Origin of the sequence: Helicobacter japonicus (assembly GCF_000762845.2) — a bacterium.
In the GTDB taxonomy this organism is placed as follows: Bacteria; Campylobacterota; Campylobacteria; order Campylobacterales; family Helicobacteraceae; genus Helicobacter_C; species Helicobacter_C japonicus.
Genome location: NZ_JRMQ02000006.1, coordinates 1 through 57,671, shown reverse-complemented (window position 1 = coordinate 57,671; position 57,671 = coordinate 1). Strand labels below are relative to the sequence as shown.

General features: G+C 35.6%; 59 protein-coding genes (1 of these 59 running past the window's edge). 21 read left to right on the top strand and 38 right to left on the bottom strand.

Annotation, left to right across the window (positions count from 1 at the left end):
* The 7 genes from LS65_RS05580 to LS65_RS05550 form a co-directional block, all read right to left on the bottom strand.
* Window positions 1–411 carry the start of a hypothetical protein gene (locus LS65_RS05580; protein ID WP_052061172.1) on the bottom strand. 1,434 nt of this gene lie to the left of the window's left edge, so 411 of the gene's 1,845 nt are visible here — the first part of the coding sequence; it begins with the start codon at window positions 409–411; its stop codon lies beyond the left edge, outside the window.
* A 40-nt stretch (window positions 412–451) separates the two neighbouring features.
* Window positions 452–1,117 carry a YiaD family glycine zipper/OmpA-like lipoprotein gene (locus tag LS65_RS05575; RefSeq protein ID WP_034363627.1) on the bottom strand — a complete coding sequence of 222 codons (666 nt, stop codon included), beginning with the start codon at window positions 1,115–1,117 and terminating at the stop codon, window positions 452–454.
* A gap of 72 nt (window positions 1,118–1,189) precedes the next feature.
* Window positions 1,190–1,951, bottom strand: coding sequence for a non-canonical purine NTP pyrophosphatase (locus LS65_RS05570; RefSeq protein ID WP_052061171.1), 762 nt, complete (start codon window positions 1,949–1,951; stop codon window positions 1,190–1,192).
* An 11-nt stretch (window positions 1,952–1,962) separates the two neighbouring features.
* Entirely contained in the window at window positions 1,963–2,946 is a 984-nt protein-coding gene (locus LS65_RS05565) for a thiamine-phosphate kinase (protein WP_138129785.1), read from the bottom strand.
* Between the two features lie 9 nt (window positions 2,947–2,955).
* Window positions 2,956–3,786: a carboxylating nicotinate-nucleotide diphosphorylase gene (gene nadC / locus LS65_RS05560; RefSeq protein ID WP_034363623.1), complete on the bottom strand. Its 831-nt coding sequence runs from the start codon at window positions 3,784–3,786 to the stop codon at window positions 2,956–2,958.
* 93 nt (window positions 3,787–3,879) lie between these two features.
* Window positions 3,880–4,515 (bottom strand): superoxide dismutase, encoded by a 636-nt coding sequence (locus LS65_RS05555; RefSeq protein ID WP_034363621.1) that lies wholly within the window; start codon window positions 4,513–4,515, stop codon window positions 3,880–3,882.
* Window positions 4,516–4,654: 139 nt separating this feature from the next.
* Window positions 4,655–5,632 carry a radical SAM protein gene (locus LS65_RS05550; RefSeq protein ID WP_034363619.1) on the bottom strand — a complete coding sequence of 326 codons (978 nt, stop codon included), beginning with the start codon at window positions 5,630–5,632 and terminating at the stop codon, window positions 4,655–4,657.
* A gap of 166 nt (window positions 5,633–5,798) precedes the next feature.
* On the opposite strand from LS65_RS05550, the gene LS65_RS05545 reads away from it, so the two are divergent.
* The 9 genes from LS65_RS05545 to LS65_RS05510 all read left to right on the top strand — a co-directional run bounded on the left by LS65_RS05545 (window position 5,799) and on the right by LS65_RS05510 (window position 13,515).
* Window positions 5,799–7,043, top strand: coding sequence for a murein transglycosylase domain-containing protein (locus LS65_RS05545; protein ID WP_236096650.1), 1,245 nt, complete (start codon window positions 5,799–5,801; stop codon window positions 7,041–7,043).
* Entirely contained in the window at window positions 7,040–7,792 is a 753-nt protein-coding gene (locus LS65_RS05540; RefSeq protein WP_034363616.1) for an arginyltransferase, read from the top strand. Before LS65_RS05545 ends, LS65_RS05540 begins: the two co-directional genes overlap by 4 nt.
* A gap of 2 nt (window positions 7,793–7,794) precedes the next feature.
* Window positions 7,795–9,483 (top strand): hypothetical protein, encoded by a 1,689-nt coding sequence (locus tag LS65_RS05535; RefSeq protein WP_236096654.1) that lies wholly within the window; start codon window positions 7,795–7,797, stop codon window positions 9,481–9,483.
* Window positions 9,480–9,695: a hypothetical protein gene (locus LS65_RS05530; RefSeq protein ID WP_034361046.1), complete on the top strand. Its 216-nt coding sequence runs from the start codon at window positions 9,480–9,482 to the stop codon at window positions 9,693–9,695. The genes LS65_RS05535 and LS65_RS05530 overlap by 4 nt, the downstream gene beginning before the upstream one ends.
* Window positions 9,686–10,036, top strand: coding sequence for a hypothetical protein (locus LS65_RS05525; RefSeq protein WP_034361044.1), 351 nt, complete (start codon window positions 9,686–9,688; stop codon window positions 10,034–10,036). Before LS65_RS05530 ends, LS65_RS05525 begins: the two co-directional genes overlap by 10 nt.
* Window positions 10,033–10,242, top strand: a complete 210-nt coding sequence (locus LS65_RS09930) for a hypothetical protein (protein ID WP_034361042.1) — start codon at window positions 10,033–10,035, stop codon at window positions 10,240–10,242. Before LS65_RS05525 ends, LS65_RS09930 begins: the two co-directional genes overlap by 4 nt.
* 15 nt (window positions 10,243–10,257) lie before the next feature.
* Window positions 10,258–11,205: a hypothetical protein gene (locus LS65_RS05520; RefSeq protein WP_052061013.1), complete on the top strand. Its 948-nt coding sequence runs from the start codon at window positions 10,258–10,260 to the stop codon at window positions 11,203–11,205.
* A 29-nt stretch (window positions 11,206–11,234) separates the two neighbouring features.
* On the top strand, window positions 11,235–11,879 hold the full coding sequence (gene thiE, locus LS65_RS05515; protein ID WP_034361040.1) for a thiamine phosphate synthase: 645 nt from the start codon (window positions 11,235–11,237) through the stop codon (window positions 11,877–11,879).
* A gap of 67 nt (window positions 11,880–11,946) precedes the next feature.
* Window positions 11,947–13,515 (top strand): SEL1-like repeat protein, encoded by a 1,569-nt coding sequence (locus LS65_RS05510; RefSeq protein ID WP_052061012.1) that lies wholly within the window; start codon window positions 11,947–11,949, stop codon window positions 13,513–13,515.
* 55 nt (window positions 13,516–13,570) lie between these two features.
* Here the strand turns inward: LS65_RS05510 and LS65_RS05505 are convergent, their stop codons facing one another.
* Both LS65_RS05505 and purL read right to left on the bottom strand, forming a co-directional pair.
* The gene (locus tag LS65_RS05505; protein ID WP_052061011.1) at window positions 13,571–14,086 is read right to left on the bottom strand and encodes a hypothetical protein; all 516 of its coding nucleotides are present in this window, start codon (window positions 14,084–14,086) and stop codon (window positions 13,571–13,573) included.
* Window positions 14,083–16,320, bottom strand: coding sequence for a phosphoribosylformylglycinamidine synthase subunit PurL (gene purL, locus LS65_RS05500; protein ID WP_034361039.1), 2,238 nt, complete (start codon window positions 16,318–16,320; stop codon window positions 14,083–14,085). The genes LS65_RS05505 and purL overlap by 4 nt, the downstream gene beginning before the upstream one ends.
* 213 nt (window positions 16,321–16,533) lie before the next feature.
* On the opposite strand from purL, the gene ppsA reads away from it, so the two are divergent.
* Window positions 16,534–18,963, top strand: coding sequence for a pyruvate, water dikinase (gene ppsA / locus LS65_RS05495; protein ID WP_034361037.1), 2,430 nt, complete (start codon window positions 16,534–16,536; stop codon window positions 18,961–18,963).
* A 94-nt stretch (window positions 18,964–19,057) separates the two neighbouring features.
* Here ppsA and LS65_RS05490 read toward each other — a convergent pair whose 3' ends face one another.
* The 13 genes from LS65_RS05490 to hisS all read right to left on the bottom strand — a co-directional run bounded on the left by LS65_RS05490 (window position 19,058) and on the right by hisS (window position 30,205).
* Window positions 19,058–19,714, bottom strand: coding sequence for a hypothetical protein (locus tag LS65_RS05490; protein WP_052061010.1), 657 nt, complete (start codon window positions 19,712–19,714; stop codon window positions 19,058–19,060).
* A complete protein-coding gene (locus tag LS65_RS05485; RefSeq protein ID WP_034361035.1) occupies window positions 19,677–20,003 on the bottom strand; it encodes a hypothetical protein in 327 nt (108 codons plus the stop codon). Before LS65_RS05485 ends, LS65_RS05490 begins: the two co-directional genes overlap by 38 nt.
* Window positions 20,004–20,060: 57 nt before the next feature.
* Complete coding sequence (locus tag LS65_RS05480) at window positions 20,061–20,789, bottom strand: NlpC/P60 family protein (RefSeq protein WP_034361033.1); 729 nt, start codon at window positions 20,787–20,789, stop codon at window positions 20,061–20,063.
* Between the two features lie 50 nt (window positions 20,790–20,839).
* A complete protein-coding gene (locus LS65_RS05475; protein WP_236096649.1) occupies window positions 20,840–21,565 on the bottom strand; it encodes a hypothetical protein in 726 nt (241 codons plus the stop codon).
* A complete protein-coding gene (locus tag LS65_RS05470; protein WP_034361031.1) occupies window positions 21,565–22,995 on the bottom strand; it encodes a PhoH family protein in 1,431 nt (476 codons plus the stop codon). The genes LS65_RS05475 and LS65_RS05470 overlap by 1 nt, the downstream gene beginning before the upstream one ends.
* A gap of 104 nt (window positions 22,996–23,099) precedes the next feature.
* Entirely contained in the window at window positions 23,100–23,594 is a 495-nt protein-coding gene (locus LS65_RS05465; RefSeq protein ID WP_034361029.1) for a hypothetical protein, read from the bottom strand.
* Between the two features lie 57 nt (window positions 23,595–23,651).
* Entirely contained in the window at window positions 23,652–24,569 is a 918-nt protein-coding gene (locus LS65_RS05460) for a TerB family tellurite resistance protein (RefSeq protein WP_034361027.1), read from the bottom strand.
* Window positions 24,570–24,632: 63 nt separating this feature from the next.
* Complete coding sequence (locus LS65_RS05455) at window positions 24,633–24,941, bottom strand: hypothetical protein (RefSeq protein ID WP_034361025.1); 309 nt, start codon at window positions 24,939–24,941, stop codon at window positions 24,633–24,635.
* Entirely contained in the window at window positions 24,941–25,771 is an 831-nt protein-coding gene (locus LS65_RS05450; protein ID WP_034361024.1) for an HdrB C-terminal domain-containing protein, read from the bottom strand. Before LS65_RS05450 ends, LS65_RS05455 begins: the two co-directional genes overlap by 1 nt.
* 11 nt (window positions 25,772–25,782) lie before the next feature.
* Complete coding sequence (locus LS65_RS05445; protein WP_034361023.1) at window positions 25,783–26,451, bottom strand: DUF5644 domain-containing protein; 669 nt, start codon at window positions 26,449–26,451, stop codon at window positions 25,783–25,785.
* 98 nt (window positions 26,452–26,549) lie between these two features.
* Window positions 26,550–27,041 carry a hypothetical protein gene (locus LS65_RS05440; protein WP_034361021.1) on the bottom strand — a complete coding sequence of 164 codons (492 nt, stop codon included), beginning with the start codon at window positions 27,039–27,041 and terminating at the stop codon, window positions 26,550–26,552.
* Entirely contained in the window at window positions 27,010–28,842 is a 1,833-nt protein-coding gene (locus LS65_RS05435) for a M3 family oligoendopeptidase (RefSeq protein WP_034361019.1), read from the bottom strand. Before LS65_RS05435 ends, LS65_RS05440 begins: the two co-directional genes overlap by 32 nt.
* 19 nt (window positions 28,843–28,861) lie before the next feature.
* Entirely contained in the window at window positions 28,862–30,205 is a 1,344-nt protein-coding gene (gene hisS, locus LS65_RS05430) for a histidine--tRNA ligase (RefSeq protein ID WP_201274337.1), read from the bottom strand.
* Between the two features lie 206 nt (window positions 30,206–30,411).
* Here hisS and LS65_RS05425 point away from each other — a divergent pair, with 206 nt between their 5' ends.
* Genes LS65_RS05425 through LS65_RS05405 form a run of 5 tightly spaced genes read left to right on the top strand, consistent with a single transcriptional unit; the run spans window position 30,412 to window position 35,296 of the window.
* On the top strand, window positions 30,412–31,779 hold the full coding sequence (locus LS65_RS05425) for a glycosyltransferase family 9 protein (RefSeq protein WP_236096648.1): 1,368 nt from the start codon (window positions 30,412–30,414) through the stop codon (window positions 31,777–31,779).
* Window positions 31,780–31,782: 3 nt separating this feature from the next.
* On the top strand, window positions 31,783–32,439 hold the full coding sequence (locus tag LS65_RS05420) for a flavin reductase family protein (protein WP_052061009.1): 657 nt from the start codon (window positions 31,783–31,785) through the stop codon (window positions 32,437–32,439).
* Window positions 32,432–33,439: a glycosyltransferase gene (locus LS65_RS05415; RefSeq protein WP_138129784.1), complete on the top strand. Its 1,008-nt coding sequence runs from the start codon at window positions 32,432–32,434 to the stop codon at window positions 33,437–33,439. The genes LS65_RS05420 and LS65_RS05415 overlap by 8 nt, the downstream gene beginning before the upstream one ends.
* Window position 33,440: 1 nt before the next feature.
* Window positions 33,441–34,637, top strand: a complete 1,197-nt coding sequence (gene dapE / locus LS65_RS05410) for a succinyl-diaminopimelate desuccinylase (protein ID WP_034360522.1) — start codon at window positions 33,441–33,443, stop codon at window positions 34,635–34,637.
* 14 nt (window positions 34,638–34,651) lie between these two features.
* On the top strand, window positions 34,652–35,296 hold the full coding sequence (locus LS65_RS05405; RefSeq protein ID WP_034360525.1) for a NanQ anomerase/TabA/YiaL family protein: 645 nt from the start codon (window positions 34,652–34,654) through the stop codon (window positions 35,294–35,296).
* Window positions 35,297–35,391: 95 nt separating this feature from the next.
* Here LS65_RS05405 and ligA read toward each other — a convergent pair whose 3' ends face one another.
* The gene (gene ligA, locus LS65_RS05400; RefSeq protein WP_201274336.1) at window positions 35,392–37,350 is read right to left on the bottom strand and encodes an NAD-dependent DNA ligase LigA; all 1,959 of its coding nucleotides are present in this window, start codon (window positions 37,348–37,350) and stop codon (window positions 35,392–35,394) included.
* Between the two features lie 98 nt (window positions 37,351–37,448).
* Here ligA and LS65_RS05395 point away from each other — a divergent pair, with 98 nt between their 5' ends.
* Window positions 37,449–38,417 carry a chemotaxis protein gene (locus tag LS65_RS05395; RefSeq protein WP_034360531.1) on the top strand — a complete coding sequence of 323 codons (969 nt, stop codon included), beginning with the start codon at window positions 37,449–37,451 and terminating at the stop codon, window positions 38,415–38,417.
* Window positions 38,418–38,463: 46 nt separating this feature from the next.
* A complete protein-coding gene (aspS, locus tag LS65_RS05390) occupies window positions 38,464–40,209 on the top strand; it encodes an aspartate--tRNA ligase (RefSeq protein WP_034360534.1) in 1,746 nt (581 codons plus the stop codon).
* A gap of 285 nt (window positions 40,210–40,494) precedes the next feature.
* Here aspS and LS65_RS05385 read toward each other — a convergent pair whose 3' ends face one another.
* From LS65_RS05385 to LS65_RS05365, 5 genes are all read right to left on the bottom strand, one after another.
* The gene (locus LS65_RS05385) at window positions 40,495–41,124 is read right to left on the bottom strand and encodes an outer membrane beta-barrel protein (protein ID WP_138129783.1); all 630 of its coding nucleotides are present in this window, start codon (window positions 41,122–41,124) and stop codon (window positions 40,495–40,497) included.
* 178 nt (window positions 41,125–41,302) lie between these two features.
* On the bottom strand, window positions 41,303–42,322 hold the full coding sequence (gene hemE, locus LS65_RS05380; RefSeq protein ID WP_034361178.1) for a uroporphyrinogen decarboxylase: 1,020 nt from the start codon (window positions 42,320–42,322) through the stop codon (window positions 41,303–41,305).
* Between the two features lie 9 nt (window positions 42,323–42,331).
* Window positions 42,332–43,366: an aspartate-semialdehyde dehydrogenase gene (locus LS65_RS05375; RefSeq protein WP_034361179.1), complete on the bottom strand. Its 1,035-nt coding sequence runs from the start codon at window positions 43,364–43,366 to the stop codon at window positions 42,332–42,334.
* Between the two features lie 53 nt (window positions 43,367–43,419).
* A complete protein-coding gene (locus LS65_RS05370; protein ID WP_034361181.1) occupies window positions 43,420–44,013 on the bottom strand; it encodes a YigZ family protein in 594 nt (197 codons plus the stop codon).
* A gap of 11 nt (window positions 44,014–44,024) precedes the next feature.
* Complete coding sequence (locus LS65_RS05365; protein ID WP_034361183.1) at window positions 44,025–44,468, bottom strand: META domain-containing protein; 444 nt, start codon at window positions 44,466–44,468, stop codon at window positions 44,025–44,027.
* Window positions 44,469–44,597: 129 nt separating this feature from the next.
* Between LS65_RS05365 and LS65_RS05360 the strand changes: the two genes are divergently transcribed.
* Window positions 44,598–45,386: a histidinol-phosphatase HisJ gene (locus LS65_RS05360; protein WP_034361185.1), complete on the top strand. Its 789-nt coding sequence runs from the start codon at window positions 44,598–44,600 to the stop codon at window positions 45,384–45,386.
* Between the two features lie 6 nt (window positions 45,387–45,392).
* On the opposite strand, the gene LS65_RS05355 is transcribed toward LS65_RS05360, so the two are convergent.
* Window positions 45,393–45,965: an adenylate kinase gene (locus tag LS65_RS05355; RefSeq protein ID WP_034361187.1), complete on the bottom strand. Its 573-nt coding sequence runs from the start codon at window positions 45,963–45,965 to the stop codon at window positions 45,393–45,395.
* Between the two features lie 205 nt (window positions 45,966–46,170).
* Between LS65_RS05355 and LS65_RS05350 the strand changes: the two genes are divergently transcribed.
* Window positions 46,171–46,935 carry a DUF3943 domain-containing protein gene (locus tag LS65_RS05350; protein ID WP_236096647.1) on the top strand — a complete coding sequence of 255 codons (765 nt, stop codon included), beginning with the start codon at window positions 46,171–46,173 and terminating at the stop codon, window positions 46,933–46,935.
* Between the two features lie 7 nt (window positions 46,936–46,942).
* Here the strand turns inward: LS65_RS05350 and LS65_RS05345 are convergent, their stop codons facing one another.
* The 8 genes from LS65_RS05345 to pgsA form a co-directional block, all read right to left on the bottom strand.
* Entirely contained in the window at window positions 46,943–48,088 is a 1,146-nt protein-coding gene (locus LS65_RS05345; protein WP_034361189.1) for an aminotransferase class V-fold PLP-dependent enzyme, read from the bottom strand.
* A gap of 16 nt (window positions 48,089–48,104) precedes the next feature.
* The gene (gene oadA / locus LS65_RS05340; protein WP_034361944.1) at window positions 48,105–49,904 is read right to left on the bottom strand and encodes a sodium-extruding oxaloacetate decarboxylase subunit alpha; all 1,800 of its coding nucleotides are present in this window, start codon (window positions 49,902–49,904) and stop codon (window positions 48,105–48,107) included.
* Window positions 49,905–49,981: 77 nt separating this feature from the next.
* Window positions 49,982–50,722, bottom strand: a complete 741-nt coding sequence (locus LS65_RS05335; RefSeq protein ID WP_034361191.1) for a YaaA family protein — start codon at window positions 50,720–50,722, stop codon at window positions 49,982–49,984.
* 6 nt (window positions 50,723–50,728) lie between these two features.
* Window positions 50,729–52,042 (bottom strand): DUF3298 and DUF4163 domain-containing protein, encoded by a 1,314-nt coding sequence (locus LS65_RS05330; protein WP_034361193.1) that lies wholly within the window; start codon window positions 52,040–52,042, stop codon window positions 50,729–50,731.
* A 26-nt stretch (window positions 52,043–52,068) separates the two neighbouring features.
* Window positions 52,069–52,449 carry a hypothetical protein gene (locus LS65_RS05325; protein WP_034361195.1) on the bottom strand — a complete coding sequence of 127 codons (381 nt, stop codon included), beginning with the start codon at window positions 52,447–52,449 and terminating at the stop codon, window positions 52,069–52,071.
* A complete protein-coding gene (locus tag LS65_RS05320) occupies window positions 52,446–53,114 on the bottom strand; it encodes a YggS family pyridoxal phosphate-dependent enzyme (protein WP_034361196.1) in 669 nt (222 codons plus the stop codon). Before LS65_RS05320 ends, LS65_RS05325 begins: the two co-directional genes overlap by 4 nt.
* Before the next feature lie 9 nt (window positions 53,115–53,123).
* Window positions 53,124–54,197, bottom strand: a complete 1,074-nt coding sequence (gene rseP, locus LS65_RS05315; protein WP_034361198.1) for an RIP metalloprotease RseP — start codon at window positions 54,195–54,197, stop codon at window positions 53,124–53,126.
* Entirely contained in the window at window positions 54,194–54,739 is a 546-nt protein-coding gene (gene pgsA / locus LS65_RS05310; RefSeq protein WP_034361199.1) for a CDP-diacylglycerol--glycerol-3-phosphate 3-phosphatidyltransferase, read from the bottom strand. The genes rseP and pgsA overlap by 4 nt, the downstream gene beginning before the upstream one ends.
* 152 nt (window positions 54,740–54,891) lie before the next feature.
* Here pgsA and corA point away from each other — a divergent pair, with 152 nt between their 5' ends.
* On the top strand, window positions 54,892–55,860 hold the full coding sequence (gene corA / locus LS65_RS05305; RefSeq protein WP_034361200.1) for a magnesium/cobalt transporter CorA: 969 nt from the start codon (window positions 54,892–54,894) through the stop codon (window positions 55,858–55,860).
* On the top strand, window positions 55,860–56,582 hold the full coding sequence (locus LS65_RS05300) for a TerC family protein (RefSeq protein WP_034361201.1): 723 nt from the start codon (window positions 55,860–55,862) through the stop codon (window positions 56,580–56,582). The genes corA and LS65_RS05300 overlap by 1 nt, the downstream gene beginning before the upstream one ends.
* 58 nt (window positions 56,583–56,640) lie before the next feature.
* Here the strand turns inward: LS65_RS05300 and LS65_RS05295 are convergent, their stop codons facing one another.
* Window positions 56,641–57,270, bottom strand: a complete 630-nt coding sequence (locus LS65_RS05295; protein WP_034361202.1) for an outer membrane beta-barrel protein — start codon at window positions 57,268–57,270, stop codon at window positions 56,641–56,643.
* Between the last annotated feature and the right edge of the window lie 401 nt (window positions 57,271–57,671).

Genomic DNA, 57,671 nt, shown 5'->3' with positions numbered 1-57,671 from the left:
TAAAATTGGCGCAAAATCAGGGCTTAAATTTGCATTACAAATAATATATACAAGTCTAAATCCATATACACTACAAGGCACAAGCAGACAAAAGATAAGAATCTCGCTCCCACTAGGAAATACAAGCATAAAAAAAAGTGAAACACTCCCTACAAGCGCAACAATAAAACTTACAATTTGAGTAAGAAAGAAATGTCCAAAGTAGCGGTGCAAAAATGAATCTATCTTGTAATAAGCCTTAATTGTGGCTTGTTTTCTTACTCTTAAAACTTCATAAGTATATACGAATAAAACCACAAAGATTCCAAAAAAAGCAGGATAGAGTAAAAGAGATAGATGAGGATAGAATCCTACACACAAGATAAATATGATACTGCAAACAAAAAGTAAAAGAAGAAATAGCTGTTTCATTATTTCAAATCCTTTTGCCTCTCTAGGCAAAAGGAAAGTATTATTTTGTGATAGCTGTAAGAGAGATTTCAACGCGGCGATTTTGTGCTCGCCCTTCAGGTGTTTTATTTGAAGCAATAGGCTCATCTTGTCCCATTCCTTCAATCACAAATCGTTCTCGTTTAACTTTTTGATTCTGTAAGTATGTCGCTACACTTTGAGCTCTTTGCTGTGAAAGAGTAAGATTTTTTGCCGCGCTGCCTGTATTATCTGTGTAACCTACGACAGAAACGATAGTTTTATCATATTTGTTAAGCACTTTTGCCACAGAATTAAGCACCTTATAAAAATCAGCACTTAAGTCTGCACTACCGGATTTAAATGTAATATCACCAGGCATATTGAGTATAACTTCATCACCATTTTTTGTAACGCTTACTCCTGTGCCTTGAAGTTCCTCTCGGAGTTTTTTGTTTTGTATATCCATATAACCGCCTACTGCTCCACCTGCTAATGCACCTACACCCGCACCAATAGCTGCACCTTTTGCCCTATCTTTTTTATTAGCTAATGCACCAATTCCTGCACCCACTGCCGCTGCACCCACTGCGCCAATAGCTGTTCTACTTATTTGTGATTCGCCTGTGTAAGGGTTGGTCGTGCAAGCCGCCATAAGAAGCACACCACAGAGTGCTATGGAAACTTTTGAAGTTGTTGTTTTTAACATAAACAATCCTTTTGATTAATTTTTGAATTCGCATTGTAGCCCGAAAGATATTGCTTTTGGCTTAAATGGCACTTATTTTATAGAATCGAGTGCAGATTCTGATTTTTCCATATTTAGTCGCTTAATACAAAGAGATATAGCTTTTTTGCGATGTGAAAGCATATTTTTAACACTTGGCTCTAATTCTGCTAAAGTTTTTTGTAAAGGATTGTCTGTGTTTGGCACAAATAAAGGGTCATAACCAAAGCCTTGACTTCCCCTTGCTTCGCCTATAGCTATACCATCGAGCCTTCCCTCAAAATGCTCTATTACGCATTCTTGCAGAGGAGGCAATGTGGAAGATTCGCTATAAATAAGTGCAATATTTGCGACAAAAAATGCAGGGGTTGGCGCAAATGGTGCAATTTGCTTAATGAGACAATGGAGATTCATAGTATCAGTGCTATTGTGTGTAAGATGTAAATCTCTTTGCTCTCCGTGTTCGCGTAAATTTTGTGAATCTCTCTTAAAGCCTTTATATTGTGCGTATCTTGCACTATAAATACCCGGCTCCCCACCAAGAGCAGGAATACATATTCCACTATCTTCTGCAATGAGAGCAAGAGGAAATACTAAATCACTCTGCTCTTTTTCTTGCGTATATTGTGTGTAAAACGCATTATAAATTGCCTTTGCTTTAAGTGCAGCATTTTCTGCAAAAGTTGCACCATTTTCCACAATATGCAAAGGTTTTAGAATCTCCTCATACGCATATATTCTTGCATTTTTATCCCCTAACATAGCTTGAAATTCACGAATTTTATGCATATTACTTGTAGCAAGTATGATAGTCATTGAATACTCCTTTAATGCCAATATTTTATCGGTGGTAACATATATTTTTTACGTGTAAATTCACCTATATTGCATACCTTAATCCTATGCTTTAAGGCTATTCTTTTAAGTCTTAATCTATCTTTTGGTGCAATAGCTACAAGCATTTCATAAGATTCTCCACTATAAAGTAAAGGCTTTAAATGTGGTGCAAAAAGTGGCATATTTGGTTTGAAATGAAGCTTATTTATTACACCTAACTTAGAAACATCACTTAAAATACCATCGGAAATATCCATACCACCTTTTAAAAATGATGCACAATCAGCGATGAATCTATCCCTAAGACGAGGAAATAAGAATCTACCTCTTGCCCTTAAATGTTTATTTTTAGGTCTATGGAGCAAGGTTTTTAGCAATTTATAACTTTGAGTGATAGTATATTTAGGATAAGTATCGCAAGTATAGTAAATAAGGCTTTTTGGTGGAATCTTATCACGATAAAGCGTGTGTTTGTGGGCTTTTGCAAATAATGTAATATGAATCTGTAAAGATGTAGCTCCTATGGTGTCACCGCCAATAAGTGCAATATGATGTGTGCGACAAAAATGAGCTATACCATTTACAAAATCTCTAATCTCTACCTTTTGCCACGACTTTGGCAATGCCACACTCAAAGTAGCATAAAGAGGTTTTGCATTCATTGCTATAATATCAGAATAATTCACCAAAAAGGCTTTTTGAGCGAGTTCGTATGGAGAAAACCAACTTTTAAGAAAATGCACCCCCTCACAAAAACTATCTGCTCCAATTACAAGAGATTTTAAGTCCTGTGCGTGAATGTGAGCTTTATGCTTATACGCTCGTGCAAAAGTTTGTGAAAAAGAAGAATTATGAATTAAATATCCTAGATTCACAATGCAACAATCATCACCTAACCCCTTTGTAATAGCCTCTTTTTCTAATAAAGATAAAAAATAAGATTCTCTATCAAAGCCTACTGCAAAGTTTGCCACTTTGTGCCTCTAGTTTTCAATCTTAAGGCTTAAATCAAGCCATTGTGCTTGATGTATGAGCGAGCCTACACTGATGGCATCAACCCCACTTAAAGCATATTCTCTTATATTTGTGAGATTGATATTTCCACTTGCTTCAAGCATAATATGTGGCGCATAGGTATTGCGATAAGCTACTACTTCTTGAATCTGTGCTATATTCATATTATCACACATTATCACATCAGCTCCTGCACTTATAGCTTCCTTTACTTTGTCTATATTTTCGCACTCAACTTCAATAGGACACATAAATGGCAATCTTTTTCTAGCATTGCTAATAAGTGCTTGTAAATCTTCTATATGCGCTAAATGTGTATCTTTGAGCATAAGCATACTATCAAGTCCAAATCGGTGGTTAGCTCCGCCACCATTGCAGACAGAATATTTTTCAAGCTCACGCAATAATGGACGAGTCTTGCGTGTATCAAGGAGTTTAATAGGAATATCTTTAATAAGATTTGTATAACTATGCGTAAGCGTAGCAATACCACTACTATGAGCCAAGATATTTAGCAATACGCGCTCAACCTGCAAAATTGCTAAATAATCCCCTTCTATATATGCTATATGTGTGCCTTTGCTAAAAGGTTGTGAATCTTTTAAAGATTCTATAAGCTTTAATCCAAAGTGAGCTACTAAAGCCTTGAGATATACTTCACCTGAAAAAATACCATCGTCTTTGGCTAAAACATAAGCCCTTACACTTTTGGTTGGTGCAAATAGTGCATATAAATCACCTCTACCTAAATCTTCGTTTAATGCCTGTGTAATAAAAGATAGAATCGATTGCTCTGTCATAGCATACCCTTGAAAATTGCTAAGATGATAACTAATTGAAGTAGCACTCGCTAAAAAGCTCATTGTAGCTCAAATAGCGAGTAAGAAGTAAGGTTATTTTTTATGAATCCCATTAATATAGAACTTAAATGATTGCATACCTTCTTTAATTGCCCATTCATAAGCTCTAGAAACAAATGCCCAATTAATATGTTTCCAATATGCTTCCAAATATGCAGGACGAGCATTTCTATGGTCAATATAATAAGCGTGTTCCCATACATCAACAACTAAAAGTGGCACTTTAGAATCTGTAGCCGGTGTGAGCGCATTGCTTGTTTGCACAATTTCAAGCTTTTTGCTTTGTATATTATATACAAGCCAATTCCAGCCAGAACCAAAAAGTGTTGTGCTTGAGGCAAGGAATTTTTCTTTCAAAGAATCTATTGAACCAAATTCAGCATTAATTGCAGCACTTAACTCTGCACTCACTGCACTTTCCTTAGGACTTAAGCAATCCCAGTAAAAATCGTGATTATATACTTGGGCTGCATTATTAAAAATACCACCACTTGACTTAAGAATAATATCACCAAGCTCTGCATTTTCAAACTCTGTTCCTTTGATGAGATTATTCAAATTATTTACATAAGTTTGATGATGTTTGCCATAGTGATATGAAAAAGTTTCTTCACTAATAAAACTACCAAACTCATTTGTGCCATAGGGCAACTTGCGTAATTCAAACATAAAATTCTCCTTATCTATTGTTGTTTGCGCTTCTTTGTAAGTTTTAAGATTCTCTAAAATTTATGATTTTAGAATCTACATAACTTTTTGATATAAAAAGCAAACGCATTATATCAATATTTTTTTAACCTTTTATCTACTACTCTTCAATTTGATAAAATGTATCTATTCCTATACTACATTGCTTTATCTCACCTTTTTGGCATAGTTCATCTAAGAGTGCTAATGTTTGTGTATCAAACATTTTTTTTGTATCTATTACGCTTAAAGGACGCCGTTTAAGTAAGCCTATTAGCTGGGGTTGTGTGTAAGATTTTGTATTTGATTCTAATGTTATTTGAGAATGCGAATCTGTATAAGAAAGTGATAGTTTCTGTGCATTATCTATGTGGGTGCGTTTAGGGAGATTGACTTGCAAATGTTTATAGACATAAAAACATTGTGCTAATTCTGCAAGTTTCTCCTCACTCACCGCCTCAACCTTATAAGCTGGTGGGCGATCAATGCTTCCTATATCTACGCGATGAAGTGGCAAACTTGCTAAAAACGCTGCAATCTCCTTAGCTTGAGTGAGATTATCATTTATGCCTTTGACAAATAATACTTCGGCAACAATCTCGCCCTTAAATTCCTTACAAAATTGCACGATACCTTCTTTAATTTGCCCTAAAGAAAGACTTATGTGCGGTCTATCAATATGTTTAAATGCTTTTTCTTCCAAACTATCACAAGAAAATTTAACAATATCAAGTCCCTTAAGACATTCACGCACTTCCTCTTTCCACAACAATGAACCATTAGTCAGTAAAAGCAATTTTACAGAATCTGGCACAATCTGCTTAAGATTGCTAATAAGCTCTTTAAGATATGGATAAAGTGTTGGTTCGCCATTTGCGGTAAGGGTTAGCACATCACATTCAGAGGTTTTGAGTGCATTTTTTACAGATTCTATAACTTGCGTGAGTGGCACAATCTGTCGCATAGAATCTACACTTTTTGCACCTTTTAGCTCACAATACACACAATCAAAATTGCATTGTTTAACAAAAGGAGATAAATCGACACCAAGTGAGCGTCCAAATCGCCGCGAATATACAGGACCAAATACTATATCCATAGCACTCCTTTACTTTACTTAAATCAAAATTATTAACCATCTCAAAATTAATGCGATAATGCTTATATATTAACAAAGTATAGCACATTATTATAGCGTTATCGTGAATCTTAACTTTTTACGATACAATGCCTCATTTTAAAATCAAAACAATTCAAGGTATCGTTTGAAAACAATAAGTTCTTTACATTTGAAACAAAGTATTATTCTCCTATCAATTTTTCTTATTTTATGCCGCTACAAAGCACTCATTTTTTATGTATTGATAATATTTACCATAGGAGTTTTTTATGGTTGTGCTGGAGCAAATAATGCTCATATTAGCATCACTGATGATCCATATTATGCTATAAATCAAGTTGCAGGTAACCAACTTAGAATCTCCGCAGAACAAAAAACATTATTGAGGAATATAAAAGAAATTAAACGACAATATACTAAAGTTGCTAACGCTCTTAGTGGCAATGTCGCTAAACAATGGAGCAATGAAGATATAAGCTTACCAAGCGCACAAACCTATGTAAAGTATTCTAATAACTATAAATCTAAAGCAAGTATAAACTTCAGCACAGGGGCTATACGCATCGAAACCATTGATACACAAAACCCTATAAAATCTTTAGAAAAAGCCATTGCACATACTTTGCTACTTCCTCAAGACCCAAGCAAAATAGATTTATATTCCGATGATGATTTTACTTTTGATGGAAAACCATTCCTTGCAGGATTGATAAAAGATAATGAAGGAAAAGACATCTTAACACAATGGCGTGCAGAACATTATGCAAAATATCTTGTTGAAAACGCACTCAAAACGCGCAAAGATAGCAAAGGAAAAAAAGTAAGTTATGTGGATTTACAAATGGTGGGAGATTATCAAAGTAAAAGCGAACATAGATACGAAGATATTGTGCGTAAATATGCTCGTAAATACAACATTTCTCCTGCCCTTGTGTTAGGCATTATCCAAACAGAATCTAACTTCAACCCCTACGCTGTAAGTGCAGCTCCTGCTTATGGGCTAATGCAAGTTGTCCCAAGCACTGCGGGAGCTGATGCGTATGAGCTTATCAATGGTAAAAAAGGTATGCCTACAAAGCAAATGCTCTTTAACCCTGAAACAAATATTGAATATGGCGTAGCATATCTAAGCATACTTTTTAATCGCTATTTGCCAAATATCAAGGACAAGCAAAGTCAAGAATATTGTGTGATTACAGCATATAATGCAGGAGCTGGAAGTGTGTTAAGGACATTTCATAATGACAAAAATCAAGCTTTTAATCGCATAAATGCACTTTCATCTGCTAAAGTGTATGATACACTGCGTTCAAAACTCCCATCTGATGAGGGCAAACGCTACTTACTCAAAGTAACTACATTTAAGAAAAATTACGAACATATCAAATGAGATTAGTTGAATTTTACTCTGAAAAAAAAGTGTGTAGCTATATAGATTCTAAGCAAAGCACTTTTAGGTATTTTCATATTCAAAATGTAACACCAAGCTTTTATTATGGATTACTTGAACGCGGTTGGAGACGCTTTGGTAATTATTTTTTCACGCCGATGTGCGAAGGTTGCACCGATTGTATTTCAATACGCACTTTGATAGATAATTTTACTTTTAGCAGAAATCATAAAAGAGTGCTAAAAAAGGCTGAAAATATTGATATTTACATACAAAAGCCCACTATTTCTCAAGCACATATAGAACTTTATAATCGCTATCATCGTGTAATGCGTGATAAAAAAGGTTGGGAATATGCTCCAATAACGCCAGAATCTTATATGGATATGTTTGTTGATGGACACCAAGACTTTGGCTATGAAATTCTTTACTTTATAGATTCTCAACTTGTAGGTGTGGGGCTTGTAGATGCACTTTTTGATAGTATTACAGCAGTATATTTTTACTATGACCACGCATTTGCACATCATAGTTTAGGCACGCTCAATATCTTAAAACAAATTCAAATTGGTAAAGAAAATGGGCTTAAATATTTTTATCCGGGCTATTGGATAAAAGACCATTATTGTATGGGCTACAAAGAGCGATTTACTCCATTTGAAGTGCTAAAAAATATCCCCGATGTCTTTGAAACACCTATTTGGGAGATGTATGAGGGTAAAACTAATCAAATTAGAGGTGGCAAGTGAAAATGGGGGAAAAAACTATCATAAATCAAGTAAGAAAAGATTTTTTTGATGACAAAACATTTAATAGCATAAAAGAAGATGAATGCAACATAGATTTTTGGGTGTGCTACAAAAGTGATACTCTTTTTCAACCTATTCACTTCCTTTGGGCAGAGGCGAAAAAGGACAAGGCAGATTTGATAGAATCCTTTGTGCAGCTTATTTTAACCATAGGTAAAAATCGCATTTATGAAAACGAGCTTCCACCGCTATTTTTGGGTGCATTTGATAGTGAGAAAATCGCCTTTATCCCCTACTATGCGGTAATGGACATTTTTAATCAAAATGACTTTAATTGGAATGTCCGACCAAGTGATTACAACACAAAAGAATTTAAGCAACTCTACGCAACGAACAAAGAACTTTTAGAATCCCAAAAATTGCAATTTAGCTTCAAAACAGATTCTAAAGAATTGCAAAAATTTATCAAAGAAAATTTCACACTTAACAACGAAAATATCCATAAAATCCAAATCACCAAAAACAACTTTAATCTTATCTACCAAAAATGGCTGCTAAAGGTAAAAGATTCTATTAGCATTAATTGGGACACTGCAAAAAGCGCGGGGATTTTGGACGCGGATTTTTATCTAGCCGATTTGCTAAGCAGTGAGAATCAAAGCCTATTAGATAAGCTTTTTGTTGTGCTTAAAAAACACAAGTATGAGTTTAATAAAAAGACCACCCTTATGGGCTCGGAACAAAAAGATGAAGCACATTTCAAAGACGACCAAAAAGCCCACACAGAGTTTTGGAATCTCTATGAGCGTCCGCCAAGACAAGAATATTGGGATTACATTATAGATAGGCGCGATTTGCTTGTGCCTAGCGACATACGAGAGCGCAAGGGAGCGTTTTTCACCCCGCAAATTTGGGTGCAAAAGGCACAAAGTTACCTAGAAAAAGCCTTAGGCGAGGATTGGCAGAGTGAATATTATGTATGGGATTGTGCAGCAGGGACAGGGAATCTCCTAGCAAATCTCACAGAATCGCAAAACCTCTATGCCTCCACACTAGATAAGGCAGATGTGAAGATTATGCAAGAATTAGCAGAGAACAAACACTTATCTCTTTTGCAAAATCATATTTTTCAATTTGACTTTTTAAACGATAAATTCTTTGATGAGCCCTGTGAGGAGCATAAAGACAAGTTAGATTCTGCTTGCAAAAATTGTAAAACTAAACTCCCCAAAAAGCTACAAAATATTTTACAAGATGAAGCAAAGCGCAAAAAGCTCATCATTTTTATCAATCCTCCCTATGCGGAAGCGGGAAATTCAAGGACACAAAGCAGGACAGGCGAACATAAAAGTGGTGTAAGCTTGGGCAATGCCACCTATAAAAAATATCAACAAACTTTGGGCAAGGCAAGTAACGAACTTTTCGCGCAGTTTTTTATGCGCATTTTCCTAGAGATTCCACATTGCAAGCTTGCGAGTTTCTCCACACTCAAATATCTTAATTCTAGCAATTTTATGAAGTTTCGTGAGACTTTCAAGGCAGAATTTCTTGCAGGTTTTCTATGCCCCGCCGATACTTTTGATAATGTCAAGGGGCAATTTCCCATCGGCTTTTTGGTATGGGATTTGGACGAAAACAACAAAGAAATAGGCTATAATACAAAAACACAAAGAAAAAGGAATCACAAATGAAAAGGCAAATCTCCCTAGACAGGGAAAGCTTTATGCGCTCTTTGAATCAAGAACAACAAGAATTAGTCAAGCAAGTAGATGCACTTTATAGTGACTTTGTAGATTTGCAAATCGCAAAAGAAAGATTGCAAGAATGGAAAGCAAAGGGCAAACCCAAAGGCTATACGCTTGATGAGCTTAAAAAAGAAATTTTAGGCATAGAATGCAGCTAGAGATTCAAGCCCCCGCTTTTAAAGAAATCCAAAAAGATTTTGATAGAAAAACACAAGAACAAATCATTGAAAAACTTGCCTATTTTGCGCAAAACTATGAAAGCATTATCCAAACAAAGAATGTAGAAAAACTCCAAAATTCTGATGTTTATAAATATCGCTTAAGTTTGGATATTCGGGCAATTTTCATTACTTATTATGAATATGAAAATGGTATTATAGTGATTTTAAGTGTTACAAGTAGGCAAAACGCTTACAAAAGCACAAAAATGCAAAAATACGAAAATCTAGCAAATGATTTTCTAAAATCACATAAAACACCTAAAAAGGAGATAAAATGACTTTGACACTTAAAAATGTAGATTCTGCAACTTTACGAGTGATTAAGTGCCTAAAAGCGTTTAGACCAGAACTTAAGATTAAAAAAGTAAGCAAAAAAGCGAAAAAGGTAAAAGCAAAATTAAGCATAGAAAAAAACGATGATTTTCAGTATTTGCGTGAATCTATGCTGCAAGACTTAAAGAAGCCAGAAAATAAAGCGGTTTGAGAGACTAAAAGACAAATGAAAACCATAGAACTTGATGTGTTTGAAAGAAATGGAGAGTTTGTAGGGAAAAAGGGATTCTACAATTATGATAAAAATCAAGCCAAAATCAATCAATGGCTTAGAAATTTTAAGCAAACACAAGGGGATATTCTAGGGATTCTAATGGCTGATGCGCCAGACTTTCAGCAAAGCGACCATATTGCAATACTTAATAATGCCAGAAATGCCCATTTGATATTCCAAAACATAGCTTCTAATAATCTTATTCTTACTGCCCTCTACTTCGCTGTCCGTCATTGTATCCCCGCCACTTGGCTAAACGACCGCGACCAATTCTTGTATCCCAATGAGGAATGGCAAAAAGATTCCACATTTCAAAACGATTGTTTGACTTTCACGCTCTTTCACGGACAAAATCGCATTACAAGCAAAGAGGGTATCAATCACTTTATTCCCTTTAGCGAATCGCAAGTAGGGGCGAAGGAAGCCTTTGAAAGCCATTTTATGAGTGAATTTATCAAAGGCAAAATTAAGCAAGATTCTATCCCTTGTCATTCTGAGGGCGATAAGCCCGAAGAATCTCAAGCCAAAGACTCCAAAACCGCAAAATTCAACAATACGCTTTTTAGCAAGGAGGACTTAGGGCAAACTTGCTTTATCCCTACAAAACCGCTAGAATTTAGCGCAGAGGCACAGGAAGTTTTCAAGGCAGGATTGGAGCTTTGGAAATATTATCATTCTCAAGAATTTAAGGATTCTGCAAATCCCTATAATCCCAACGCCTCTCTTTATGACATTAAAGCATATTTTCAAGGCTTTAGCGACAAGGGCAAGATGAATCCACCCCAAAAGGCGCAAGATTCTTATTATAAAGACTTACTAGGCACTCTCAATGCCGCACTTAAAGACTTGGCAAAAAGAATAGAACCCAAAGTCTATGAATATGGATTTTTAAGAGAATAAATACATAAGCTTGAAAAATAGGAAGAGAGATGAAACACATATTGCAAGGAATTTATGCCATTTCAGATGAGATTCTCACTCCTTATGAAATTTTGCCTCAATGTTTGGAATCTGTTCTCAAAGCAGGAGTGACAATCTTTCAGTTGCGTGATAAAAGCCATAGTGATTCTTGGCTTTATCCTAAGGCAAAGGAAATTATGGCATTGTGCGAGAAATATAATGCACTTTTTGTGATGAATGACCGCCTAGATTTAGCACTTAGACTTAATGCTCCCGCTTTGCATTTAGGTAAAGATGATGGGGCAATCGCTCAAGCAAGAGAAAGATTTAAAGGGATTCTAGGTGCTTCAAGTTATGCGGATTTGCAGAGGGCAAAAGATTTAGAATCTTTGGGTGTGGATTATGTCGCTTTTGGGGCGTTTTTTTCCTCTCTTACGAAGCCAAATGCCCCACTTGCACCTTTAGAGATTCTAGAATCTGCTAAAGCGAGTTTAAACATTCCTATTTGTGCTATTGGAGGTATTAGCACTCAAAATATACATTTGCTAAAAAATGCTAATATGTGCGCTGTAATAAGTGCCTTATGGCAATATAAAATACAAGATTCGCCCTTAGAGATTAAGTGTCAAAATATCTATCACAATGCCCTTGCCTTGATTCAACCTTTAGAATAAGATAAGACAAATATCGGTAGAATTTCCAAAGCTTAATTTTATAAATATTATAAAAGTTGGGGAAATTATGCGTTGTTTGCTCTTGTTTATCTGTGTTTTATGGTTTTGTGGTTGCGCTCATTTGAGCATAGATTCTAAAGTGGATTGTGCTAATGCAGAGGATTGTATGACAAAAGGCTTTGAATTTTATGATGAAGCAAACTTCACTCAAGCAGCACCATATTTTATTAAAGGTTGTGATTTAGATAGTAGAGGTTGCTTTATTTTAGGCACTCTGTATTATGAGGGCAAGGGTTTAAAGCAAAATTATCTAAAAGCAAAAGAATTATTTGAGAAAGTTTGCGAATTAGGTAATGAGGGTGCTTTAGGCTGTCTATCCTTAGGTCAATTATATTATGAGGGCAAAGGAGTAAAACAAGATTCTCTTAAGGCGATGGAGTATATCACAAAAGCTTGTGATATGGGTGAAATTGAAAGTTGCCATAATTTAGGGCTTTTATATCTAAAAGGTGAGGATGTCAAACAGGATTCTATAAAGGCTAAAGAGATTTTTACTCAAGTTTGTAATCACAAGATAACTGCAAGGCAAGGTGGTGGTATTAGTGTTGCAGACTTAAAATTTATGCCTATGGGCTGCACTGCTCTAGGCGATATGTATTATTATGGATATGGTGTAAAGCAAGATTATATAAAAGCAAGAGAATTTTATACTAAGGCATGTGAGAGTATAGTGGGTGTAGCTGGAGCTTGCACAAATCTAGGTATTTTATATGATAAAGGTAGGGGTGTAAAGCAAGATTCTATAAAAGCACGAACACTTTATGAAAAAGGCTGTGAGCTAGGGAGTGGAGCAAGTTGTGCTAATTTAGGTTTAATATACTTATATCAAGGTAAAAATGTCAAACAAGACTTCATAAAGGCTAGAGATTTTTTCACCCAAAGCTGTGATTTGGGCACAGCAAAGGGTTGTTATGAATTAGGTGATATGTATTATCGTGGCTATGGTATGAATCGAGATGATAGAGCTGCTTATGAGTTTTTAAGCAAGGCTTATGCTATTGATAAAAGCTTAGATTATAATAACTTAGGCTTACTCTATGCTTGGGGTGAAAATATTAAGCACGACTATGCAAAGGCAAAAGCAATCTTTAGTAAATCTTGTAATAAGGGTAATAGCATTGGCTGTGTGAATCTAGGTGTTTTGTATGACTATGGCAGGGGAGCAATGAAAGACTATACAAAAGCGGCAGAACTCTATGCACAAGCTTGTAATATGAATAATAGTGTTGGTTGTTATAATCTAGGAATGCTCTATATGGAGGGCAAAGGAGTTAAGCAAGACTATTTTAAGGCGAGGGAGTTATATACTAAAAGTTGTGATATAGGAAGTATCGATGCTTGTTTTAATTTAGCCCTAATATATAGCGAGGGTAAAGGCGTAAGGCAAGATTATATAAAAGCAAGAGAATTATACACAAAGGCTTGTAATATGGGCGCAGCGGGGGCTTGTAATAATTTAGGAGTTTTTTATACTTATGGAAAAGGTGTGAGGCAAGATAAGGCTAAAGCAAGAGAATTTTTTGGCAAAGCCTGTGATATGGGAAATCAAAAGGGTTGCGATAATTATAAAGACTAAAGGTTATATTTTGTTTTTTATAAGAGGGAGAGGCTAAATTGCAAGGATTTAGAATCTACCATTCCTCGCCAATGCCTAGCATAATACACTTATCAAATCGCGGTAATACGCAGTAAGCATAAATCTTGCGCCCTATGCCAAAAAAGTCTATATCACTCAAATATCGCCCATCAAAATTAAGATAAAAACTTTCTTCATCATTTGGTTTAAGCTTTGCACCAATACCTACACCGCCAAAATGGCTATATTTAATAAATTCACTAATAAATGCCCCCACAAGCACAAGCCCACCACGCAAAGATTCTCTATCTTGCTGTGAAAGCGTGCGATATGCACTATACTCCACAATAGGACGCACAGGCTTTGTTGAATAAAGTGGATAGTTTTTCTCTAAAGTTTGCTTTTTGACTTGCTCTAAATAAGATTCCAAAACTTCTGTATTGCGCTCTAAATAATATTCACCATTTTTTGGGAATCTAAAGGGATTTGGCTCTTCATTTTTTACAGCATTCCCCCCCGCTAAAGCTACACTAGCCCATACAAAAGCAATAAAAAAGTTTAAAATCCTCACAAATCTTGCTCTATCATCTTTTCAAAGCTCTCAAAATAAAGCTTTTGCATTTCCTCAAGGCTAATATTAATCTCATCAACGCAAAAAATATCCCCGCCAACGCAACCAATCTCCGTAAAAGCAACCTTATACTTTTTTGCCATTTGCTTTAAGGCATTGAGATTCTCTCCTGCTACCTCTACAATAATGCAGCTTTGAGAGGGTGCAAAAAGTAGCTGTGAGGGTAAATGCGTATGGACATTGCAACCTATGGGCTGATGCTCGCCATTGCCTAATGTCATTTGAGCAAGTGTAATGGCTAATCCCCCCTCACCTATATCTTTAGCCGAGATAAGCAAACGCGCCTCAATAGCTTCAAGCATAAGATTCCATAAACTAAGCTCTTGGAGCAAATCAATACTTGGAATCTCTCCATAGATGCGTCCTTCTAGTAGTTTTTGTGCCAAAGAGCCTCCAAATTCTGCCTTAACTTCGCCAAGTAAAATAATAGTATTTCCTTGTATTTGGAAGCTTGAAGGCACAATTTTACTCGCATCATTCATAAGCCCCACACTCACTATAGATGGCGTGGGATAAATATCTACACCATCACTTTGATTATGCAATGAGACATTACCACTTACCACAGGTGTATTTAGAATCTTACACGATTCTTTAATCCCTTCACACACTTGCTGAAAGCTCCATATCACTTCTGGATTATGTGGTGAGCCAAAATTGAGACAATCGCTAATGGCAAGTGGTTTCGCTCCATACACTATGGAATTTCTCCCTGAAGTTGCTACTGCAATCTTTGCTCCATTTTTTGGGTCAAGGTGGCAATAACGCATATTGCAATCCACACTCATACTTAAAGCAATATTGCTTTGTTTAATGCGAACTATACTCGCATCACCACTTCCTGCGGGAGTAATAGTATTGCTTTGTACACTACTATCATATTGTTGATACACCCATTTTTTATTTGCAATCTCTACACTTTCTAGTAAGGTGCAAAAAATCTCCTGTGTGCTTAAGTCTGTCTTTAGTGTAGTCGCTTTATCCTTTTGTGCTTGAATCTCACGCACAGGCATATCAAGTATTGGTGCATTCTCACTTAACTCCTTAATAGGAATCTCCGCACATTTTTGCTCATACCAAAAAAGCTCCATAACGCCACTTTTTGTAACTTCACCAATAATTGCTGCATCTACTTCCCATTTAGCAAAAATATCAAGCACCGCTTGTTCTTTGCCTTTTTTAGCACAAATGAGCATTCTCTCTTGTGATTCACTAAGCATTAGCTCATAAGGATTCATTCCCTCTTCACGCATAGGCACTTTATCAAGATAGATAATCATACCACTACCACTGCGTCCAGCCATTTCAAAACTTGAACTTGTAAGTCCTGCTGCGCCCATATCTTGAATCCCCACAATCAAATCTTGCTTAAAAAGCTCCAAACACGCTTCAAGTAAAAGTTTTTCAGCAAATGGATCGCCTATTTGCACAGCAGAACGCACTGCTTTTGAAGTGGAATTAAAACTATCCGAACTCATCACAGCTCCACCTAAGCCATCTCTTCCGGTTTTGCTCCCCACATAAATGACAGGATTACCTACGCCTTCAGCTCTTCCATAAAAAATCTCATCTTTTTTTGCTATTCCTAAACAAAAGGCATTAACCAAAATATTGCCATTATAGCAAGATTCAAAACTCATTTCACCACCGATAGTCGGCACACCCATACAATTACCATAACTACTTATACCCTCCACTACACCACGCAATAAGTAACGATGTTTGCGTCCTAATGCGCCTTTATCATTGACATCGCCAAATCGTATAGAATTAAGCAAAGCTACTGGACGAGCCCCCATTGTGAAAATATCACGCATAATGCCCCCTACCCCTGTGGCAGCCCCTGCGTGAGGTTCAATAAAGCTTGGGTGATTATGAGATTCTATTTTAAATACTGCACAAAGATTCTCTCCAATATCAATTACACCTGCATTTTCACCCGGTCCTTGCACTACCCAAGGAGCTTTTGTAGGGAAATTATTTAAATATTTTTTACTTGATTTGTAGCTGCAATGCTCACTCCACATTGCTGAAAAAATCCCTAGCTCTATCAGATTAGGTTTGCGTTTAAGAATCTTAATGATTGCTTCATAATCCTGCTTTGAAAGTTTATGCGTCTTGAGCGTTTCGTCAATATCGTTAATTTCATTTAAAAGATGTGTAATATTTACCACTATTCCTACCTCTTATGTCTTTTTCAAAATTTTACTTTTAGCAAAGTAAGTTTAGGAAGTTGTGGATTCTATCATAAGTTAGCTTTTTTTTGCTTTACAGAAAGTATACGGTAAAAATCAACTAAAAATTACGTTTTTAAGTTTGGGATAAACTTTTATTGACTACAATCTTTGCGCTTTTTAAAGTATTCATAGAGAAGGAGAAAGCACAAGATGAAATACATTAAGTTTTTCAAGGAACTCAATAATAAAGATGTCCCCATTGTTGGCGGTAAAAATGCAAGTATTGGAGAAATGTTTCAAGAACTCGTAAGTGAAGGTATTAAAGTCCCAAATGGTTTTGCCATTACAAGTGAAGCATATTGGTATTTATTAGATTCTGGTGGCATACGACAAAAAATTATTGATTTGCTTGATGGTGTTGATGTAACTGAAATCGATGTGCTTAAAACGCGTTCTAAAAAAATTCGTGAGCTTATTTTTGGCACACCTTTTCCTGCTGATTTGCGTGAAGAGATTTTTGAAGCATATAAAAGACTAAGTGAAGAATATGGAATGAAAGACGCTGATGTAGCAGTGCGAAGTTCTGCAACTGCTGAAGATTTGCCTGATGCAAGTTTTGCAGGACAACAAGATACATATCTCAATGTGAAAGGCAAAACAGAGCTTATCCACTATGTCAAATCTTGTCTTGCTTCACTTTTTACTGATAGAGCAGTAAGTTATCGTGCTTCTAGGGGATTTGACCACTTTAAAGTCGCACTTTCTGTGGGAGTGCAAAAGATGGTGCGAGCAGATAAAGGAAGTGCGGGAGTAATGTTTAGTATTGATACAGAAACAGGATTCAAAGATGCGGTATTTATCACTTCATCTTGGGGGCTTGGTGAAAATGTCGTAGGTGGCACGGTTAATCCTGATGAATTTTATGTTTTTAAACCTACACTTAAAGAAGGCAAACGCCCTATCATTAAGCGACAATTAGGACATAAACACCAAAAAATGGTTTATGCGCCGCGTGGAAGCGAACATCCTACAAAAAATATCAAAACAACTCAAAGAGAGATAAAAACTTTTTCTATTACAGATTCAGATATCCTCACACTTGCGCGTTATGCTATAAAAATTGAAGAACACTATACAAAAGAAGCGGGAGAGTATCGCCCAATGGATATGGAATGGGCAAAAGATGGTGATAGTGGCGAGATTTTTATTGTTCAAGCTCGTCCAGAAACAGTGCAAAGTCAAAAAAATAAAAAAAGTGATGGACAAAAACTAGAAAAATTTAAATTCGTTAATCCTGATGTCAAGAAAGAAGTTATTCTTGTAGGTAAAGCAATTGGAAGCAAAATTGGCACAGGAAAAGTGCGAATTATTAATGATATAGAACATATGGATAGCTTTAAAGAAGGTGAGATTCTCGTAACAGACAATACTGACCCAGATTGGGAACCAGCAATGAAAAAAGCAGCAGCTGTTATTACTAATCGTGGTGGGCGCACTTGCCACGCAGCTATTGTAGCTAGAGAGATTGGTGTGCCTGCGATTGTTGGTGCGATTGGAGCAACAGATAGGCTATATAGCGGTATGGAAATAACAATTTCTTGTGCAGAGGGTGAAGAGGGCTATATTTATGATGGCATACACGAATATGAAGTTGAGAGTATTGAACTCGATAATTTAGGCAACCCAAAGACAAAAATCTATATGAATGTAGGGAATCCTGAAAAAGCTTTTGGTTTTTCACAGATTCCAAATCACGGTGTGGGATTAGCGCGTATGGAGCTTATTATGCTTAACCAAATTAAAGCACACCCTCTCGCACTCCTTGATATTCAAAATGGCAATGCTAAAGGATTGAAAGAAAAATCAGAGATTGAAAAAATTATGTCTGGATATGAGAATCCAAAAGATTTCTTTACAAAAAAGATTGCTGAAGGTATCGGTATGATTTGCTCTGCGTTTTATCCTAATCCTGTTATTGTGCGCACGAGCGACTTTAAATCAAATGAATACAAAGGAATGCTTGGTGGTTCAGGATACGAGCCACACGAAGAAAATCCTATGCTTGGCTATCGTGGGGCTAGTAGATATTATTCCGATCAATACCGAACAGCTTTTGAATGGGAATGCCAAGCGTTGGCTATGGTGCGCAATGAAATGGGGCTAACCAATATGAAGGTGATGATTCCATTTTTACGCACACCTGAAGAGGGCAAAAAAGTGCTTGAAATTATGCGTCGCAATGGTTTGGAATCTGGTAAAAATGGCTTAGAAATTTATGTTATGTGTGAATTACCTGTAAATGTCATTTTGGCTGATGATTTTTTAAGTATGTTTGATGGGTTTTCAATTGGTTCAAATGACCTTACACAGCTCACACTCGGTGTAGATAGAGATGGGCAACTTGTAAGCCATATCTTTGATGAGCGCAATCCAGCAATGTTTGTAATGTTTAAAAAGGCAATCGAAGCGTGCAAAAAGCATAAAAAATACTGCGGTATTTGCGGACAAGCTCCAAGTGATTACCCTGAAGTAACAGAATTTCTTGTAAAAGAAGGTATTAGCTCTATTTCACTCAATCCAGATTCTGTAATTGCTACTTGGCAAAAGGTTGTAGAAGTAGAAAAAGCGTTAAAAAAGTAATGGGATTTTGTGCTAGGTTTTGCGTGAATCTAGCACAGAAAATAGCTAAACAAATCCTCAATTATTTTTTACGCACACACGATACAAATAGAATCTAAACAAATATCACAGGAATATCCGGATAATTTGGGATATTGGGATAATCTAAGCCTGGAAGTGTTGCGCTACCTTTGAGTGGTGTTGCATCATTTGGTATTAAATCCTTGCGTAAATATGATACCTCCAAAAGAGAAGAAAAAAGCAGATTCTTAGCAAATAAAAGTCCTCCATTATGATTAAAATGCGTATGGATAGGCACAAAATATTCATTTATCTTTTCTAATATGATGAGTCGCCTTTGTGTGAGGGCTTCATCATCGGGATAGCAATTATGAAACTCAAATAGAATCTGCGGGAAATATTTTGCAACAATACTTATATCAATATGTTCAAGTAATTCCCATTCCGCATCTTCAATATCACACTGCAAAATATTGTGCGCATTTGTGTCAAAATGATTATCCTTAATAATCTGTGCTAGAGTGATTGTGTCGTGAGATTCTACCGCACCAACAAATTTTTTGAAAAATTTAATATTTGGGTGTTTGGGATAAGGAGAAGACTTTATGCTTGCGTCATACTCAAGAACTTCATACCCCATATCTGCCATTTCTAAATCAAAAGGAGAATATTCAGATACACCTAATGAAACAACTTTTGGAGAAGAATTGCTTTTAATGGGGGGGGGGGCATAATAAACAATAGCCCCCATCAGTATTTCCACCTATACGGACAAATTTAAATGATGGTGAGCGAAAAGGACGCACAAGTGATAAAAACTTAAGCGCATTATCTGTATTGTATATCATCTGTGGAGCAATGAAAGCCTTTGATAGTTCTAGCATTGCATTGGGATTATCAATATATGCTGCCATTTGAGCCGAAATAAGTGCATTGTGAGCTGACATAAATTGCCGCTTAACATTTCTTATTTCATCATAAATTTTATGAATCCTAAAAGGCACTTTTAGCATATATTCAAAATAACGAAAAAATTTCATTTTTAAATCTCCTTTCTTTTAAATATATAAGAATATCATATTAATTTTATAAAAACCTTATAAGTAACTTCTTGCACCCTTATAAGCCTTGCTCCAATATTTAGAATCTAAACGCGCTTTGCTTACAACTTTACCTCTGCTTGGAGCGTGAATAAATTCATTATCGCCAATATAAATTCCCACGTGATTAATCCTTTTGCCTTTATTAGTAATAAAAAATACTAAATCACCCTTTTGTAATTTACTCTGTGATATAGAATCTCCTTCATTATATTGTTCATATGATGAGCGAGGGAGTAAAATCCCATTGAGGCGATAAACAGCGCGTGTAAGCCCACTGCAGTCGAAACCAGATTCCGAAGTGCCACCCCATTTATATGGCACACCAAGATATTGATGTGCGCTCTCTACTATATCATCTCTCATACCGCTTGATTTTTTAGGTTTAGAATCTTTGTTAGAGGCATATTTTTGGGGAGAAAGAATGAAAAACTCATCTATAAGCCCTTGTTTTTTATATGCTTGTGCTTGCATTTTTGCAGATTCAAAACTCTTATAGTTTCCAAAACGCACCTTATACATATTATGTTCTTTAAATAAAAATGCATCAAGCCCCTTTTGATTTAAAGCATCAACTAATCGTCCAGCATTTTCGACATTAGCAAAACTTCCTACCTGCACATTATACACAGGAGATTTTTGCAAACCAAAAGACGAACAACCTGTGTAAAAAATCACCATACTTAAACATAATGAGTATATACAATAAAAAATATTTTTCTTCACTTTTTTAAATCCTTATTTTGTATAAAATATTTCAATATCAATTTTTAACATTAAAACATTGGAGGAGCTAAAAATCGTAGTCCTAAAGACACCCAACTTTGTCCTCCATTAAAAGCATTTCCATAAGTGCCATCAAGCTGAATCTTATCTTGTAAAAGCCAGATTCTCAAACCTACTTGAAATTTTATCGGCTCTGTGCGTTCATACAACCATTCTCCTAGAATCCAAAAACGCTGTGTGATTTGCCGCTCTAATCCTAAACCAATATGATAAATATGCGGTTCATTTTCATTGCGTTTTAATTTGTATCCAAAATTTGAGTGAAAAAGTAAGGTATTGTCAAAAAAAGACAAACTCACAGGTAGATACAGATAATAATCATTACGATATGTGGAGTATAAAAGATTATACGCATTTCCTAACACTATACCATAGCTATATCCTTCAGTTTCTAAATCATTAAAAATCTTTTTCGCACCCATTACAATTTGTTGTGTGCCAAATTTCTCCTCTTTACCATCAATAGGGGCATTACTCATCATACCGCCTAAACTAATTTCAAGATTCCAAAACATATTACAACCTGGCACAGCCCAAAATTCGGTAACTTCTTTGCTATATAATCCCCAAGTCTCAAGCTGACACGAGTGTTTATCTACCACACGTGCATCATCAGTTACCATAGGACGCGCTGCATAAACCTCCATAAAACTAAGGAGCATAACAAAAAAGATTCTAAAAAATATTACCCATACTTTAGCATTCTCTCTTTTCACTAGAAATTCTCCCCAAACCAACTTGCTACATCACTTCTAATTGTCTGTCTTAATTGAATCCCAGCAATAAAATCATCATTTAATGCTTTACTTAAAAGACTTAATGCGCCATTACGGAATTTACTTAAATAAGGGTGGTCAATCTGCGCCCAATCTCCTAAAAATACAATTTTGCTCCCCTCACCTATACGTGTGCCGATAAGCTTAATAGTTGCATTTGAAGCATTTTGCACTTCATCAAAAATAACAAACTTATTGCCAATACTTATTCCTCTAGCGTGTGCGATATCTACTATTTCAATTTTATGTTTCTGCAGGAAATATTCTGTTGCATCTTGTTTTTGTATGCCATTGACTTCGCCACGATACTCAATGCGTTTTGCAAGAGACTGCTCTTGAAGTTTATCAATAGTAAAATTAATTGCGCTATAAAGTGGATACATAAAATATCCTAGCTTTTGATTCTCATCTCCCTTACGATAACCCAATTCAGCTTCTTTGTCATTCGCAGTAATTGTATTACGCATATATATAATGCCATCAACTCTACCATTTTTTACAAGAGTGATTCCAGCCTGAAGCGCAATCAATGTCTTGCCACTCCCTGTTGAGCCTGTGGCAATAGTGAGATTATTTTGTGGGTGAGTAAGAAGTGCATAAAGCATTTTTTGCTCTAAGTTGATAGGCATAATATAAGGTTGATTTATTTTGAGAATCTCATCTAAATGAAGCTCTTCAAATTCTTTACCTACTTTTAAACCAAAAGTCTTTTTTCCTGTCTTGTAAAGCGCACTATCTGTATTATCTAGCTCTTCAACCTGCACGAGACTCCATTGTGTAAGATTCTGAAATATATTATCATCTTTTAAATCAACTAAGGGTATGTCTTTATGGAGTTCAAAAAATGCCCAAAAATCAATATCACTTGGATTTTCAACCCTATCACGAAAAAGCGATTGTGCGGGGATACCTTGTGCTTGAGCACGCACTTTAAGCGAAATATCATTGCTCAAAAGTATTAAATCATAATCCCGTGCTATTTCAATGAGTTTAGAATCATTATAACTATGCTCTTGTGGTAAAAGTTTATATTTTGGGCGATAGATAAGCGTGAGTGGAATGGTAAAAGTTTCATATTTAAACAGAATGGTTTGTGTGAAATCATTATTGCTCTTTGCTATACTTTCAAAAGATTCTTTTAGTGGTAGTTGCAAATGCCCATTAATATTCCCACCATCACTATTAATACACCGAAAAAACTCACGTGCAAAAAAACCTGTTTCATTTTGTAAATCTTTCTTTTTATCTAATTCCTCAATCACAACATCAGATATAAAAAGTTCATTTTGAGCATTTTGCCATAAAAATATAATATTTTGCGTATCATCAAGAATAATAGAGGTATCAAGTAAATAGCATTTGGTATTCAATCAAATCCCTTCAGTTAAAATAATCTTGATTGTATCAAAAGATAAATAAAATAACGCAAAGGGCTTGTAATAACGAGGGTTTTTCAATAAAAATTCAAAGTAAATTAAAAAATACCACCATTGACACTATCAACAAATTTCATTTTATTCACAACAGAATCTATCAAACCTTTCATTTCTTTACTATGATTATCATTTGCTGCAATTCTATCAAATTCATCAAAGCTCACCTTTGAAGAATTGTTTTTTAAATAATCCATAGCAACCTTTTCATTACTATCAATCAAACCTTCTTTTCTTAGTGTATTAGAAAGTTTTTCAAACGAATTTTTATCCCTAAAACCACCTTCAAGATCACCACCAATTTCCCGCGCTTTTTGAAGCTCTTGTGAGGGAGAAAATCTATCTTCAATGCGCCGAGCAATATCAAAAGATTGTAATGAGCGGATACTTTGGTCTTCATTATTAACAGAATCTACACCATTTAACTTCTGCTCACTCTCTTTGCCTTCATTGATGTTTTGTGGTTGATTCTGAACATTATAAATATTTGCAAGCATTCCTTGCACACCGCTATGATTGACTTTTGTAATATCCATTGCTATACCTCCACACTTTAATGCTTTTTAATAGCCTGTTTTAAGCAAATACCATTCCTAAAAGTCCCAGCCAGAGCGCGACTTATCCTGTGCGCTCTTTTCATCTTTTTGTGAATCTTGTGTATCTTTTGCTGAGTCTTTTTGTATCTTCTGTGTATCTTGATTATCTTGTGCTAAAGGCATAAGAAGCGTATATGCTTCATCAATCTCCTTAATACGCAAAAGAGAAGTATCACGGAAAGTTTTATTAATATTCTTATTATCAAAGATATTTTGCTTGGCATTTTTGATTAACTCGTGATATTTTTGCTCTAAATCCTGCTTGTTTAAATCTTTTGAATCTTGTAAATCAAATATTGCCCTAGCCTCTTTCTCGCTCATAGTCCTCTCTTGTGCATAAGTTTGCTCGAAAGATTCATAGAGTGCATTAAAATCTTCATTTGCAAGCTCAAAAAATGCTGCAATATCAACAATACAATCTCTTTCATCATCGCTCAAAACACCATCAGCATAAGCAAGAGCAAATAAAAACTCCACTACTTTAAGCCGCTTTTTATACTCACCCTTTGTAAGTGCTACATAATCCTCACATAAATCATCAATGAGGAGCATAGTATCATTATTTTTTTGCTCCATTACTATTTTATTTAATTCTTCTTTGCTTAGCTTTGGATTTTTAGATTCTGCTGCCATATCTGTAAGTATTTCATCAAGCAATTCTTTTTCAAGCGGACATACTTTATCATCACTCCATACAAGATGACCTAAAATAGCAGCCAATACACCAAATTCACTTGATTTTACCTTATCTACTCGTGCCATTTCTTTATAAGGATTCTCGAAATCTATGGGTGCAATATCTACACGTTTTGTGTATGGTTGCTGTTGCTGTATAGGGTTTTTAAGGTATTCTTGCAAGGTATTATAAAGAAAATATATCACTACTCCTGCAATAAGTAAAAGCACGATTTCCATTGTGTTTAAATCCTTTATTAATATTTATGTGATTGTAGCAAAATTTACTTTCACATTGATTAATCAACGCTTATTAATACGTTTTTCAAAATCTTTTTTCAAACGCTCCTCTTGATCTCTCGCATTTTTCTTCAATCTTTTAAGTTCCTCTAATCGCTCATTTTCAAGTGCAATCTTACGTTCTTTACTATCACGAATCCTTTGCATATATTCCTCACGTCTCTTAGGGTCTTGATAACGTATAGGTTTCATAAACATCATTCCCAAAATAATGAGAAAGAAAACAAGTGCCATAGCTGCATCTTCCCCACCAAAGTGATACCAAGTTGCACCAATAATTGCTGCAAAGAGAAACTTCCAAAAGAGTTGCATTACAAAATCTCTACTTTTTGTTTATGGTAGGCAAAACCTAACTTATTCTTATCTTCCTCCCCAAATGCCAAAAGTAACACTTGAGGCAAGAATAGAATAGGTAAAGCAATATTATCACGATTATACACATTACATAATTTCTTGCGCTGAGAATCAAGTATGTCAAATTGACTTAGTGAATGTGTAAGGATAAAATCCACTCCCAAATCTGCAAGGTCAAAAAAGAGTTTTGCACTATTGTATAATGCACTTTGCATATTTACAGGAAGCAGGTGTGCGTAATATTGATATGTGATTGAACTCTCAAGCACTTTAAGATCAATTTGTTCATAGATTCTATGATTCGTGCTTTTTGGCACATAACTTTGATACGCTCCACGGACGATTGTTGTGCTAAATTGAGTAAATTTTTTATGGATAAAACTATCCAAATGCAAAGTGTTAAGTAAATCAGGCAAGTAAATCATCTGCACCTTACTATCATAAAGGAGATTAAACTTATGAAGGTATTGCGATTCAATCTCACGCATTGTTTGTGTGCTTGATTCTATAAGTGTTTTTGCATAAAAGGCATTTGCGTATGTATCTTCTTCTAAAAAAACAAGTGTTGCATCAGCTGCATTTGCCAAAGCAAGATTATAAGCAACATTACACAATAAATCATCTTTTTGAACTAATCGCGCCCAATACCCCCCACAATCAAACAAATCCATAGATGAGCTAGGAGATACGACTTCAAGATTAAGTGCTGAAAAAAGTGCTTTTGTGCTACAAAGCAAACTTGCGGAATTTTGATTGCTATCATATTTGTTATAAATCATATATTTCATTATCTTATCCTTTATGCCCTAGTCTTAAGTGTCGCTAAAGCCTTACGTTGTTTGGAATCAAAAGGAAATACAATATCACGCATAAAATCCCATATCTCTTCATCAAGTGCATCTGCACGTGGATATACCATATCTGCAATACTCACAAAATGCAAAATACCTCCTTGTGGATTTAAAAGCCATTGCATAATCTCTTGAATCTTGTCTGGGTGGCGAGAAATAAGCCATTTTAGATACAAGAAAAAACCATCACCTAAATAATGTTCATTACTCATTGGTGTGATAAGATTAAGCATAAGATATTTATCTAATTCCTCTTTTTCCTCTATACTCACGAAATCCACACACGCAAAAAAATTCTCATACTTTTTCCATAATGCTTGCCTATTTAAAAGTAAATCTTTAGATGCATAATATATGCTCAATGGTTCAATTTGCCACTCTGTGCCAAATCGCTGCACAAGATCTATAATGCTTAGATTCTCAAAAATAGCTATATTGTTTATACGCAAAGCTAAATATGCTTTATTATAACCATAATCATTTATTTCATTTTGCACAAAAGTGAGTATATCCATAAGGGTATGGTTTGGTATAAAGGAAAAAGACAATTTTGTATAATAGGGGAGATAATCCACTCCAGCTTCAAATCTAAATACTTCAAGATTCACTCTATCCATAATAGGCACTCCTTATAGGATTATGAGATAAGATAAAATATTTTTTAAGAATTAGTATCTTAACATATTTCATTTACACTCTCCCTTAAAAAGGTTAATCATTTTTTGAAAAATCTACTATTTTCTGGATTTGATATAAAAGCAAGCCTTGAATGCTCTAAGCCCTCTTCTTGCACAGAAGTAATAATATCTAATTCTTCCGTAGAGAGATTATAAAAGCAGGGGTGGCTTACATTAGTAAATAATGGAATCTCGCGCAATAAATCATTATCGTGCAACAATATTTGTACAATCCCTTCATATGTAATACTTACAAGACTGCCAATATTTTCATTACCAAAGCCTGCTTCAAAGCTTATACCCTTTTCACCCAATTCAATGCTTTCAAAAGTATAACCTGCAAGAACAAAAAGTGTAATATCATTAAAGGTATCGCTGATATGACTAGGAAGTTGTGGTGCAAAATGCGCCTGTTTCATATCACATAAAATATTAAAACTTATACCCTCTTTAAGCAAAAAAAGGAGAATATCTTTAAGGTGAGAAAGCATCATTCCTTTAAAAATCGGAGAGAACAGAATCTTTTGCATTAAGTAACTCCTTAAATTCTTCAAGCATTTTTTGCACTTCATTCATACCAATGAGCCAAAATTTATCACTCTCAAGATTAAACCCAAATGAAGCAATCAAATCCTTGGGGCTTTTACTCCCACCAAGTGTAAGAAATTCTGTATATTTTTGAATAAATTTTTCTCTCATACGAGGTGTTTTTTGAGATTTGTATAAACCAAAAAGTGCCAAAACAAGTAATTGTCCATAACTATACGCATAGCAATAAAATGGAGAATGCACAAAATGTGGGATATAGCACCACCACCCATCATAGTTTTTGCTAAGTTTGAGACTTTTACCAAACATTCGCTCATTTTCTTCACGCCATATTTCATCAAATTGTTCTGGTTTAAGTTCATCATTTTGTGCGTGGATTCTACGTTCAAAATGTGTCATCACAACCTGGCGAAAAAGTGTAGAAAAAATATCCTCTAGTTTTCCCGCATAAAGAGGAATAAGTTCTTCTTTGCTTAATGCTGTCTTTAATGTATCAAAAAGTAGCATTTCAGCAAAAACAGATGCTGTTTCGGCAGTAGTTAATGGTGTATCCATATTCAGATAACCCTGTGTTTTAGAAAGTTCCTGGTGTATCATATGTCCAAACTCGTGCGCAATTGTAAAAACATCTCGGCGAGAATTTGTATAGTTAAGCAACACATAAGGGTGTGCGCTTGGCACACTCCCGTGGCTAAATGCACCACCTCTTTTATGGGGTGTAGGATGAGAATCTACCCAACCTTTTCTCAATGCTTTTAGTGCAATATCCTTAAATTCCTTACTGAATTGTCCAAATGCCTTAAGCACAAGCTTAATCGCCTCATCATAAGGAAGCTCATTTGCCTTTGTCTCAAGTGGTGCATAACGATCATAATCCTTAAGTTCTTTCAAACCAAGCAACTTTGCTTTCATCTCATAATATTCACCCACAAGCCCATAATGCGCACTTGTTACATCAATGAGCTTATCTACACTTTTTTGTGTTGCAGCATTAGAAATATGACGGAAAGATTCAGGGAGCTTATATCCGCGCAACTGCATATTAATATACAAATCTTTACGCACCATATTGAGAATATAGCTTAAAAGATGTCGTGATTTATAGAGCTTTTTTGTAAAGATACGTTGTGCTTGCTTACGCACTTCACGCTTATGATGATGAAGCAAGCTTAAAATCTCCTCTTCATTAATTTTTGTTTTTTTTGTTTTATAAGATTTTTTGCTATTGTGAGATTGTGCTTTTGAATCTGCAAGTAATTTAGGTGATTTAAAGCTTAAATTTGCTAAATGCTCATCAAAAAGTCGTGAAAACGCATTCACTCCCACAGGAGAAGTGCTTAAAAGCACCTTTTCTTCTGCCAAAGACAATTGATAAATATCTTGTTCTACAAGCTTTTGTAAAAAATACGCATATTGTGGTGCATACGCAATAATTTCATCTCGCCTTTTAGCAGGAAGCTTACAAAATTCTAATTCAAAGAAAACTATAAGATTCTGTGCTTGTGTAACTCGCATTTCATATTTGGCATACATATCGCCTTGTGTTGTATCTTTTGCAAAACGCAAAAATACATAAGTCATCACACGCGCAAATCCTTCTAAAATCGATTCGTATTCTCTAATCACTCCACAAAAAGAATCTGTTCTAATCGTATCAAGCTTTTGCTCATATATTTTAGCAAACTGCTTAGCTTTACGTATATTCGCAGCAATGAATCTCTCTAAATGTTCCTCACTTTTAAAAAGTGCGTTTAAATCCCATTGATTTGCTTCTCTTCTCATAACGACCTCCTTATATCATTTAAATTCTTATCTCTTCCTCTCTATCTTCTCGAATAAGTGTGAGTGCTTTTAAAAAGCTTATTCTCTCTATTTGCATTCCTGAAGTCATATTTTTAAGTGTCAGTGTTTTTGAGCTAAACTCACTCTCTCCGATAACAATAACAAACTCGTGTCCTTTTGTATTTGCATAAGCAAACTGCTTTTTTAGTTTGCTTATTTCTGGATAAACTTCAATCGGCACTTTTGATTGGCGAAAAGATTCTGCAAGTAGATGCGCATAGCCAAAATATGTGCTATCCATACACACAATAAGTGCGCGTGCAGAAGTTGCTTTTTTAGTCAAAAGCCCTAATTCCTCCAACGCAGCTAAAAGTCTATCTATACCAATACTTGCACCCACACCACTCATTTTATCCTTAGAAAAAGTGCGGGTAAGATTATCGTATCGCCCACCAGAGCAAACACTCCCTATGCTCTTTAAAGCATTAAGTGTTGTTTCATACACAATCCCCGTGTAATACCCTAACCCACGCGCAATTGAAAAATTTATACGATAAGTATCTCTATCCATTTGTAATGATGAAAGCACTTTATGTAAAGCTTTTAAGTCATCTAAACCTTTTTTGATAGATTCGTTAAAATCTGCCATATAAGCAATACTTTCAAAAAAGCTTTCACTATCACCTTGTTGCTTGATTGAAGTATATTTTAATAATTGCTCTATACGAGTGCTATCAAGTTGTAATTCTTTGTGGAGTTCAGCTCGGACACCCTCTATTTGAATCTTATCAAGCTTATCAATAATCCGCAATGCTGTGTTAATATCCTTTTCTTCTATGATGCCACAGTATTCACAGATTCCATTAAGAATCCCGCGATGATTAAGCCAAATAGTAAATTCATCAATCCCAAGCCCTACAAGCGAAGCATAAATCACTTGTAGAATCTCTGCATCACACGAAATACTATTGCTCCCAATAAAATCAAAATCACATTGTGTAAATTCTCGATATCGCCCTCTTTGCGCTCTTTCTCCACGAAACACACTTCCTATAGCAAAACGTTTAAAAGGCAAATCCACCTCATTTTTATATTGCGAAACAAAACGTGCTAAAGGCACGGTCAAATCAAATCTTAACGCTACATCTCGCTCCCCGTGGTCTTTAAAACGATATAATTCTTTTTGAATCTCATCACTTCCTTGCTTCACTAACACATCGGCGTATTCCAAATGCGGAGTTTCAATAGGCACAAAACCAAAATTCATAAAAACATTACTTACTTTATTCAGCAAATGCGTTTTTGCAAGTGCTTCTTTTGGCAATCTATCCTTAAAACCGCTTAATGTGCGAGGGGTAACCAACGCCATTATATTTCCTCCTCTAAAAGTTTTAAATACCTAAAAGCATTTATTTTATCTTAAAAATGTTTTATTTTAGCTACATTAAAAGGTATTTTGGTGAAATTTTCACACTTCATAGCAGAATTTTAGCTTTTTGTTTCTACAATAATATATTTTAAGAATTGCATTATCTAAAAATTGTCTCAAATATATGGAGTATAATCAAAATGCTTTTTGCGCAAGATTCCTTTTTTGTCCCAACTCATTCTATCAAAAGCATACTTGTGCGTTTGCCAAATTGGTTAGGTGATAGCGTAATGGTTTCTCCCGCATTTGAATGGCTTAAAAAAAGCTTTGAGAATGCAGATTTTACACTTGTAGGCACAAAAGCAAGTTGTGGGATTTATGAGCGAGATTCTCGTGTGAAGCGCATTATTATTGATACAAGCAAATCCTCAAAATGTAGAATCTATGCCACAAAAAAACTTGCTAACCAAATAGGAGCGCACGATATAGCCATAACTTTTAGCAATACTTTTTTTTCTGCCTTGCTTTTATATTGGAGTAAAAGTGCTGTGCGCATAGGTTATGCTAAAAATGCTAGAAGTTTTCTCTTAACCCACGCTTTACCTTTATACAAATACGATACACAAGGAAACACTAAGCATCAAGTGCATCTCTATCTTGAGCTTATTGCTCTTTTAGAATCTGTGCAGAGACAAGCTTATAATATGTGTGAAAATCTGCTAGATTCTCAAGATAATATGAGTTTTTTAGCTCAAAACCCACAAAAACTACAAGAATGGCTTAAAGATATAGAAAAATTGCAAAATACTTCCACAGATTCTACGCTTTCACACGAAACGCATTTCAAGCTAGATTTGCTCCCTATTCTCGCTACAAAGCCACTTAGCCTTATCTCATATCCTTTGAATCTCGCCACGCAAAACACACAAGATTCACAAAATATCGCCATAGGTATCAATCCTGGAGCAGCTTTTGGTAGTGCAAAGTGCTGGGAAAAGTCTTATTTTATAGAGATTATTAAACATTTTCTTACACTCTCTTATGATGTGTATCTCTTTGGCTCAAGTGATAACTCACAAACCAACAAGCAAATAGCAGATTCTATTGCCAATCACTCAAATGTGCGCTTTTTTCATAACCTCACAGACAAGACAAACCTAAACCAACTGATTGATTATATCGGAGCTATGAATATTTTTATCACTAATGATAGCGGACCTATGCATATTGCTGCTGCTCTAAAAGTGCCTATGATAGCAATTTTTGGACCTACAAATATAAAAGAAACCGCTCCTTATGCTCCAACTCCGCTTATTTCTCTCCCTCTTATCAATGAAAATGAAAAATACACACAATCTCCTCAAGTGTCTAACACAAATTTATCTATTGAAGATTCTATAATGTATTCTCCCTATCATTCTTGTATATTATTATACAAATCTTTGCCTTGTGCGCCTTGTAAAAAGCGTGAATGCCCTTTGAAGCACCATAATTGTATGAAGCTCATCACACCACAAGAAGTTATCACTCACACAATAAATCTGCTAAAAAATAATGAAAAAGGCTAAATAATGATACTTGATACGCAAACTTCAACACCCTTACAAAATTATAAGATTCTAAGCAATACAATCACGCCTCGTCCTATTGCGTGGGTTAGCAGTATTTTCCCAAATGGTGGAATAAATCTTGCACCTTTTAGTTTTTTTGCCCCAATAAGTGTGAATCCGCCTATTTTTTCAATCTGTATGATGCAAAAAAGTGATGGGCTAGAAAAAGATAGCTTTAAAAATATCCACAATACACGCAAAGCTACAATCAGTATGTGCGATATTTCTCATATTCAAGCTTTGCAAGATAGTAGTGCCGAGCTTGAATATGGTGTAAGTGAAGCAAGTGAGTTTAATATACCGCTTGAACTTTTACAATCAGGTTATCCACCTGCACCTCAAGGCGTGAAAATCGCCTTTATGTGCGATTTATATGATGTGCTTGAAATTGGAGAAGACAAAAGTGTGCTTTTGCAAGTGAAGTCTTTTTATATAGATGATGAGATTTATAGGCAGGATTTGCATTTTTTACCCCATTTTATTGGACGTGTGGGACGCATTTATAAGTCTTTGGGAACTGAAATTATGCTTTCATCTCAAACCAAGCAAAAAAATCCCCTCCAAACCACGCGAGAAACTGCCCTCTATCAAGCACAACAAGGCAAAACCAATGACTAACGCTCCTCTTTTTTCAATCATTGTGCCTATCTACAATGTAGAATCTTATCTCAAAGAATGTTTAGATTCTATTTTGGCTCAAACTTATAAAGATTTTGAACTCATACTTATTAATGATGGAAGCATTGATACGAGTGGGGAAATAGCTAAAACTTATGCCAATTCACATTCTTTTATTACGCTTTTTAACCAAGAAAATTCCGGACAAAGTGTTGCGCGAAATAAAGGTTTAGAATCTGCTAAAGGACAATATATTGTTTTTATAGATGCTGATGACAGATTAGATTCTAAAGCTTTAGAATATTATGCAAAATGTTTCAAAAATGATAATTCACTAGATATTATCTATACAGAGTTTAATCTTATTAGCGATGAGGGACATTCACTCGGACATCAAAAATTTTGGTTTGATATGAGCACTTTAGCAGAGCAAATAAAAAGTGGTGATGAGCTACTAAGCACACTTTATAAACAAAAGGCTGTGCTTTTTACCTATACTTGGCAGGGAGCAATTGCAAGGAATTTTTTGGAGCAATACAATATAAGATTTTGTGAGGGCATTTTTCATCAAGATATTCTTTTTGGATTAGAATGCTTTAGCTACGCCCAAAAGGTATTTATAAGCCCAAAACGATTCTATGACTATCGGCAGTCTTTGCTTTCAACTACAAGAGGGGGGGGGGATATGAATAAGCTCCTTAAAAGTGCAAAAAGTTATGCCATTACCGCCAATCAAATTGTCCCCTTAAGTGAAAATGTTAAAAAATATGTGAGCAATGAAACCTATGCTTTTTATTACCGCTGTATTCGCACCTTGCTTAAACGCATAATGAGGATTCTAAACACTCTCCCTTGGAGTGAAGATAAAGCTGACATTATTCAAAGTATTAAACCTCTTTATGCTTATGCACCTTATCACACAAAGTTTTCAATGAATTTTCCACACTTAAGTGCTTTTTTAACAAATACACTTAAGCACCTTAAATTCAAAAAGGATTAATATGCCTCTTCAATTTTTACAAAAACTCATTACTTATCCCACGATTACACCACAAGAATGCGGGATTTATGAGCTTATCCTTAATAAATTAAATTCTCTATCACAAAACAAAGATTTTGAAGTGTTAAAAATTGAGCAAGAAAAAGAGAGTGTAAAGAATCTTTTTTTTCTTATTGCGCCTAAAGATATAGATAAATCAAAGCTACAGCACTTTTGTTTTGCGGGGCATATTGATGTTGTCCCAACCGGTGAGGGTTGGGACTTTGAGCCATTTTGTGGCGCACAAGATGAAAAGTATATCTATGGAAGAGGCGCACAAGATATGAAAGGTGGTGTAAGTGCCTTTATTTACGCAATTACAGAAACTTTAGAATCTCAAGATTTTAAACAAACATTTTTAGATTCTGCTTGTATGGTTTCTATACTTTTGACAAGCGATGAAGAGGGAGATGGAACTTATGGCACAAAATATATGTTAGAAGAGCTTAAAAAGCGTGATTTACTTCCCCATAGCTGCATTGTTGCAGAGCCTACGAGTATCAATAAAACAGGCGATATGATAAAAATTGGCAGACGAGGCTCAATCAATGGAATCCTAAAAATTGAGGGCAAACAAGGACACGTAGCCTATCCAGAAAAATGTGTAAATCCCATAGAATTATTAGGAGCTAAACTTGGCGCACTAGCAGGAATAGCACTTGATAATGGAGACTGCCATTTTTCACCTAGCAAACTCGTGATAACTGATATTCGCAGCGGTATGGAAGTCGTCAATGTAACACCACAGAATCTTAAAATAATGTTTAATGTAAGAAATTCTCCCCTAAGCAATGAAGATTCTATTCGCACATATATTAAGGAAGTTTTCAAAGAAACCCCTTATGAGCTTTCTTTGAAAACAAATTCCTTACCTTTTATCACAGATTCTCAAAGTGCGCTGATTGGCTTACTCTGTGAAAGTATCAAGCACATAGCCGATATTAGCCCTACTTTAAGCACAAGCGGTGGCACGAGTGATGCACGATTTTTTGCGCAATATGGCATAGATGTTGTAGAACTTGGTGTGCCAAATGATAGAATCCACGCTGTAAATGAACGCGTATTAATAAGTGATATTCTTTTACTATGCGATATTTTTAAGTATTTTTTGCAACTTTTTATACAAAGTGCTAAAACAGAAAATCTACACCAACATTAAATAAGGAGAAAATTATGGCAATTATTGGCAAACTCACGCATTTAGATTGGTTTTTTAAAACATACCCTGCACTTGAAGAAGCAAGGGAATATATGCTTAATGCGCTTAATCCCGCAAATGAGATTCACAAAAGAATCATAAATCTTAAATTAGAAAATGAGGAACGCAAGGAAATAACTTATTCACTCTCGCAAAATATCCGTGCAATCGAGCAAACCTATCACTTAAAAAGTGCCAAAAATGCTTTTTTTGAAACTCATCGTGCTTTTATTGATTTTCAGCTTGTGGTGGAGGGATATGAATATATGAGTATTGGTGATAGAGAGAGCTTCGAGGTGCAAATTCCCTATGATGAACGCAAGGATTTAATCGTGTATAACAACGCATTCAATCACCCTTATAATTGCTCTTACACAGAATCTAGCACTATAAATGATAATATGCTAAAAAATAGCCACACACACCCATTTGATACATACCTCAATGCACCTTATCACACAAATTTACTTTTACGTGCTGGGGATTTGGCAATATTTTTCCCTGAAGACACTCACGCAGGAGGTTTAGAGCTAAGTAAAGAATATGTAAGCCCTACATCTCAATACGCACAAGTTAAAAAAAGTGTATTGAAAGTGCCTGTATATCTGCTTAATTTATAGCAATTTATGTAATCTCATTCTTTATACCCTAAAAAACAAATTTGCAACCAAAAACACTTTAGATTCTTAGAATCTAAAGCAATATTCTCAAGATATTAAGATTTCATAAGTGCAAGAAACTCCTGCTCATTGAGTGTTTTTACACCTAGAGTTTGTGCCCTTTCTAATTTGCTCCCTGCCTTTTCTCCACAGATGACAAAATCTGTATTTTTACTCACGCTTGAGGCAATTTTTGCACCCTTAGATTCTAGAATCTTAATCACTTCATCTCGCGGCTGGCTCAATGTGCCTGTTAGCACTATACTTTTGTTAAAAAAAGGATTGCTGCTATCAACCTTTAGAAGCTCCACTTTTGGTTGAATAATGCGCAATAGCTCTGCAATAAGCATCTTATTAGCGTGATTAAACTCTACAAGTGAATATGCCATTTCCTCACCGAATCCATCAAGACTTAAAATTGTAGAAAGTTCAAGTTCAAATACACCAATTCCAAAGTTTTGGGCGAGTTTTTTACTTGCACCTTCACCAATATGCTCGATACCAAGCGCATTAATAAACCGCCATAACTCTACACCTATGGTATTTTGTATCGCGTAGATAAGATTATTTGCCCTCTTTTGCTTCCAACCATCAAGTGTGAGTAATTGCTCAACTTTTAAATCATAAATATCTTTAATATTCCTCACAAAGCTATTTTCAAAGAGTTGAACTACAATTTTTTCACCCAACCCCTCAATATTAAGTGCTTTTTTAGAGGCAAAATGAATGATAGATTCTATCACCCTAGCTTCACAGCTAAGATTTTGACATTTGATAAAAATTTCCTCAATCAACAATTCTTCGCCGCATACAGGGCAATGTGTAGGTTTGATAATAGGTTTTTGTGAACCATTGCGTAGATGTGTAAGAGGCTTGATGATTTTAGGTATCACATCGCCACTACGAATAATAATCACTTCATCGCCTAAGCGAATATCTTTACGCTCAATTTCACTAAAATTATGCAATGTCGCACGCGAAATCATTGCACCCTCAATCTCCACAGGCTCTAACTCCGCTACAGGTGTGATAATCCCTGTGCGTCCTACTTGCAAAGTTACAGATAGAATCTTGGAGCTTTTTTCTACTGCTGGAAATTTATACGCACAAGCAAAACGAGGTGATTTAATCGTCCAGCCAAGCTGCTGTTGCGATGTAATTTCATCAAGCATAATAACCATACCATCAAGCATTATAGGATAATCATTGCGTTTGGACAAAAGTCTATGATAGGTTTTTTCAATCTCTTCTTTATTAATGCAATGGCTTAAAAAAGGTATAGGGGCAAAACCAAAGCTCTCAATCTTACGCAATGCTTCATAAAAACTACTAAAGTGTATCAATCCTGCACCAATACCCCAAGGCATAAAACGGAGTTTGCGTTTTGCAGTAATTTTTGAATCAAGCTGTCTTAGGCTTCCTGCTGCAGCGTTTCGTGGATTTGCAAAAAGGCTCAGATTCTCTTTTAAACGTTCCTGATTAATACGCTCAAAATCATCTTTAGCTATTACTACTTCACCACGTATTTCAATCTCATCATTATAATCAATTTCAAGAGGAATGCTTTGTATTGTCCTTGCATTATGCGTTACAAGTTCTCCCTCTATACCATTTCCTCTTGTAGTAGCACTTATAAGCTTCCCACCACGATAAAGGAGGTTAAGACTTGCTCCATCAAACTTAGGTGAGCAAGTAAAAGTTGCGTGAGAATGCGTTTTGTAGATTCTCTGCACCCATTCTATTAAATCATCATTGTTAAATATATCTTCTAAACTCCACATTCTCTCTAAATGCGTATTTTTGCTAAAGGATTCTAAAGGCATATCACCTACGCGCTGTGTAGGCGAGCTAGAATCTATGAGGGTGGGGTTTGCTTTTTCAAATTCTAGCACTTGATGATATAAAATATCATACTGCTCATCAGTAGCAATAGGTTCATCAAGCACATAATAAGAATATGCCATTTTTTTTAGAATCTGCACTTGAGTGTAATATTCTTGCTTTGTCATAGTAATTTTGCCTCTAAAATTTTAAGTTTCAATGCTTATATTGTGTATTTTTGCGATAGAATTATATCATTTTTTAATATTTACTTAGTTTTTGGAGGTAAGCTTTGGCAAGACAGCAAGATTCAATAGACAAGACTACTTCTCTTCACCTCAATAATGAAGTGCAATTCCTCTGTTTTACACTCGAAGATGAGAAAGATGGCACAAATCAACTCTATGCAATGAATGTATTTAAAATACGCGAAATTATTTATTATGATAATGAGCTTACAGAAACTGCTGGGGATAATAGCGGTATTGTGCTAGGCTATCTCACTGTGCGTGATGAAACTATACCTCTTGTAGATATGAGACGATGGCTCTATTACAGCAGAGAAAATCCAGATAGAGATTTGAGGGAGTTTTCACTTAATACTAAAAAAAGCCTTGTAGTTATCTGTAATTTTTCTAATAATACCGTTGGGCTTAAAATCAAAAGTGTAAAACGTATTATTCACAAAAGTTGGAGCGATATTAATGAGAGTTCAGAGTTTGGTATTGATGGGAATTTAAAAGTTACAGCTACTACAAAATATGATGATGGTTCTGTGATACAAATTCTTGATGTAGAAAGAATGCTTACAGAAGCTTTCCCTTCAGTTAATGCTGCTGATGAGCTTGAACTCAATGATATAGGTAGTATTTCAAGTGATAAAATTATACTGTTGGCTGAAGATTCTAAACCAGCAGCAAAATCACTACAAAAAATTATCGAAAAGCTTGATTTAGAATACTTTAGTTTTCCTAATGGCAAAGCATTACTTGATTATCTCCATAATCCGGGTGTAGCAGCAAAAATTGGTGCAATTATTACAGACTTAGAAATGCCTATGGTATCAGGATTTGAAGTGCTTAAACGCATTAAAGAAACACCTGCAACTTGCCATATTCCTGTTATTATAAACTCATCAATGAGTAGTGATAGCAATCATCAAATGGCAGAACGATTAAAAGCTGATGGGTTTATTAGCAAATCAAATCCTATTGAAATCGAACAATCTTTGCGTAAGATTCTTACGCAAGTTAATTTCTAAGATTTTTTAAATTAAACTCTATCTTATTCTTATTTAAAGGAACATAATGCTAAGAACTCATTTGTGTGCAGAGCTAGGAACAGAATATATTGGCACAGAAGTGCAAGTGTGTGGGTGGTGCAATACTTATCGCGACCACGGTGGAGTGATTTTTATTGATTTGCGTGATAAAAGTGGGATTATTCAACTCGTATGCGACCCAAACAGCCCAGCATACAATATTGCTTCAAGTGTGCGTGATGAATATGTGCTTGTCGCAAAAGGTAAGGTGAGAGCAAGAGGCGCAGGACTTGAGAATCCAAAATTAAAAACAGGTATGATAGAAGTCGTGCTTAGCTCACTGATTATCGAAAATAAATCTCCCACACCTCCTATTGCTATTGGCGATGAAAATGTAAATGAGGAGCTAAGGCTCAAATATCGCTATTTAGATTTGCGCTCCCCTAAAGCATATAATACTTTTAAGATTCGTTCTGATATCGCAATAGCTACGCGTAATAGTTTGCAAAAAATGGGTTTTATTGAGGTAGAAACACCCATACTCACAAAAGCTACGCCTGAAGGAGCAAGAGACTATCTCGTGCCTTCACGCGTTCATCAAGGTGAATTTTATGCCTTGCCCCAAAGCCCACAACTCTTTAAACAACTGCTTATGATAAGCGGCTTTGATAAATATTTTCAAATCGCTAAATGCTTCCGAGATGAAGATTTGCGTGCTGATAGGCAACCTGAATTTACACAAATTGATATTGAAATGAGCTTTTGTGAGCAAGAAGACATTATCAATATGGCAGAGACCTTACTTAAAGACATTTTTAGTGTGTGTGGCAAGGAGATTCAAATACCTTTTATGCGTATGCCTTATGCGGAAGCTATGGAATCTTATGGGAGCGATAAACCAGATTTACGCTTTTGTATGCCGCTTGTAGAAGTGGGGGATTTATTTATAGATTCAAGCAATGCAATTTTTCAATCTATTGCACAAGATTCTAAGGCAAATCGTATTAAAGCTCTTTGTGTCAAAGGTGGCGATACATTCTTTTCACGCAAGACTTTAGGTGAAGCAGAAGATTTTGTGCGTAAATTTGGCGCAAAAGGACTTGCCTATATTCAAGTAAAAGAAAATGAACTCAAAGGTCCTTTAGTAAAATTTATCTCTCAATCTGCACTCAATGAACTTGTATCGCGCGTAAAAGCAGAGGTTGGCGATATTATTTTCTTTGGCGCAGGAGCTAAAAAAATAGTATGGGATTATATGGGGAGATTGCGTCTTAAAATTGCTGAAGATATGAATCTTATCAATGAAAATGAATACAAATTTTTATGGGTAGTAGATTTTCCTATGTTTGAAAAAGAAGATGGCAAAACAAAAGCCCTACATCACCCTTTTACAATGCCAAATAATTTGGATAAAGAAGATATTGAAGAGATTACCTCTGTAGCGTATGATGTAGTGCTCAATGGTATTGAACTTGGTGGAGGAAGCATTAGAATCCACAAAGATTCTATACAAAAGCGTGTATTTGAATTACTTGGCATTAGTGCTGATGAAGCACAAGATAAATTTGGCTTTCTACTTGAGGCATTACGCTATGGCGCACCTCCACACGGGGGTATTGCCATTGGATTTGATAGATTGATTATGCTCTTAAGCAAATCGCAAAGTATCCGCGATGTTATTGCATTCCCTAAAACACAAAAGGCGACTTGTCCTCTTACTCTCGCTCCAAGCGAAGTAGATAACGAGCAACTTAAAGAGCTTCATATCCGCGTAAAAAATGAGTCAAAATAAGGAGTGAATTATAAAGTCTTAGGACTTGAAAGAGGTGGTGTAGCATTAATTGGACGAGCAATAGTGTTATAATTATTTTTATTTTTACAGGCTTACCGACTCTTTTTTCTCTAAACTCACAAATTATTATGATACCTTAGTTTGTTGTGGTTATATGTTTTGTATTGTGTTAAGAATTATGGAATCCCACTTCACAAACAAGCACTTTTTGGAGGTTTGGGTTTTTAAGAGATAGCCAACGCACTTTAATAAGCGCGAAAGCTAAACAAGTTTTAGATTCTCATCTTAGAAGTTAAAAATATAGCGCGCACCAATGTTATATTGACGAGTAACTTCAATTTTTGTTTTATTGCCTCCTATGTCTCCATCAAATAATGTCATACCAATACAAGGCACTCTTACTATGGCTTCTAGGCTATGTTTAGAATCAATGACACTACGCAAACCAAGATTTAAGCTTACATCAAGCCCTGTTTTTTTAAGGCTTACGCCAGCTGATTCTACTTGACTAAAATCCCCATTGTCAATAGTATTCCCACCTACACCGATACCAAAAAATGCACCAAAATTTGCACTTCCACTTGTTATAAAATTAAAAAGTGCATCAACATTCACTCCATAATTTATTAAGGTTGTTTTGCTTGGATTCTCATCATAAAAATTTGCATAAGTAACATTTGCATAATAGCGCAAACCAACATTAGGGGTAAAAAATTGCTTATATCCTGCAATAATTTCATAACTTGCCCCAGCACCTACTGCTTTATTTTTTACTCCAGGCTCTGTCCATTCCCTTTTCCCTGCACCGTGTCCTATACCTATACCGACAAAAGCACCACTCTCTTCAGCCAAAGAAGTAGAGCTTGATAATACTAAAGCTGCGATTAAACTTATTAACAATTTTTTGCTCTTCATTAAAACCACCTTATAGAATTAATTTTGCATCTCTAATGTATTCATTCTACGCCCCTACTCCTAATTTTGCTTAAAGCGAAAGAAAGAAGTTTTAAAAAGATTCATAATATGAATAAAAGTAACATATTAGTTTGTAAAATATAATATAGATTTAAAGAAAAGAATAAAATATAAAGTATTAATGTTTAGTTTTTTCTCTTACCATTTGCACGAGAGTAATAGCATTCTCGCGTGGCAAATCAGGGAGCATTCCGTGTCCTAAATTAAAAATATGTCCTTCTTTACCCATAACTTTTAGAATCTCATCAACTCCCTGCTCCATAAAATCTCTGTCATATAAACGTGCTGGCTCTAAATTACCCTGCAACACATACTTTGTGCCGAGTTTTTCTTTTGCAAGATGTATAGGAGTGCTCCAATCCACGCCAAACACATCAAAATGACCATCAATTCTATCTAAATATCCAGCGATACCCTTAGGAAAAAGCATTATCGGTATATGTGGATATTTACCTTTAAGATAAGCAGCTATTTCTTTCATATATTTCCAGCTAAACTCCATATATACCTCACATTCAAGCGCACTAGCCCAGCTATCAAAAATTTGCACTGCATTTGCCCCAGCACGAATTTGATTTTCAAGATAAAATTTTAGCTCCTCACTTAATCGCTCAAGAAGAGCTTTGAGAATATGTGGTTGTTTATAAAGCATTGCCTTGCTTTTTGCATAGGTTTTACTCCCTTGCCCCTCAATCATATAGGTTGCTAAAGTCCAAGGAGAACCACAGAATCCTATGAGTGCCTTATCCTTTGGTAAAGCTGTGCGTGTGCTGCTTACAATATCATAGACATATTCTAAATGCTTATATGCACCCTCTCTAAGAGACTTCACATCTTCTAGGACATTTATTGTGTGTTTAAAATGTGGTCCTTCACCTGCCAAAAACTCTAAAGGTAATCCCATTTCCATAGGAAGCACTAAAATATCGCTAAACAAAATTGCTGCATCAACATCAAGAATCTCCACAGGCTGCAATGTTACTTCTGTGGCAAGTGGCACATTTTTACATAAATCTAAAAAGCTCCCAGCCTTTGCACGAGTTTGCTTATATTCGCTCAAGTATCGCCCAGCTTGGCGCATAAGCCATATGGGTGTATAAGGTGTGGGTTTTCTCAAACACGCATCAACAAAAATCATTTTTTCTCCTTAATCCTGCATTTGTGCCCATTTTATAGCAATTCTCACTGCATTTGTCGCTGCACCTACACGAATTTGGTCGGCTACACACCATAAATGTAAGATGTGTTTATCAAAATTATCCGCCCTAATACGCCCCACATAAGTTTGGTCTGTCTCACTTACAAAGCTTGGCATTGGGTAGCGATGACGCGCAGGGTCATCATAAAGCACCACACTAGGTGCATCTGCAAGAACTGCACGCGCCCTCTCAACGCTCACTTCTTGCTCGAACTGAATACTTATAGATTCACTATGACTACGCAAAATAGGCACACGCACACAAGTCGCACTCACTGCAAAATTTGTGTGCATAATTTTATGAGTCTCGTTAATCATTTTCATTTCTTCTTTGGTATAGTCATTAGGCATAAAAACATCAATATGTGGAATCACATTAAGTGCTAGGCGATGAGGGAAGACTTGAGCCTCTACTTCATCAAGTTTAAAGGCAAAAAATGCCTGCATTTGCATCACAAGCTCTTCCATACCGCGCTTTCCTGCACCACTTGCCGCTTGATAAGTGCTCACATCTACGCGCTTGATGCCAAATGCCTTATGCAAAGGAGCCAAAATATGCACCATTTGAATCGTGGAACAATTTGGATTTGAGATAATACCCTTTTTCCGCCATTGTGCTATATCTTGAGGATTGACTTCAGGCACGACGAGTGGTATATCTTTTTCCATACGAAAATGACTTGTATTGTCTATCACTACTGCTCCAGCCTTTGCTGCACTTTCAGCATAAGCTGCACTCACTGCACCTCCTGCTGAAAAAAAGGCAATTTCTACCCCCTCTTTAGCAAAAATTTCGTGTGTCGTCTCGAGTATGTTATATTTTTTTCTAGCAAATTCTATCTCTTTACCTACGCTGCGCTCACTTGCTAGTGGGACAATCTTTTTCACAGGAAATTTGCATTCTTCCAGCACTCTAAAAATTTCTTCTCCAACTGCCCCACTTGCCCCAACAACAGCAACAACATACTCTCGTGCTTTTTTCATCAACAATCCTTCTTAAGCTGAAAATAAGTCGCAGTTTAACAAGAATTTTTCAATTAATGGATAATTTTTAAATCCTCTATACATCTTTGGTGCAAAAATTTTTCTAAAATGTTCCTATCTCCCTCAATTCTTATTTTTACACTTTGAACTAAAAATTCATCTTTATACACACGCAATCCCCTTTTTTGTGCTTCATACTCACATAAAGAAAGCTTATTATATGGAATCTCTAATTCTACATTCTCGCTCATCACAAAATCTTGCAAAAGATTATGTGTTTTAGCGGTTTTTATAGCATTTTGCGTAGCAGCAGTATAAGCCCGAACAAGTCCGCCAACACCAAGTAATTGTCCGCCAAAATAGCGCACGATTATTACGCCAACATTGATAATCTCCTCCCCGCGTAATACATTCAAACTTGGCATACCACTACTTCCTCTAGGTTCTTTATCATCATCAAAAGATTCTATAATATGATAATATTCATCAAAATACCTACTTGCACTCACAAAATGCACTGCTTTTGGGTGTTTTGTGCGTAAAGTAAGAGATAATGCCTCAAAATTAGAAAAAGGAGTGAGAAAACTCAAAAACTTAGAGCCTTTAGATTCAAAACCACCCTCCACTTGAGAAAGAAGTATTTTCATTGTATAAATTGCTACATCATCTCTAAATAATATGTAATATTTTTGCTTTTTAGCTCCATTTGCCTGCCCTTTCTTTTTACAACAAATTCTCCTTGTAAGCCTCTTACAAAATTAAATTCATACACTCCACTTCCTTCAGAAAAGCACAAACGCCGTGAAGCACCACTATCACTAATTTGAAGCTTTTTGCCCCTAAGTTTAAAAGATGCGAAATAATTATTGCATACACTTACACCAAAAATCTTATCTTCACTAATATCAAAAGCCATATTTGATTTGGCTTCTTCCCACATAGGTGTAAATTCACGCCCATCTTTGAGAACAAATTTATATACACGCCATTGTTTCCCATCACCAAAAAGTGCTTCTTCATTTTCGTGCCGCATCACATCGACAAAACAACCACTTATACACATTAATACCATACTCGAAAATAATATTTTTTTAAGTTTCATAAATATACCTAATAATAGTCTCTTTGATTTATTTCTAAGCCATTTGTAAGCAAAGCATTATAGAATCCTATTATAAATAAATATCAAAAAGCTTAAAAAATCATATATTTTAATACTTAAGGAATATCTATGCATATTGATTTGCACAATCACACAACACTTTGCCACCACGCCACAGGCACAATGGAGCAATATATTACTCAAGCAATCGCACAAGGTATTGATATTTTTGGTTTTTCTTGCCACGCTCCTATGGCATTTGATGAAGAATATCGTATGGATAAAGAAGATTTGCCTCAATATTGTGAGCAAATTACTGCTTTACAAAAAAAATTTAAAGAAGATATCAAGATTCTAAGCGCATTGGAAGTAGATTATATTCTGCATAGAGAGGATTTAATAGAATCTTGTTTGCTTTCACTGCCTTTTGATTATCTCATTGGTTCAGTGCATTTTTTGGATACTTGGGGTTTTGATAATCCTGCTTTTATCGGTGAATACGCTAAACGCGATATAGAGCAGTGCTGGAGGGATTATTTAGATTCTATAAGTGCTATGGCACAAAGTGGATTGTTTCAAATTGTAGGACATTTAGACTTACTGAAGCTTTTTGGACATACATTGCCTCAATCTGTTCTCCCTAAACTTAATGATGCTTTAGAATCTATTGCAGATAATCGCCTTGCTATTGAAATCAATGCTGCAGGCTGGCGCAAACCTATCAATGAATGTTATCCGAGTGAATTTATTTTGCAAGAAGCCTTTAAGAAAGGGATTCCCATTACTTTTGGTTCTGATGCTCACGCGGTTGAACATATTGGATTTAAATACGAATCTTTATGCGCTTTGGCTAAAAAAGTTGGCTATACACACGCTCTTTATTTTCAACAAAAAGAGCCAATCAGTGTGGCTTTTTGATGCTACTTATATCTTACTTTTTACAAAGCTTTCCATTTCAGCTACGATTTCTTCAATACTGCGTTCGCCATTGATTGTCTGAAGCACATTTGCTTTTTGATAAAAAGATTCTATTTCCTTAAGTGGTGTGAGATATACGCTCATACGATTATTAAATACTTCTACATTATCATCAGCTCCCCTCGCCCTTCCCAAAACACGCTCACGAGCTACTTCTTCACTCACTTGCACTTCTATCACGCTAACAAGTTGCACTTGAGTTTGAACTTTAAGCTTTTCATCTAGGGCTTTCATTTGTTCTATACTACGAGGATAACCATCGATAATAATCACATCTTTAGGAGCCTTACTTATAGCATTCACAATTGTGCTTACAACAATATCAAGCGGCACAAGGTTACCTTTACTGATAAAGCCATCAATAATTTTACCCTGCTCACTACCACTTGCTACTTCCTCACGCAGTAAATCTCCAGTAGAATAATGCACAATACAATCTGTGTTATTTTTAGCTATAAGTTGTGCATCTGTAGTTTTACCAGAACCGGGTGCGCCAATAATCAAAAACAATTTTTTCATTCTCTCTCCTTAGGATTAGAAATAAAGTGAAGTAAGGATTATACTTTATAGAATCTTAAGAGAATATACGAAAGTTCTTTTAAAAGGCATTTAAATACTTGTTACCTTATCTTTATATAATACTAAAAAATTTTACAAAATTTTGCTCATTCTAAAAATACAAATTTCACCCTTATATCAAGTTATTGAAGTCCTAAGGAAAAAAATGACAAAAACATACACGAAATGGCGTTTGCTCTTTACTCTCATACTTATTCCTTTTATGCTCTTTGGTGATGATTTTGATAATGCCTCATTGCAATCTCAAAATCCCACTCCCTACACAAATCCCTATAATTATCAACCAAGTAATAAATTTGCTTATCTTGGCGTTAGCACAGGTATCATACTTGGTGGCACACTTGTAGGTGCAGGTGCGCTTTATCTTATGCCTGAATCCTTTACGAATTGGGATAAAAAAGAAATAGCAAATCTTGATGCAAATTGGCGTAGAAAAGTTTCACAAGGACCAGTAGTTGATGCTGATGACTGGTTTTTAAATTGGATTACACACCCTTATTGGGGTGCAGTGTATTATATGCAACCTCGTGTAGCAGGATTTAGTTGGGCTGAATCTGCTCTTTATAGTGTGCTTGCTTCTACATTTTTTTGGGAGTATGGAATTGAAGCCTTTGCAGAAGTGCCCTCGTGGCAAGACCTTGTTATTACTCCTGCGATTGGCTCAATTTTTGGAGAATTGTTTTATCGTGCCACACTTCATATACACAGCAATCAAGATAGACTTTTAGGCTCTAGAATCTTAGGCAAAAGCACTTTACTCCTTATGGACCCAGTGGGATTCCTTTTGCAAAATACCGGCTTAGCAAGATTTTTTGGTGTGCAAAACAAAAACGACATACAAGGTATAGTTATGCCATTGAATGGTAAAAATGGCAGCGGTATGCAAATGTATATTACTATGAGATTCTAAAATTTACTCACACTTTAGAATCTACAATCTTCTTTATTGCTTTTATAGTATATTCTACTTCTTCAATAGTATTAAATGCCCCCACACTTATACGCACACTTCCACCCTTATCAAAGCTTCCTATACTTTTATGTGTAAGTGGTGAGCAATGCAACCCTATACGTGTAAGAATCTCAAATTCCCTATCAAGTCTTAAACCCACCTCTGAAGGATACATATCCTCAATATTAAAAGCAAGATTCCCAACACATTTTCCCTCAACCTCATACACTTTTACACGATTAAGATTCTTTAATTCCTCATAGAGGTATTTACGCAATGTCATTTGATGAGTATGTAAAGCCTCAATTCCACGCTCTTTAATCCATTCTAACCCTGCTCTAAGTCCAGCAATGGCACACATATTTGGTGTGCCACTCTCATATTTATCGGGTAAAGTGCAAGGGTGAGTAATTTCTTCACTCAATGAGCCACTACCTCCTTGCATAAAACTATCAAGCATATTTTCATCAAAATGCGGATTTAAACTCATAAAACCAAGCGCACTTGGTGCATATAAGCCCTTATGGCAAGAAGCACAAATAATATCTGCATCATCTGCATTTAATGGCAAATGCCCTACTGCTTGAGAAGCATCAAGAATAAAAATAACATTATATGCCTTGCAGAGATTATAAAAGTGCTTAATCGGTAACACAGCACCACTCACATTATTTGCATACACACAGATAAAAGCCCTAGCTCCATTAAGTTTAGATTCCAATTCTTGCATATTGAGCGCACAAGTAGGCGAGGCTTGAAGCAAATCAAAATTCACATTATATTTACGCCCTAAAGTTTCAAGCGGACGCACCACACTATTATGCTCTAATGTTGTGCTAACTACCTTATCACCGCTTTTTAGCAAACCATAAAGTGCGCTATTAAGCATAGTTGTAGCATTTGCACCAAAAATTACTCGCTTTTCATTTGGTTGATGAAGTAGCTCTGCTAAGCCTACACGCGTCTCATAGAGAATCTTGCCAGATTCTATGGATAATCTATGTGCGCTCCTAGCAGGAGAAGCTCCTATATTACAAAGATAATCCCTTACTGCTTCAATGACACACGAGGGTTTAGGAAAAGAAGTAGCGGCATTATCAAAATAAATCATTACTCTTATACTTCTTTTAACCTAGAAGCATAATCGCTACATCACTCCCCACTTGCATACCTTGAGTAGCATAAATCTCTTTTACCACACCATCAATCGGAGAAAGCACCTCATTTTCCATTTTCATAGCCTCAACAATTGCAAGAGTATCACCTTGTTTTACTCTATCACCTACATTTACTTTAATTTTTGTAAGTGTGCCAGGCATTGGTGACTTGGCGTGTCCAGAAGTAGTAGCTTGAGGCAGAGAACCTGCTTTATGCTCTTTGACAACCTTGCCTCCTCCAGCAGGATTCATACTTTCGACAAAAACCTCTTTCAACTCACCATCAACGCGTATAAAAAATGGACGCACTTCATCTGTTTTTTCACCACTACCCTCAATTTTAATTGCATAATGCTCTCCATTGACAACAATTTCAAATTCTTTAGGTAGCTTATCATCACATTTTTCTTCATAAGATTCTAAAGGTTCAGGATTGAGTGCATTTGCGTTACGCTCTTGTAAAAAAGTCTGTGCAATAGCACCAAACATTGCATAAGATATAACATCGTGCGCATTTTTAGCAAATGCTTTGCTTTCTTCTTGTGCTTTTTGCAATTCAGGCTTTAATAAGTCTGCTGGACGCACACTTACAATTTTTTCACCCTCATTAAGAATCTTATTTTGCAATACATCACTTACAGGTGCTGGTGTGCGTCCATATAGCCCTTTAATTACATTACGTGTTTCAGTTGTGATAGTCTTATATCGCTCTCCCATAAGCACATTTAGCACTGCTTGAGTGCCAACAATCTGGCTTGAAGGCGTTACCAAAGGCACATAACCAAAATCTGCTCGCACATTCGGAATCTCCTGCATTACTTCTTCCATTCTATCAAGAGCATTTTGTTCTTTGAGCTGATTAGCCATATTTGAAATCATACCACCAGGTATTTGGCTAACAAGCACCCGTGTATCAATTTGATTATATTGAGATTCAAATTTTTTATACTTGCGGCGGTTTTTACGCAAAATCTCTGCTGCCATCTCCATAGAGGATATATCAAGCTTAGTATCCCATTGTGTGTCTTTAAGTGTAGCAACCATAGATTGTGTGCAAGGGTGGCTTGTGCCCTCACTTAAAGCTGAATTTGCCAAATCTAGCACATCAACTCCAGCCTCTACTGCTTTCAAATGTGATCCGAATGCAAAACCTGCGGTAGAATGCGTATGCAAACACAAATATACACCTATCTCTTCCTTAAGTGCTTTTACTAACTCATAAGCTGCAAATGGTGTAAGTAAGCCTGCCATATCCTTGATTGCAATAGAATCACAACCCATTGATACAAGTTCCTTTGCATAATCTACAAAGCTTGAAATTGTATGCACAGGAGAAGTTGTATAACAAATTGCACCTTGTGCGTGTTTGCCATATTTTTTTACACTCTCAATAGAAACTTTAAGATTACGAGCATCATTAAAGGCATCAAAGATTCTAAAAATATCCATACCTGCTTCAGCAGAGAGTTTTATAAACTCTTTTACAACATCGTCTGCATAATGCCTATAACCAATAAGATTCTGTCCTCTTAAAAGCATTTGCAATGGTGTTTTAACGCACACTCTTTTAAATTCATTCAATCGCTCAAAAGGATCTTCTTTAAGATAACGCAAACAAGTATCATAAGTCGCACCGCCCCATACTTCCATACTATGGAATCCTATATCATCAAAAATTTTTGCTGCTTCGATTAAATCCTGTGTGCGCATACGAGTAGCTAAAAGTGATTGGTGTCCATCTCGCAAACTATTTTCTGTGATTTTAATCATTTTTTCACCTTCATATTTGAAATTGCTAAATATGCTAGATTCTATCGTATTTGGCATTATGAATGGTAAAATATAGACTAAGAGAGCACCTCATAAGTCAATATTGTAGCATTTTGTATATATTCTTTTTTGCAAAAATGCAGATTTTCAATCTCTAAAGTGAGCAATTCATCAAGATGAGAAATTGCCTTTTGTGCTATGGCACGAGCATAAATACCACGATAAAACTTTGCATAATGACTTACTTTTTTGCCATTTTTTAAAAATACGATTTGGCAGTATTGCTTTGCATATTCACATTTATAAGCTTTTATATATGCTTCAGCGCGTAAATCAAGCACTTCTTCTCCGCTTAAAATTTCATCAATTTTAGCTTTTGAATTTACATAAAGATTTTTTAAGTTAAAAGCTCCTATACCCTTACCTTGATGAAGATTATAATATGGCAAAGGCTCATCTGCCCTCACTGCACCAAAAAGATTACTAAAAATATAGAGATTTTTATAGAGATAGTCTCGTGCTTTAGAATCTAGGGTTTCAAAATCAAGTGCTTTATACCCCACACCACTATAAAGTCTAATAGCCTCTACTCTTGGGGAAGCAAGGAGATTCTGAGAAAGAGCCAAATCGTGCATATCAAGAATCTTACTCCCAAAAAGTGAAGCAATTTCTTTTTCACTTGCAGTTTGCAAAAATACCATATACTCACGCACTGCTTGAGAATCTAATATGTAAGAAGAAGCATTATGCAAAGTCTTTGTCATATTTTGAGGCTTATTTTTGCCCTCACTTGGACTAAAGAGGATTTTTATACTCATTTTCTATTATAATACAAACAAATACGCATAAGGCGAGGAGGGATTGACAAAAGATTTTAAGTCATTATATGGAATATGAAGTTCTATTTCTCCATAAACATAAGGAGAAATCTCATAAAGATGCCATACAAATCTTATACCTTGTGGTGTAACAAAAAAAGTTTGTGGCAATGTTTTAAGTGGCAAACTCTCCTCAAAAAGTTTCTCTTTATATTTTGGTGTCTCTAGTTTTTGTGTGAGTATTTGCAAAAGTGCATTTGTGTTTTTCTCATCTAAAAGAAACAAATCCTCTAATTTGCTTGATAATCTTTCGCCACTTTGCAACGAATAACTTTCCATTTGTGTGTTCCATACCCCGTGTGCTCCTCCCCCATAGACATAAGAAAATTTAATTAGCGATATAATATGTGAATCTATCAAATCTACACGATATAATTTCGCGTATTCTGTATCAAACTTGTCTTTTTCTTGGCTATATATCTTAAAATCCTGCTTGGCTCTTGCTTTCAACCGCTTTCTCAACTCTAGTTCATCTTTTGCTCCCTCTGCAAGCTGTGTGTTGAGTTTCTCTATAATTTTAACTTCAAGCTTAGGATTATATGAGGGCAAAATGATAGGCTTTTTGTAAGTAGATTTAAATGAAACAACTTGCCTATCTGCTTTTTCAATAGATTGCGTATAGCTTTCCTGCACGAAAGTTACCTCATTTAAAGGCAATGTATCATCTTGAATAAAGCTAAATTTCTCTCCTGCAAAATAACTTTTTTGTCGCCAACCTTCAATATGAGGGTCATCATATTCCCATACACCACTTACCTTTAAAAGTCCTTTTTCATCTTTACTGAAAGTAATCTTTTGAGAATCAAGCGATGATATAAAATGTTCATTTTCTTCCATTGCTTCATTCCATACATTTGGCAAAACAATAGTAATCATTAAAGGAAAATCTCTTCTATCTTGCTTTAAATCAACCGTGTCTCTTTTTTCAGGGTCATTTTCTATATTCTCTATGCTAGATTCTATATCTATATCACCCTTTTTATCCTCCCACATAGATAAATACCCCACTTGCTCCTTATCACCCACCTTGCCTTTTAGCACATAAAAAGCTGTGTTATTTTTTTGGAGTCCTAGTAAATTTCTTACAGATTCACCTTGTTTGGCAATATTTTCCCACTCAGCTTTTTGATTTTTACTTTGATTTTCTTGCTCTATATGAGAATCTTGCTTCTTTTGGGAATCTTTAGAATCTCCACAACCTATTAAAATAAAACCTAAATGAATCCCCAAAACAATATATATTAGACTTGAAAATTTCATAATGCCCTCCCTTTATTGTAAAATAACTACCAACCACGTGAAATAATATGACAACTCACACAAGCCTTTAAAATACGCCCATACGTATCAACGCTTTTTACCATATCATCTTGCTTTAAAAATCGCTCTAGCATATCAATATTTTCTTCACTGCTACTTACAATTCTATTAGCAACATTCATATCACGCTTTTCTTTAAGGTAGAGGTTAGAATCAACACGTGCTAATTGTTTGTTAAGTTCTTTAAATTCATTAAGTCCTGCATCAATCCACTCTTTTTTGTTATACAAAAATCCTCTTTGCATTTGCTCCATTGCATATTCCATATCCTGCATAATTTTTGTAAGCTGGTGATTCTGTGCCAAAACACCACATATACATAAACAAATACTCAATAAAATTCTCATTTTGCCTCCTCAAATAATTTTGAACCAATCCGAACGATATTTGCTCCATAGGCAATGGCTATTTCAAAATCCCCACTCATACCCATAGAGAGAATCCTAGCTCCCTTGTCTTTTAGGCTATCAAACACATCACGAGTAAGCTTGAAACTCTTTTCAATATCAGCTCTTTTATCACTATGTGCGCCAATACTCATTATACCCTCAAGCTTGATATTCGGGCAAGTGGCGCATATTTGCTCATATATCTCCTTAGCAGATTCTACGCTCACGCCGCTTTTAGTTGGCTCATTTGCAGCATTGACTTGAAGCAATGCTCTTATTTTGCGCTCCCCTAAGCGTTTTTGCAAAGCAAGAGCGAGCTTTATAGAATCTAAGCTATGCAAAAGTGTAGGATTTAAAGAAAGAAATGTATTGATTTTATTTTCTTGTAAATTCCCAATAAAATGCCACTCCAAAGGCAAGTCATCTAAAGATTCAATTTTTGCGCGTAAATCCTGCACCTTATTTTCGCCAAATGCTCTTTGTCCGCATTCATAAAGGGCGCGGATTTGCTCCGTGCTTTGATACTTACTTACTGCAACAAGCGAGATGATTTGATGAGGACTATAGGCTAATCTAGCCCTTTCAATTCTACGTAAAATGCGTTCAAGATTCAAAGCTAACATATTCTTTCCTTACGATAATAAACGAAAAATATCATTATACAATCCTAAAAACATTAAACCAAAAAGTATTGCCCACCCACACAATGTAAGATAATAAGCAATATTTTCACTCGGTGGCTTCCTCATAATAATCTCATAGCAATTAAAGATGATATGTCCTCCATCGAGTGCAGGGATTGGTAAAAGATTAAGAATCCCTAGATTCACAGAAATAAGAGCAGTAAGCCAAAAAAGCATAATCCAGCTATCCTGTGAAGCTGAACCTATCACAGACACTATACTCACAACGCCACCCACTTCACTACTTGGCACGACACCACTTATAAGTTTCATAATGCTTTGTATAATAAGTGTGGAAGCCTTCAGGGTCTCATTAAATCCATAGCCTATGCTTTGTAAAAAATTATATTGCACTATACCCATCTCACCACTACTTGAAATACCAATCATATTGCGCGTAATTGTCTCACCAAAAATATTTTTTGTCTCTTGCTGTGTTGGAGTAAGTATGACTTCAAATAGGTTTATAATGTGTGGATTTGCATTCACTTCTCTTTGCAAGGCAACAAGCAATGCCCCTTGTGCATTCACAATGGCAGAATCTAGCTCTTCCCAAGTTTTAATCTCTTTATCATTTATACTTAAGATTCTATCCCCTGTCTTCATACCAGCCAAGTAGGCGGGATAATTTTCTTTCACTTCTCCTATCACAGGCAAAAGGCTTAATTTCCCACCTAAACCTACCGCCATATACAGAAAAAAAGCAAGGAGCAAGTTAAATAATGGTCCTGCTAACAAAATTGCAATACGTTGATATGGACTCTTGCTCAAATATGAATCTACCTCATAATTGCGGGCTTTTGGATTAGCATCATCTTGTCCTTTTAATTTTACATAGCCACCAAGAGGGATAAGTGAAAGGGCATATTGTGTTTGCCCTATATACATACTTGCAATTTTTTTACCAAACCCAATGCTAAAGACTTCTACGCTCACACCGCACATACGCGCTACAATAAAATGTCCTAGCTCGTGAAAGAAAACAAGAAAAGATAAGATAAGTAATGCGATAAAAATACTCATATACTTAAACTCTTAACATATTTGATTGTGTAATCAGCCCCAGAATATAAAGTCAATACTACGGCAATCCATAGCAACACCTCTCCACCGGGAAAAAAATCTGCTAACAAAAATGCTATTGCTGTTATTTGCACACCTGTTTTGTATTTGCCACTTTTACTTGCTGCCACACTTGCACCACTTCCTGCCACCATTACGCGCAATCCAGTAATAAAAAATTCCCTTGAGAGTATTAGAAATACCGCCCAAGGAGAAGCTCTATCTAAAATTAAAAGAGCAATAAAAGCCGATAGAATGAGCATTTTATCAGCTAAAGGGTCAAACACCTCTCCAAAACGAGAATGCACCTTGTATTCACGCGCAATATAGCCATCAAAAAAATCTGTTAATGAAGCTATACAAAAAATGAGGCAAGTAAGATAATTCACCCAACTCTTATCAACATAATGAGGCAATATTATATCATAATGTAACGCCACAAAAAGCAATAAAACTGCTAACAATATCCGTGAAATACTTAAAAAATTAGGTAAATGCTTCACTATTCTCCCTTAAATGCCTCAAAATATGTAACTTTCGACAGATTCTACACTGGATTCTTTAACTTAATACATAAAGTATCAAAAGTTGTGCGAGTTTTTGCTACAATCACGCTATTATTTTTGCCATATCACTTTATATAAAGGAGGATACAATGATTAATATATTCATTAGACGCAATGGATTAATTGTGCGTGAAAGCCTACACCTAAGCGATGAAAGAGTGAAAATGCTCCACGAACACGATAAGATTCTATGGATTGACTTATTTCAACCCTCCCACGATGAAGTGAATTACATCTCAAATACTTATAATATTGAAATGCCGAGCAAGGAAGAACGAGAAGAAATCGAACAATCAGCGCGTTACTGGGAAGATAGTAGAACAATTACCATTAATACCTATTTCCTTGTGCGCTCTAGCGAATCTGATTTGCATAACGAAACAATTACCTTTTTGATTTGCAAAAATATTCTCTTAACAATCCGTTATAGTGAATTTAAAGTATTTGATGAGATTCAAGATATTGTCCTTGCTACGCCTAAAGTTTTTGAAGACGGCTTTGATTTGCTCGGTAAAATTTTTGAAATACGCGTGGAAAAAGACGCCGACCTGCTTGAATCTGCTGCAAAAAATACCCGTGCATTACGCAAAAGAGTATTTAACTCTCAAGTGATAAATTATGATGAAATGCTTGAAGAGCTTTCCTCATTGCAAGAATTAAATATGAGTGTGCGAGATTCTCTTTTTGACAAAAGACGAGCCATTACCGCAGTGCTTAAAAGTGATAAAGCCGATACTGATGTAAAAAAGAATATTACCATTGTTTTAAAAGACTTAAATTCACTTGTAGAATTTACCGCAGTCAATATGCACGCACTCGATAATATTCAGACCATTCTCACAAATCAAATCAATATAGAACAAAACAAAACTATTAAGCTTTTCACCGTTGTAACAGTAGCGATGATGCCCCCAACGCTTATTGGCACAATTTATGGTATGAACTTTGATAATATGCCTGAACTTCATTGGGATTTTTCCTATCCTGTGGTATTAATCATTATGATTCTATCCACCATTTTCCCTATTATCTACTTTAAGAAAAAAGGTTGGATTTAATGCTTGATTGGATTTGGGATATTCACGCGTGGATAGCACTAGGCACGCTTGTATTTTTAGAAATCGTGCTTGGCATTGATAATCTTATCTTTCTTGCAATTATCATTGCACGTCTTCCCCAATCCCAACGCGAAAAGGCTAGAATTTTTGGTTTAATGCTTGCTATGCTCTCGCGAATTGCTCTTTTAGTCTCACTTTTTTGGGTAATGAAACTCACAGCACCACTTTTTTATATTGCTGATTTTGCTGTGAGCGGACGAGACATTGTGCTTTTTTTGGGTGGGTTATTTTTAATTTACAAAGCTACAGGCGAAATCCACTCAATGAGTATAGAAGAAGAGCAAAACAATCAAAATAACACAAAACCTTATAGTGCATTTGGTTTAGTGCTTGTGCAAATTATGGTGCTTGATATTGTATTTTCGCTCGATTCTGTTATTACAGCAGTAGGTATGGTAGATATTTTACCTGTAATGATACTTGCCATTATCATAAGCGTATTTGTTATGCTTTTTGCCTCAAAAGGCATTTCGCATTTTATAGAATCTCACCCAAGTATCAAGACTTTAGCACTTTCATTCCTTATCCTTGTGGGTGTAACACTCATAGCAGATAGTGCGCATTTTCATATACCTAGAGGATATATTTATTTTGCTATTATTTTTTCTTTAAGCGTAGAGATTCTCAATATTTACTTTATCAAATCACGCAAACAAAAGTGAGGGTATAGCGCATAAACTCCCCTTAAGACTTTTAAATTCTTAAAGGGAATTATAATGCTTAGAAGTTATAAATATAGCGCGCACCGATGTTGTAATTACGAGAAGCTGTAAATTTTGCTTGAGTGCCTGCCACATTTCCATCAAATAATGTCATGGCAACTAAAGGCACTCGAGCTATGGCTTCTAAACTATGTTTAGTATCTACCACGCTACGCAAACCAAGATTTAAACTCACATCAAGCCCTGTTTTTTTAAGGTTTATACCTAACACTTCTATATCGTCCAAATCTTTACTATCAATCGTATTTCCGCCTACACCCACACCTACAAATGCGCCAAAGTTTGCACTCTCACTCGTGATAAAATTAAAAAGAGCATCAACATTCACACCATAATTCATTATAGTTGTCTTGCCCGGATTCTCATTATTAAAATTTGCATAAGTGAAGTTTGCATAATAACGCAATCCAACATTAGGGGTAAAAAATTGCTTATAACCAGCAATAATTTCATAACTTGCCCCAGCCCCTACTAATTTATCTTTTGTTCCAGATTCTACCATTTCTTGTTTTCCTGCGCCGTGCCCTATACCCACACCAAAAAACACACCATTCTCTTCAGCCAAAGAAGCGGAGCTTGATAATGCTAAAGCCACAACTGAACCTATTAATATTTTTTTACCTTTCATTGAAACCACCTTTATGAGAATAAATTTGCATTAAATGCAGTTTCAATTTTAGCCCCCCCCCCCCCCCGATTTTTGCTTAAAAGCAAAAGAATTGAAGTTACATTTGGACTTTATATGCAAAAGTGTAACAATAAACATAAAGGGGATTGTTGTTGGGAGATAAACTAGGATAAGGCGTTTGTGAAGTGTGTTTTTATAAGATGATATATTTATGTGTGTGTAAAAGCAAAAGAAAATGAAGTCAAAGATTAGTAAGCAGCACTTTACTCACTAATCTTATATACTTAAGAGTTTGATTGGGCTAAAACCTCTTCTTATTCACATCATCTAATATATCTTTAGCTACCTTATCTACTCTCTCACTAATCTCTGCACTAGAATTAGCAATATTGACATTCTCT

What these genes read in the sequence shown, in the direction of transcription:
- LS65_RS05575 (WP_034363627.1), bottom strand. Translation starts at nt 1,117, where the DNA reads ATGTTAAAAACAACAACTTCAAAAGTTTCCATAGCACTCTGTGGTGTG.
- LS65_RS05570 (WP_052061171.1), bottom strand. Translation starts at nt 1,951, where the DNA reads ATGACTATCATACTTGCTACAAGTAATATGCATAAAATTCGTGAATTT.
- nadC (WP_034363623.1), bottom strand. Translation starts at nt 3,786, where the DNA reads ATGACAGAGCAATCGATTCTATCTTTTATTACACAGGCATTAAACGAA.
- LS65_RS05555 (WP_034363621.1), bottom strand. Translation starts at nt 4,515, where the DNA reads ATGTTTGAATTACGCAAGTTGCCCTATGGCACAAATGAGTTTGGTAGT.
- LS65_RS05550 (WP_034363619.1), bottom strand. Translation starts at nt 5,632, where the DNA reads ATGGATATAGTATTTGGTCCTGTATATTCGCGGCGATTTGGACGCTCA.
- LS65_RS05540 (WP_034363616.1), top strand. Translation starts at nt 7,040, where the DNA reads ATGAGATTAGTTGAATTTTACTCTGAAAAAAAAGTGTGTAGCTATATA.
- LS65_RS05535 (WP_236096654.1), top strand. Translation starts at nt 7,795, where the DNA reads ATGGGGGAAAAAACTATCATAAATCAAGTAAGAAAAGATTTTTTTGAT.
- LS65_RS05530 (WP_034361046.1), top strand. Translation starts at nt 9,480, where the DNA reads ATGAAAAGGCAAATCTCCCTAGACAGGGAAAGCTTTATGCGCTCTTTG.
- LS65_RS05525 (WP_034361044.1), top strand. Translation starts at nt 9,686, where the DNA reads ATGCAGCTAGAGATTCAAGCCCCCGCTTTTAAAGAAATCCAAAAAGAT.
- LS65_RS09930 (WP_034361042.1), top strand. Translation starts at nt 10,033, where the DNA reads ATGACTTTGACACTTAAAAATGTAGATTCTGCAACTTTACGAGTGATT.
- LS65_RS05520 (WP_052061013.1), top strand. Translation starts at nt 10,258, where the DNA reads ATGAAAACCATAGAACTTGATGTGTTTGAAAGAAATGGAGAGTTTGTA.
- thiE (WP_034361040.1), top strand. Translation starts at nt 11,235, where the DNA reads ATGAAACACATATTGCAAGGAATTTATGCCATTTCAGATGAGATTCTC.
- LS65_RS05510 (WP_052061012.1), top strand. Translation starts at nt 11,947, where the DNA reads ATGCGTTGTTTGCTCTTGTTTATCTGTGTTTTATGGTTTTGTGGTTGC.
- ppsA (WP_034361037.1), top strand. Translation starts at nt 16,534, where the DNA reads ATGAAATACATTAAGTTTTTCAAGGAACTCAATAATAAAGATGTCCCC.
- LS65_RS05490 (WP_052061010.1), bottom strand. Translation starts at nt 19,714, where the DNA reads ATGGGGGCTATTGTTTATTATGCCCCCCCCCCCATTAAAAGCAATTCT.
- LS65_RS05485 (WP_034361035.1), bottom strand. Translation starts at nt 20,003, where the DNA reads ATGAAATTTTTTCGTTATTTTGAATATATGCTAAAAGTGCCTTTTAGG.
- LS65_RS05465 (WP_034361029.1), bottom strand. Translation starts at nt 23,594, where the DNA reads ATGGATATTACAAAAGTCAATCATAGCGGTGTGCAAGGAATGCTTGCA.
- LS65_RS05460 (WP_034361027.1), bottom strand. Translation starts at nt 24,569, where the DNA reads ATGGAAATCGTGCTTTTACTTATTGCAGGAGTAGTGATATATTTTCTT.
- LS65_RS05455 (WP_034361025.1), bottom strand. Translation starts at nt 24,941, where the DNA reads ATGCAACTCTTTTGGAAGTTTCTCTTTGCAGCAATTATTGGTGCAACT.
- LS65_RS05450 (WP_034361024.1), bottom strand. Translation starts at nt 25,771, where the DNA reads ATGAAATATATGATTTATAACAAATATGATAGCAATCAAAATTCCGCA.
- LS65_RS05445 (WP_034361023.1), bottom strand. Translation starts at nt 26,451, where the DNA reads ATGGATAGAGTGAATCTTGAAGTATTTAGATTTGAAGCTGGAGTGGAT.
- LS65_RS05440 (WP_034361021.1), bottom strand. Translation starts at nt 27,041, where the DNA reads ATGCAAAAGATTCTGTTCTCTCCGATTTTTAAAGGAATGATGCTTTCT.
- LS65_RS05435 (WP_034361019.1), bottom strand. Translation starts at nt 28,842, where the DNA reads ATGAGAAGAGAAGCAAATCAATGGGATTTAAACGCACTTTTTAAAAGT.
- LS65_RS05425 (WP_236096648.1), top strand. Translation starts at nt 30,412, where the DNA reads ATGCTTTTTGCGCAAGATTCCTTTTTTGTCCCAACTCATTCTATCAAA.
- LS65_RS05420 (WP_052061009.1), top strand. Translation starts at nt 31,783, where the DNA reads ATGATACTTGATACGCAAACTTCAACACCCTTACAAAATTATAAGATT.
- LS65_RS05415 (WP_138129784.1), top strand. Translation starts at nt 32,432, where the DNA reads ATGACTAACGCTCCTCTTTTTTCAATCATTGTGCCTATCTACAATGTA.
- dapE (WP_034360522.1), top strand. Translation starts at nt 33,441, where the DNA reads ATGCCTCTTCAATTTTTACAAAAACTCATTACTTATCCCACGATTACA.
- LS65_RS05405 (WP_034360525.1), top strand. Translation starts at nt 34,652, where the DNA reads ATGGCAATTATTGGCAAACTCACGCATTTAGATTGGTTTTTTAAAACA.
- aspS (WP_034360534.1), top strand. Translation starts at nt 38,464, where the DNA reads ATGCTAAGAACTCATTTGTGTGCAGAGCTAGGAACAGAATATATTGGC.
- LS65_RS05385 (WP_138129783.1), bottom strand. Translation starts at nt 41,124, where the DNA reads ATGAAGAGCAAAAAATTGTTAATAAGTTTAATCGCAGCTTTAGTATTA.
- hemE (WP_034361178.1), bottom strand. Translation starts at nt 42,322, where the DNA reads ATGATTTTTGTTGATGCGTGTTTGAGAAAACCCACACCTTATACACCC.
- LS65_RS05375 (WP_034361179.1), bottom strand. Translation starts at nt 43,366, where the DNA reads ATGAAAAAAGCACGAGAGTATGTTGTTGCTGTTGTTGGGGCAAGTGGG.
- LS65_RS05370 (WP_034361181.1), bottom strand. Translation starts at nt 44,013, where the DNA reads ATGAAAATACTTCTTTCTCAAGTGGAGGGTGGTTTTGAATCTAAAGGC.
- LS65_RS05365 (WP_034361183.1), bottom strand. Translation starts at nt 44,468, where the DNA reads ATGAAACTTAAAAAAATATTATTTTCGAGTATGGTATTAATGTGTATA.
- LS65_RS05360 (WP_034361185.1), top strand. Translation starts at nt 44,598, where the DNA reads ATGCATATTGATTTGCACAATCACACAACACTTTGCCACCACGCCACA.
- LS65_RS05355 (WP_034361187.1), bottom strand. Translation starts at nt 45,965, where the DNA reads ATGAAAAAATTGTTTTTGATTATTGGCGCACCCGGTTCTGGTAAAACT.
- LS65_RS05350 (WP_236096647.1), top strand. Translation starts at nt 46,171, where the DNA reads ATGACAAAAACATACACGAAATGGCGTTTGCTCTTTACTCTCATACTT.
- LS65_RS05345 (WP_034361189.1), bottom strand. Translation starts at nt 48,088, where the DNA reads ATGATTTATTTTGATAATGCCGCTACTTCTTTTCCTAAACCCTCGTGT.
- oadA (WP_034361944.1), bottom strand. Translation starts at nt 49,904, where the DNA reads ATGATTAAAATCACAGAAAATAGTTTGCGAGATGGACACCAATCACTT.
- LS65_RS05335 (WP_034361191.1), bottom strand. Translation starts at nt 50,722, where the DNA reads ATGAGTATAAAAATCCTCTTTAGTCCAAGTGAGGGCAAAAATAAGCCT.
- LS65_RS05330 (WP_034361193.1), bottom strand. Translation starts at nt 52,042, where the DNA reads ATGAAATTTTCAAGTCTAATATATATTGTTTTGGGGATTCATTTAGGT.
- LS65_RS05325 (WP_034361195.1), bottom strand. Translation starts at nt 52,449, where the DNA reads ATGAGAATTTTATTGAGTATTTGTTTATGTATATGTGGTGTTTTGGCA.
- LS65_RS05320 (WP_034361196.1), bottom strand. Translation starts at nt 53,114, where the DNA reads ATGTTAGCTTTGAATCTTGAACGCATTTTACGTAGAATTGAAAGGGCT.
- rseP (WP_034361198.1), bottom strand. Translation starts at nt 54,197, where the DNA reads ATGAGTATTTTTATCGCATTACTTATCTTATCTTTTCTTGTTTTCTTT.
- corA (WP_034361200.1), top strand. Translation starts at nt 54,892, where the DNA reads ATGATTAATATATTCATTAGACGCAATGGATTAATTGTGCGTGAAAGC.
- LS65_RS05300 (WP_034361201.1), top strand. Translation starts at nt 55,860, where the DNA reads ATGCTTGATTGGATTTGGGATATTCACGCGTGGATAGCACTAGGCACG.
- LS65_RS05295 (WP_034361202.1), bottom strand. Translation starts at nt 57,270, where the DNA reads ATGAAAGGTAAAAAAATATTAATAGGTTCAGTTGTGGCTTTAGCATTA.